Origin of the sequence: Pseudomonas sp. GL-RE-26 (genome assembly GCF_019956275.1) — a bacterium.
In the GTDB taxonomy this organism is placed as follows: Bacteria; Pseudomonadota; Gammaproteobacteria; order Pseudomonadales; family Pseudomonadaceae; genus Aquipseudomonas; species Aquipseudomonas grandcourensis.
The window spans coordinates 111,732-167,904 of record NZ_JAHBDI010000004.1 but is presented as its reverse complement, the minus strand read 5'-3'; the positions used below and the strand labels follow the sequence as shown (position 1 = coordinate 167,904).

General features: G+C 59.5%; 54 protein-coding genes and 1 pseudogene (2 of these 55 only partly in view). 14 read left to right on the top strand and 41 right to left on the bottom strand.

Features of this window, described 5'->3' with window-relative positions; translation table 11 throughout:
* Positions 1-1,718, top strand: partial view of an ABC transporter substrate-binding protein gene (locus tag KGB07_RS03420; protein WP_223464553.1) — the 3' portion only. It extends 25 nt beyond the left edge of the window; 1,718 of the gene's 1,743 nt are visible here — the last part of the coding sequence; its start codon lies beyond the left edge, outside the window; the stop codon is at positions 1,716-1,718.
* Between the two features lie 438 nt (positions 1,719-2,156).
* Positions 2,157-3,614, top strand: a complete 1,458-nt coding sequence (gene ltrA, locus KGB07_RS03415; RefSeq protein WP_317850403.1) for a group II intron reverse transcriptase/maturase — start codon at positions 2,157-2,159, stop codon at positions 3,612-3,614.
* Between the two features lie 113 nt (positions 3,615-3,727).
* Here ltrA and KGB07_RS03410 read toward each other — a convergent pair whose 3' ends face one another.
* The 3 genes from KGB07_RS03410 to KGB07_RS03400 form a co-directional block, all read right to left on the bottom strand.
* A complete protein-coding gene (locus KGB07_RS03410) occupies positions 3,728-4,762 on the bottom strand; it encodes a 2Fe-2S iron-sulfur cluster-binding protein (protein ID WP_223464546.1) in 1,035 nt (344 codons plus the stop codon).
* A 77-nt stretch (positions 4,763-4,839) separates the two neighbouring features.
* Complete coding sequence (locus KGB07_RS03405) at positions 4,840-5,751, bottom strand: diiron oxygenase (protein WP_046037830.1); 912 nt, start codon at positions 5,749-5,751, stop codon at positions 4,840-4,842.
* A gap of 35 nt (positions 5,752-5,786) precedes the next feature.
* Positions 5,787-6,485 (bottom strand): glutamine amidotransferase, encoded by a 699-nt coding sequence (locus KGB07_RS03400; protein ID WP_046037831.1) that lies wholly within the window; start codon positions 6,483-6,485, stop codon positions 5,787-5,789.
* A 255-nt stretch (positions 6,486-6,740) separates the two neighbouring features.
* On the opposite strand from KGB07_RS03400, the pseudogene KGB07_RS29560 reads away from it, so the two are divergent.
* Positions 6,741-6,921, top strand: a pseudogene (locus KGB07_RS29560) (carbohydrate ABC transporter substrate-binding protein); the annotation flags it as partial.
* 183 nt (positions 6,922-7,104) lie between these two features.
* Here KGB07_RS29560 and nuoN read toward each other — a convergent pair.
* From nuoN to KGB07_RS03285, 23 genes are all read right to left on the bottom strand, one after another.
* Complete coding sequence (gene nuoN / locus KGB07_RS03395; RefSeq protein WP_046037832.1) at positions 7,105-8,568, bottom strand: NADH-quinone oxidoreductase subunit NuoN; 1,464 nt, start codon at positions 8,566-8,568, stop codon at positions 7,105-7,107.
* Positions 8,569-8,575: 7 nt separating this feature from the next.
* Entirely contained in the window at positions 8,576-10,108 is a 1,533-nt protein-coding gene (gene nuoM / locus KGB07_RS03390; protein WP_046037834.1) for an NADH-quinone oxidoreductase subunit M, read from the bottom strand.
* 39 nt (positions 10,109-10,147) lie between these two features.
* A complete protein-coding gene (gene nuoL, locus KGB07_RS03385) occupies positions 10,148-12,001 on the bottom strand; it encodes an NADH-quinone oxidoreductase subunit L (RefSeq protein ID WP_046037835.1) in 1,854 nt (617 codons plus the stop codon).
* Positions 11,998-12,306 carry an NADH-quinone oxidoreductase subunit NuoK gene (nuoK, locus tag KGB07_RS03380; RefSeq protein ID WP_007946416.1) on the bottom strand — a complete coding sequence of 103 codons (309 nt, stop codon included), beginning with the start codon at positions 12,304-12,306 and terminating at the stop codon, positions 11,998-12,000. The genes nuoL and nuoK overlap by 4 nt, the downstream gene beginning before the upstream one ends.
* A gap of 2 nt (positions 12,307-12,308) precedes the next feature.
* Positions 12,309-12,812 carry an NADH-quinone oxidoreductase subunit J gene (gene nuoJ / locus KGB07_RS03375; protein WP_046037836.1) on the bottom strand — a complete coding sequence of 168 codons (504 nt, stop codon included), beginning with the start codon at positions 12,810-12,812 and terminating at the stop codon, positions 12,309-12,311.
* Positions 12,813-12,821: 9 nt separating this feature from the next.
* Entirely contained in the window at positions 12,822-13,367 is a 546-nt protein-coding gene (gene nuoI / locus KGB07_RS03370) for an NADH-quinone oxidoreductase subunit NuoI (protein WP_185754732.1), read from the bottom strand.
* A gap of 12 nt (positions 13,368-13,379) precedes the next feature.
* A complete protein-coding gene (gene nuoH, locus KGB07_RS03365; protein ID WP_046037838.1) occupies positions 13,380-14,387 on the bottom strand; it encodes an NADH-quinone oxidoreductase subunit NuoH in 1,008 nt (335 codons plus the stop codon).
* Positions 14,384-17,098, bottom strand: coding sequence for an NADH-quinone oxidoreductase subunit NuoG (nuoG, locus tag KGB07_RS03360; protein WP_046037840.1), 2,715 nt, complete (start codon positions 17,096-17,098; stop codon positions 14,384-14,386). The genes nuoH and nuoG overlap by 4 nt, the downstream gene beginning before the upstream one ends.
* A gap of 137 nt (positions 17,099-17,235) precedes the next feature.
* The gene (nuoF, locus tag KGB07_RS03355) at positions 17,236-18,591 is read right to left on the bottom strand and encodes an NADH-quinone oxidoreductase subunit NuoF (RefSeq protein WP_046037841.1); all 1,356 of its coding nucleotides are present in this window, start codon (positions 18,589-18,591) and stop codon (positions 17,236-17,238) included.
* The gene (gene nuoE, locus KGB07_RS03350) at positions 18,588-19,085 is read right to left on the bottom strand and encodes an NADH-quinone oxidoreductase subunit NuoE (RefSeq protein WP_046037843.1); all 498 of its coding nucleotides are present in this window, start codon (positions 19,083-19,085) and stop codon (positions 18,588-18,590) included. The genes nuoF and nuoE overlap by 4 nt, the downstream gene beginning before the upstream one ends.
* A gap of 2 nt (positions 19,086-19,087) precedes the next feature.
* Positions 19,088-20,872, bottom strand: coding sequence for an NADH-quinone oxidoreductase subunit C/D (gene nuoC, locus KGB07_RS03345; RefSeq protein ID WP_007981273.1), 1,785 nt, complete (start codon positions 20,870-20,872; stop codon positions 19,088-19,090).
* 73 nt (positions 20,873-20,945) lie between these two features.
* Positions 20,946-21,620 (bottom strand): NuoB/complex I 20 kDa subunit family protein, encoded by a 675-nt coding sequence (locus tag KGB07_RS03340; RefSeq protein WP_046037844.1) that lies wholly within the window; start codon positions 21,618-21,620, stop codon positions 20,946-20,948.
* A gap of 10 nt (positions 21,621-21,630) precedes the next feature.
* Positions 21,631-22,044, bottom strand: coding sequence for an NADH-quinone oxidoreductase subunit A (locus KGB07_RS03335; protein ID WP_003223812.1), 414 nt, complete (start codon positions 22,042-22,044; stop codon positions 21,631-21,633).
* A 641-nt stretch (positions 22,045-22,685) separates the two neighbouring features.
* A complete protein-coding gene (aceA, locus tag KGB07_RS03330; protein ID WP_007970439.1) occupies positions 22,686-24,011 on the bottom strand; it encodes an isocitrate lyase in 1,326 nt (441 codons plus the stop codon).
* Positions 24,012-24,485: 474 nt separating this feature from the next.
* A complete protein-coding gene (locus KGB07_RS03325; protein ID WP_046037845.1) occupies positions 24,486-25,247 on the bottom strand; it encodes a secretin N-terminal domain-containing protein in 762 nt (253 codons plus the stop codon).
* 236 nt (positions 25,248-25,483) lie between these two features.
* Positions 25,484-25,909: a GNAT family N-acetyltransferase gene (locus KGB07_RS03320; RefSeq protein WP_032829897.1), complete on the bottom strand. Its 426-nt coding sequence runs from the start codon at positions 25,907-25,909 to the stop codon at positions 25,484-25,486.
* Positions 25,902-27,071 carry a cupin domain-containing protein gene (locus tag KGB07_RS03315; RefSeq protein WP_223464545.1) on the bottom strand — a complete coding sequence of 390 codons (1,170 nt, stop codon included), beginning with the start codon at positions 27,069-27,071 and terminating at the stop codon, positions 25,902-25,904. Before KGB07_RS03315 ends, KGB07_RS03320 begins: the two co-directional genes overlap by 8 nt.
* Before the next feature lie 86 nt (positions 27,072-27,157).
* Positions 27,158-28,528: an adenylosuccinate lyase gene (purB, locus tag KGB07_RS03310; protein WP_223464544.1), complete on the bottom strand. Its 1,371-nt coding sequence runs from the start codon at positions 28,526-28,528 to the stop codon at positions 27,158-27,160.
* Positions 28,529-28,652: 124 nt separating this feature from the next.
* Positions 28,653-29,276, bottom strand: a complete 624-nt coding sequence (gene hflD, locus KGB07_RS03305) for a high frequency lysogenization protein HflD (RefSeq protein WP_046037849.1) — start codon at positions 29,274-29,276, stop codon at positions 28,653-28,655.
* On the bottom strand, positions 29,273-30,406 hold the full coding sequence (gene mnmA, locus KGB07_RS03300) for a tRNA 2-thiouridine(34) synthase MnmA (protein ID WP_046037851.1): 1,134 nt from the start codon (positions 30,404-30,406) through the stop codon (positions 29,273-29,275). The genes hflD and mnmA overlap by 4 nt, the downstream gene beginning before the upstream one ends.
* A 59-nt stretch (positions 30,407-30,465) precedes the next feature.
* Positions 30,466-30,912: an NUDIX hydrolase gene (locus KGB07_RS03295; RefSeq protein ID WP_046037853.1), complete on the bottom strand. Its 447-nt coding sequence runs from the start codon at positions 30,910-30,912 to the stop codon at positions 30,466-30,468.
* 198 nt (positions 30,913-31,110) lie between these two features.
* Entirely contained in the window at positions 31,111-33,336 is a 2,226-nt protein-coding gene (locus KGB07_RS03290; protein WP_046037854.1) for an NADP-dependent isocitrate dehydrogenase, read from the bottom strand.
* 326 nt (positions 33,337-33,662) lie between these two features.
* Positions 33,663-33,830, bottom strand: coding sequence for a hypothetical protein (locus KGB07_RS03285; protein WP_185754733.1), 168 nt, complete (start codon positions 33,828-33,830; stop codon positions 33,663-33,665).
* Between KGB07_RS03285 and icd the strand changes: the two genes are divergently transcribed.
* Entirely contained in the window at positions 33,829-35,085 is a 1,257-nt protein-coding gene (gene icd, locus KGB07_RS03280) for an NADP-dependent isocitrate dehydrogenase (RefSeq protein ID WP_046037857.1), read from the top strand. The two genes, KGB07_RS03285 and icd, sit on opposite strands and share 2 nt — an antisense overlap.
* An 80-nt stretch (positions 35,086-35,165) precedes the next feature.
* On the opposite strand, the gene cspD is transcribed toward icd, so the two are convergent.
* Positions 35,166-35,432: a cold shock domain-containing protein CspD gene (cspD, locus tag KGB07_RS03275; protein ID WP_046037858.1), complete on the bottom strand. Its 267-nt coding sequence runs from the start codon at positions 35,430-35,432 to the stop codon at positions 35,166-35,168.
* Positions 35,433-35,656: 224 nt separating this feature from the next.
* Here cspD and clpS point away from each other — a divergent pair, with 224 nt between their 5' ends.
* Complete coding sequence (gene clpS, locus KGB07_RS03270) at positions 35,657-36,019, top strand: ATP-dependent Clp protease adapter ClpS (protein WP_046032480.1); 363 nt, start codon at positions 35,657-35,659, stop codon at positions 36,017-36,019.
* Between the two features lie 30 nt (positions 36,020-36,049).
* Positions 36,050-38,320 carry an ATP-dependent Clp protease ATP-binding subunit ClpA gene (gene clpA / locus KGB07_RS03265; RefSeq protein WP_046037860.1) on the top strand — a complete coding sequence of 757 codons (2,271 nt, stop codon included), beginning with the start codon at positions 36,050-36,052 and terminating at the stop codon, positions 38,318-38,320.
* A 227-nt stretch (positions 38,321-38,547) separates the two neighbouring features.
* Here the strand turns inward: clpA and infA are convergent, their stop codons facing one another.
* The 4 genes from infA to trxB all read right to left on the bottom strand — a co-directional run bounded on the left by infA (position 38,548) and on the right by trxB (position 41,345).
* Positions 38,548-38,766, bottom strand: a complete 219-nt coding sequence (gene infA, locus KGB07_RS03260) for a translation initiation factor IF-1 (protein WP_002553999.1) — start codon at positions 38,764-38,766, stop codon at positions 38,548-38,550.
* A gap of 111 nt (positions 38,767-38,877) precedes the next feature.
* On the bottom strand, positions 38,878-39,585 hold the full coding sequence (locus tag KGB07_RS03255; protein WP_046037862.1) for an arginyltransferase: 708 nt from the start codon (positions 39,583-39,585) through the stop codon (positions 38,878-38,880).
* Between the two features lie 57 nt (positions 39,586-39,642).
* Positions 39,643-40,323 carry a leucyl/phenylalanyl-tRNA--protein transferase gene (gene aat / locus KGB07_RS03250; protein WP_046037978.1) on the bottom strand — a complete coding sequence of 227 codons (681 nt, stop codon included), beginning with the start codon at positions 40,321-40,323 and terminating at the stop codon, positions 39,643-39,645.
* 62 nt (positions 40,324-40,385) lie between these two features.
* Entirely contained in the window at positions 40,386-41,345 is a 960-nt protein-coding gene (trxB, locus tag KGB07_RS03245; protein WP_223464542.1) for a thioredoxin-disulfide reductase, read from the bottom strand.
* Between the two features lie 306 nt (positions 41,346-41,651).
* Here trxB and KGB07_RS03240 point away from each other — a divergent pair, with 306 nt between their 5' ends.
* The 6 genes from KGB07_RS03240 (at position 41,652) to cysG (ending at position 49,253) form a co-directional block, all read left to right on the top strand.
* The gene (locus tag KGB07_RS03240; RefSeq protein WP_223464540.1) at positions 41,652-44,063 is read left to right on the top strand and encodes a DNA translocase FtsK; all 2,412 of its coding nucleotides are present in this window, start codon (positions 41,652-41,654) and stop codon (positions 44,061-44,063) included.
* Positions 44,064-44,129: 66 nt separating this feature from the next.
* A complete protein-coding gene (gene lolA, locus KGB07_RS03235; protein ID WP_008049385.1) occupies positions 44,130-44,753 on the top strand; it encodes an outer membrane lipoprotein chaperone LolA in 624 nt (207 codons plus the stop codon).
* Positions 44,754-44,864: 111 nt separating this feature from the next.
* Positions 44,865-46,187: a replication-associated recombination protein A gene (locus KGB07_RS03230; RefSeq protein WP_046037867.1), complete on the top strand. Its 1,323-nt coding sequence runs from the start codon at positions 44,865-44,867 to the stop codon at positions 46,185-46,187.
* A complete protein-coding gene (gene crcB, locus KGB07_RS03225; protein WP_008049383.1) occupies positions 46,187-46,561 on the top strand; it encodes a fluoride efflux transporter CrcB in 375 nt (124 codons plus the stop codon). The genes KGB07_RS03230 and crcB overlap by 1 nt, the downstream gene beginning before the upstream one ends.
* A 16-nt stretch (positions 46,562-46,577) precedes the next feature.
* Positions 46,578-47,858: a serine--tRNA ligase gene (gene serS, locus KGB07_RS03220; RefSeq protein ID WP_046037868.1), complete on the top strand. Its 1,281-nt coding sequence runs from the start codon at positions 46,578-46,580 to the stop codon at positions 47,856-47,858.
* Complete coding sequence (cysG, locus tag KGB07_RS03215; RefSeq protein WP_223464538.1) at positions 47,859-49,253, top strand: siroheme synthase CysG; 1,395 nt, start codon at positions 47,859-47,861, stop codon at positions 49,251-49,253.
* Between the two features lie 117 nt (positions 49,254-49,370).
* On the opposite strand, the gene KGB07_RS03210 is transcribed toward cysG, so the two are convergent.
* The 9 genes from KGB07_RS03210 to KGB07_RS03170 form a co-directional block, all read right to left on the bottom strand.
* Positions 49,371-50,372 carry a glutathione S-transferase family protein gene (locus KGB07_RS03210; RefSeq protein ID WP_223464536.1) on the bottom strand — a complete coding sequence of 334 codons (1,002 nt, stop codon included), beginning with the start codon at positions 50,370-50,372 and terminating at the stop codon, positions 49,371-49,373.
* Between the two features lie 91 nt (positions 50,373-50,463).
* Positions 50,464-51,465, bottom strand: coding sequence for a glycosyl transferase family protein (locus KGB07_RS03205; protein ID WP_046037871.1), 1,002 nt, complete (start codon positions 51,463-51,465; stop codon positions 50,464-50,466).
* The gene (locus KGB07_RS03200) at positions 51,462-51,797 is read right to left on the bottom strand and encodes a TusE/DsrC/DsvC family sulfur relay protein (protein WP_046037873.1); all 336 of its coding nucleotides are present in this window, start codon (positions 51,795-51,797) and stop codon (positions 51,462-51,464) included. The genes KGB07_RS03205 and KGB07_RS03200 overlap by 4 nt, the downstream gene beginning before the upstream one ends.
* Positions 51,794-52,087, bottom strand: coding sequence for a sulfurtransferase complex subunit TusB (gene tusB / locus KGB07_RS03195; RefSeq protein ID WP_223464534.1), 294 nt, complete (start codon positions 52,085-52,087; stop codon positions 51,794-51,796). The genes KGB07_RS03200 and tusB overlap by 4 nt, the downstream gene beginning before the upstream one ends.
* Entirely contained in the window at positions 52,087-52,449 is a 363-nt protein-coding gene (tusC, locus tag KGB07_RS03190) for a sulfurtransferase complex subunit TusC (protein ID WP_223464532.1), read from the bottom strand. The genes tusB and tusC overlap by 1 nt, the downstream gene beginning before the upstream one ends.
* Before the next feature lies 1 nt (position 52,450).
* Positions 52,451-52,843: a sulfurtransferase complex subunit TusD gene (gene tusD / locus KGB07_RS03185; protein ID WP_223464530.1), complete on the bottom strand. Its 393-nt coding sequence runs from the start codon at positions 52,841-52,843 to the stop codon at positions 52,451-52,453.
* Positions 52,844-53,055: 212 nt separating this feature from the next.
* Entirely contained in the window at positions 53,056-53,760 is a 705-nt protein-coding gene (locus KGB07_RS03180; protein WP_046037877.1) for a YoaK family protein, read from the bottom strand.
* Positions 53,761-53,785: 25 nt separating this feature from the next.
* Positions 53,786-54,115 carry a DUF6388 family protein gene (locus KGB07_RS03175; RefSeq protein WP_046037878.1) on the bottom strand — a complete coding sequence of 110 codons (330 nt, stop codon included), beginning with the start codon at positions 54,113-54,115 and terminating at the stop codon, positions 53,786-53,788.
* Positions 54,116-54,135: 20 nt separating this feature from the next.
* Positions 54,136-54,384, bottom strand: coding sequence for a hypothetical protein (locus tag KGB07_RS03170; RefSeq protein ID WP_008015571.1), 249 nt, complete (start codon positions 54,382-54,384; stop codon positions 54,136-54,138).
* Between the two features lie 148 nt (positions 54,385-54,532).
* On the opposite strand from KGB07_RS03170, the gene KGB07_RS03165 reads away from it, so the two are divergent.
* The gene (locus tag KGB07_RS03165; RefSeq protein ID WP_223464528.1) at positions 54,533-54,883 is read left to right on the top strand and encodes a hypothetical protein; all 351 of its coding nucleotides are present in this window, start codon (positions 54,533-54,535) and stop codon (positions 54,881-54,883) included.
* Between the two features lie 130 nt (positions 54,884-55,013).
* Here KGB07_RS03165 and KGB07_RS03160 read toward each other — a convergent pair whose 3' ends face one another.
* Entirely contained in the window at positions 55,014-55,439 is a 426-nt protein-coding gene (locus KGB07_RS03160; protein WP_223464526.1) for a GNAT family N-acetyltransferase, read from the bottom strand.
* A gap of 166 nt (positions 55,440-55,605) precedes the next feature.
* On the opposite strand from KGB07_RS03160, the gene KGB07_RS03155 reads away from it, so the two are divergent.
* Positions 55,606-56,173, top strand: partial view of an NUDIX domain-containing protein gene (locus KGB07_RS03155; protein ID WP_046037885.1) — the 5' portion only. 38 nt of this gene lie beyond the right edge of the window; 568 of the gene's 606 nt are visible here — the first part of the coding sequence; it begins with the start codon at positions 55,606-55,608; its stop codon lies beyond the right edge, outside the window.

Genomic DNA, 56,173 nt, shown 5'->3' with positions numbered 1-56,173 from the left:
GACATAGCATTTCATTGGCAGCCATGCTGGCACTCAGCGGTTTGAGCGCGTCTGCCTGGGCCGATGCCTATGAAGACGCGGCGAAGAAATGGATCGGCAGTGAATTCAAGCCATCCACCCTGACGGCCGATCAGCAACTCGAAGAGCTGAAGTGGTTCATCAAGGCGGCTGAGCCGTTTCGCGGGATGAGCATCAAAGTGGTGTCGGAAACCATCGCCACCCACGAGTACGAATCCAAGGTACTGGCCAAGGCCTTCACCGATATCACCGGGATCAAGCTGACCCACGACCTGCTGCAGGAAGGCGACGTGGTGGAAAAGCTGCAGACCCAGATGCAATCGGACAAGAACATCTATGACGGCTGGGTCAACGACTCGGACCTGATCGGTACGCACTTCCGCTACGGCAAGACCGAATCGATCACCGACCTGATGGCCAACGAGGGCAAGAACTTCACTTCGCCAACCCTCGACATCAAGGACTTCATCGGCATCTCCTTCACCACCGCGCCGGACGGCAAGATCTATCAATTGCCCGACCAGCAGTTCGCCAACCTGTACTGGTTCCGCGCCGACTGGTTCGAGCGTGCGGACCTCAAAGCCAAGTTCAAGGAAAAGTACGGCTACGAGTTGGGCGTACCGGTGAACTGGTCGGCCTATGAAGACATCGCCAAATTCTTCAGCGAAGACGTCAAGGAAGTCGACGGCAAGCGTGTCTACGGGCACATGGACTACGGCAAGAAAGACCCGTCCCTGGGCTGGCGCTTCACCGATGCCTGGTTCTCCATGGCCGGTGGTGGCGACAAGGGGCTGCCCAACGGTTTGCCGGTGGACGAGTGGGGTATCCGCGTCGAGGATTGCCATCCGGTGGGTTCCAGCGTGACCCGCGGCGGCGACACCAACGGCCCGGCGGCGGTGTTCGCCACCACCAAGTATGTGGACTGGATGAAGAAGTACGCGCCACCGGAAGCGGCGGGCATGACCTTCTCCGAATCCGGCCCCGTACCGTCCCAGGGCAACATCGCCCAGCAGATCTTCTGGTACACCGCGTTCACCGCCGACATGACCAAACCGGGGCTGGCGGTGATGAACGCCGACGGCACGCCGAAATGGCGCATGGCGCCGTCGCCGCGCGGACCGTACTGGGAAGAGGGCATGAAGCTGGGCTATCAGGACGTGGGTTCCTGGACCTTCATGAAATCCACGCCTGAGAAACAGAAACTCGCGGCCTGGCTGTATGCGCAGTTCGTGACTTCGAAAACCGTGTCGTTGAAGAAAACCATCGTCGGCCTGACCCCGATCCGCGAGTCTGACATCAACTCGCAGGCCATGACCGACCTGGCGCCGAAACTCGGTGGCCTGGTGGAGTTCTACCGCAGCCCGGCCCGCGTGCAATGGACCCCGACCGGGACCAACGTGCCGGATTATCCTCGCCTGGCGCAGTTGTGGTGGAGCCACATCGCCGAAGCCGCCAGCGGCGAGAAAACCCCGCAAGAGGCACTGGACGGCCTGGCCAAGGATCAGGACGCAATCATGAGCCGTCTGGAACGCTCGAAGGCGCAAGCCACCTGCGCGCCGAAAATGAACCCGGAACGCGACGCGCAATACTGGTTTGATCAGCCGGGCGCACCGAAGCCGAAACTGGCGAACGAGAAGCCTAAGGGCGAGACCGTGAGCTATAACGAACTGCTGAAGTCTTGGGAGGCGGCGCGTAAATAATCGTCTGTAATGTGAAACGCTAACGGCACCGAAAGGTGCCGTTTTTGTTGTGCGCCAGGCATGGCGCGTTGCGCGTAAGCGCAATCAGTTTGGCTGTGGTGGCCATGCTGGTGACTTGGAGGTGAAAGTCCTCTACACACCCGGCAAGGGGAAGTGTTAGCCAGAGGCAAGGGTGTCGCGGGTGACTGCGAATCTGAAGGAAGCCCGAGGCAAAATGCTGGCCTGACGAACAGGAAGCGGATCAGGCGGCGTAGCGGGGTCAGGTGGCAATGCTCACTAAAGCCCAATACTTGCACGGAATGCTACGACGTAAATCCGACAGGCATAAGCAGGAAGGTCGCGCGAATTACCCTGGGAGATCTGCATGTTTGCCAGTGTGCTACCGAGCGTCGAGAGGCGACGGGATGAACGTGCAGAAGTCAGCCGAAGCCGTAGTAAGTGACGAGTAACTCCGTCACCAAGGGCCGAACAGGTTATGCCGCCAGTAGGCGCCAGAGTCTCGTTGAATACCGAAATGCAGAAATTTCTCCACAAGAGAACTGTAACCCCAAGTCCTGGACAGAATCCTGGGCTTGCGGTTGTCAGTGCGCAGACATCGGCGGCGTCTGTGGCGTGGACGAACGCGGAGCCGGACATGCTGATGGAGCGGGTGCTTGCACCCGCCAACCTCAAGCGTGCGTATCAAAGCGTGGTCAGCAACAAGGGTGCGCCGGGTGCCGATGGCATGACGGTCGACGAATTGGCCGGCTACGTGAAACAGTATTGGCCGACCCTCAAGGCTCGGTTGCTGGCCGGCGAGTACCATCTCAAGGTGTACGCGCCATCGACATCCCCAAACCCAAAGGCGGAACCCGTCAGCTGGGTATCCCCAGCGTCGTGGATCGCCTGATCCAACAGGCTCTGCTGCAACAGCTCACGCCGATCTTCGACCCCTTGTTCTCGGACTACAGCTACGGCTTTCGTCCGGGCAGAAGCTCCCACCAAGCCATCGAAACAGCTCGCGCCCATGTGGCGGCGGGTTACCGCTGGTGCGTGGAGCTCGATCTGGAGAAGTTCTTTGATCGAGTCAACCACGACGTGTTGATGGCTCATATAGAGCGTCAGGTTGTGGATAAGCGAGCGCTCAGAGTGATCCGCCGGTACCTCGAAGCGGGTGTGATGTCGGGCGGGATCGCCAGCCGACGGCAGGAGGGGACGCCGCAAGGCGGCCCGCTCTCGCCGTTGCTGTCGAACATCCTGCTCAACGAACTCGACCGCGAACTGGAACGGCGGGGCCATCGCTTCGTGCGCTATGCCGACGATGCGAACATTTATGTGCGCAGTTATCGTGCAGGCGAACGGGTCATGGCCAGTGTTGAGCGCTTCCTGACTCAGCGTCTGAAACTGACACTGAATCGGGAAAAGAGCCGCGTGGCACGGCCTTGGGCCTGTGATTACTTGGGTTATGGGATGAGCTGGCATAAACAGCCGAAGCTGAGGGTAGCGAGCATAAGCCTGCACCGCCTGCGCGACCGACTCAGGGAACTCTTGCGTCGGATACGGGGCCGCTCAATGAGATATATCGTTGAGCAAATGACTCCCGTGCTGCGTGGTTGGGCTGGCTACTTCAAGCTGAGTCAGAGCAAGCGGCCACTTGAGGAGCTTGATGGCTGGGTGCGTCACAAACTTCGTTGCGTCATATGGCGTCAATGGAAGCGGCCCTCTACGAGGGCGCGCAACCTGATACGTTTGGGAATCGACGAGGCGCGGGCGTGGAAATCGGCGGTCAATGGCCGAGGCCCATGGTGGAACTCGGGAGCGTCACATATGAATCAGACGCTACCGAAGAAGCTATGGGATCGACTCGGGCTGGTCTCAATACTGGATACGATAAACCGGCTTAATCGTATAGCCTGAACCGCCGTATACGGAACCGTACGTACGGTGGTGTGAGAGGACGGCGGTTGTGAAACCGCCTCCTACTCGATTGTCAGTACTATCGTTGTTGCGCGGCCCTGCCAAGTAAGGGACTAGACCTCAATTGTGAGCCGATCACCCTCGGCGTAAGAGCAGCAGGCCAGAGCATAACCCGACTGCCGCTCCTCGGTGCTGAGCGAAAAATCAGGTGCTCTTTTACATGACCCGGAAACTACCTTGATTCTGCAACTGCCGCAGATACCCGATCGACACTGACTGCGGATGGGCACTTGGTTGGCTTCCAATGCATCAAGCAGCGTTGTTTCAGCATTGATTTCGAAGTGATAGTCCAATTGATTTGAGCGTGCGCATACAGTGGTCTGTGAGATGCGATCTGGTTCCGGTACTGGGCGTTCCGGACTGCTAAACGCCTCAATATAAAAAGGGATGTTGTAGTTGAACTCCGAGACGAGTGCCTGCTGGGTAATGACAAAGTTATGGCTGCCACAAATAACTGCTGCGTCTGCGGGGGGTAATTCCAGTAAGACCCGTTTACTCAGGCGTCCGCCAAAAAAGTGATGCGAGTGAGTGTTAACTGTCTCTTTGGTAATAAAGAAACGAACATCAAACCAGTTTGATCCAAGCTTTAGAGCAAGGAGTTCCGCAAGGAAAGGGATGCTGCCAATAGTGGGTGAACTAACCAGGAGCGTTACTTTTGGAGTTGGCTCACCGTTTTTTTTGAGTTTGGCCAAACAACGAATAAGTGCAATCGGCAGAGTGATGCCGATACCTCCGGCCAACATCAATACATGGCGATAAGCCGAAATGCAATCTGATGTGATATTTCCGCCAACGTTAGACAAGCAAAGTAGTGATCCTGAATTTATGTTGGAATGCAGGTTGTCCGAAACGCCGTTGTTGCCGGTACTTTTTACCGCTATTTCAATGAGGTTGTTTTCCTTCAGCGCTGTGATCGAATAGTTGCGTTTCTGTGAGGTGCCACTTTGGTCGGGGTGATTGATCACAATAAAGCGCCCCGGTTTAAAATCATCGTTTGTGATGGCGCCGGGTACGCGTAGCAGGTAGGTCTTTGTGTTGGTTGCGATATCGGATATTTTCTCGCAACTCAAGAACGTAAACCGTTCCATGGTTTCCCCCTACATGATAAAGAGTTGATTGCGTTTTTTGATGGGTTCTGGGTTTTCAGACGAAGTTGGATGTCCCGTCAATTTATTTCGTTGAGACCTATTCTGCTCAACAGATTATCGACTGAGTCAGTATAAACTTTGACTTCGCCTAGCGAATCGGTGTCCTGGATGATGTCTGAATAGCGAGGCAGACGAGCATGTGAAAATGCCATTTCCCACGCGTTCATTTCATTGTTGGCAAACATTGATACGGTTTTTTTTATGACCGCTTTCAAATGCGCTTTTTCGCTGTTTGACAATGTTGTTATAAGATCTGCAGCTACATAGCTGAACACACTGGAATGGCTCCATTCATCCATCGCATGAGTTTTGGTGACCTGGTGGCAAATGCTTTGAACGGAGCCATCTTCCGCCAAAGTTTTTAGGTAGTCCGTTATGAGTGTTTCACTTGCGCAAGCGATCCCGAATCGAGTAAGCCTGCGCTCCCATTCCGCAGAGCAGGATGAAAGAACCCAGTTCTTCCACTTGATCAGATTGAAGTCGGTGAAATTCAGGTAAGCGAGGTCTCGATGGTGATAAATGTAGTTGCACGCGGTAACTGACATTTTGGTGTGCAGCGCCTCATCAAGCAGTGCTTCAGAAATGGACTCCTGAAGTAATGCGCGATTCCTGGTAGCACTTGGCGGAGTTTTTATTATGTCCTCGCACGCAGGCGTAACGATGTCGCACTCGATGTAAATTGTTTTGAGATTGTAGATTATCCATGCATAAGACAGGCATGTGGATTTAATTTCGTGGGAGGCTTCGATCCATGCTGGATGATTTCTGAACGGAAGCAGGCTCTCGCAGAAGTCATTTTTACCGGGGTCGAACGCCAGTTCCGAGAAAGGAGGTTGTTTGTTGTTTACCGCGGCCCGCGTGCTCCATAGCACGGAAAGTTTTTCGAGCATCTGCGCAACCGAGTAAGTATGAGTTACTTGTGTGTTCACGGTAGGTTACCTTTTTGAGTGTCAGTCCTGGGGTATTATTTTTCAGGCAGGTCAAGCCAGTTCGAAATTACTTTTTGGGAAATTGTTTTTAAACGACTTCCATGCAAGGATGCTTGTTGGCGCAGATCACGAGGGTCAATGGATGCAGTATTAAGTTCGGCTGCATGGCCTACCAACCATTGCTCGATACGGTCAGAGTCAATTTCCAGGTGAAACTGAAGAGCCAATATGTTGTTGCCGACACTAAATGCCTGGTTGGCGCAGAGTTCGCTGCTGGCTAAATGCGCAGCGCCTTTGGGGATGTCAAACTTGTCTCCATGCCAGTGCAAGACAGGTATGTCATTCAAGGGTTCAAGGCATGAGTGGAGTGCGTGTTCATTCAATCGGAGGGGGGAAAAGCCAATTTCCAGTTGCCCCATTGGATAAACTGAAGCTCCCAATATCCTCGCTATAAGCTGGGCGCCGAGGCATACCCCCAAGGTCTTTTTGTTGCTTTGCAAACGTTTGTTGATGAGCGCAATTTCGCTTTCTATAAATGGGAATTTTTTCTCATCAAAGGCACCTATCGGTCCACCAAGAATAATCATCAGGTCGGGTTTTACCGAGTCAACACTGTGAAGTGCATCGGAAGTAGCATCAATTATTTGGGTGTTGTAGTTTCGTTGAAGCAGTAGTTGCTCAATTGTGCCCAGGTCTTCAAAGTGCAGGTGTTGAATGACTAATGCGTTTTTCATTATTGGCCGTTTTGTGTTGTTGGTCTGATCGGTAAATTAAGCTTGCCTCTAAGGTGTTGTCGAATTGCAAATGTAAGAAATATCTATTCATGTTTTTATATATTTCTAGTTCTTCCGTGCATTGAGTTAAATGCCCTATGCGTGTGTGGTTCTAAGGGAAAACGGTATCCGGGACGATGGAAGATTGAAATTAAGGTTAAGTAGATGTGACTGGCATTCGCGTTGAGGGCGTTGAGGGCCTGGGTTGATACCTAAGAAGTCACAGCGAAGAAATGGATCGGCAGTCACTCAAATAGTCCACACCGATAGCCGACCAGCAACTCGAAGTGCTGAAAAGTTTCATCACGGCCGCTGAGCCGTTTAGCGGGATGAGCAGAAAACCATCGCCATCCCAGGGTACGAGTCCAAGGTGCTGGCCAAAGTCTTCAGCGAGATCAGACCGGCTGTTCGCCAACCTGTACTGGTTCCGCGCCGACGGGTTCGAGTGCGCGGATCACAAAGCCAGGTTCAGCAACGGCCGGAGGAGGGAGAAGGTCCACTGTGGGAGCGAGCCAGCTCGCCACAAAAAACGGCACCCGAAGGTGCCGTTTCCGTTTTCTACCAAGTGTCGCTCAAGCGATCAACCCGCCAGGCCCGACTGTTGAACCAGGTTCAGCAGCGGTTGCGGATACAGGCCGAGGAAGAAGGCCAGTACCGCGATGGCCAGCAGCATCACGCCGCCCGCACGTTGTTCCCAGTGCAGCTGGGCGTCGACGCGACGCAGGTTCGGTTCGATCAGGAACAGGGTGACCATCACACGCAGGTAGTAGAACACGCCGATGGCGCTGCCCAGTACCAGGGAGCCGACCAGCCACCATTGGTGCGACTCGACACCGGTGGCGATGATGTAGAACTTGCCGATGAAGCCCGCGGTCAGCGGGATACCGGCCAGGGACAGCATCATCACGGTCAGTACGGCGGTCAGGTACGGACGGCGCCAGAACAGGCCGCGGTATTCGTACAGGGCGTCTGCGTCACGGCCTTTGTACGGCGAGGACATCAGGGTGATCACACCGAAAGCACCGAGGCTGGTGATCACGTACGTGACCAGGTACACGCCGATCGCTTCCACGGCCAGACCCTTGCTCGCCACCAGGGCGATCAGCAGGTAGCCGAAGTGGGCGATGGACGAGTAACCCAGCAGACGCTTGAGGTTGCTCTGGGTCAGGGCCAGCAGGTTACCGAACAGGATCGAAGCGATGGCGATGATGGTCAGCACGTTGCTCAGCACACCGCTGCTCGCCGCTGGCGAGATCTGGAACAGACGCACCATCACCGCGAACACAGCCACTTTGGAAGCGGTAGCCAGGAACGCTGCAACCGGTGCCGGAGCACCTTCGTAGACGTCTGGAGTCCAGAGGTGGAAGGGTACCAGCGACAGCTTGAACGCCAGGCCGATCAGCATCATGCCCAGGCCCAATTGAGCCAGCGAGCTTGGCAGACCAGTAGCCGCCAGCGCTTGGCCGATGCCGACGAAGCTCAGGGAACCGGCGTCAGCGTAGAGCAGGGCCATACCGAACAACAGGAACGCGGAACCTGCCGCCGACAGCACCATGTACTTGATGCCGGCTTCCAGCGAACGCTTGTTGAAGAAGGCATAGGCCACCAGACCGTAGACCGGTACCGAGAGCAGTTCCAGGCCGACGAACAACCCGGCCAGGTGCTGCGCGCTGACCAGCACCAGGCCACCGGCGGCGGCCATCAGGATCAGCAGGTACAGTTCTTCACGGTTGCCCGGGTAACCCGTGCCGCCATCGCCGAGGTAGGCGTGGGCGAGGGTCACACAGGCGAGGGTGGCGACCAGGATCAGCGCCATGTACAGGCAGGCGAAGCTGTCGATCTGCAGCAATGGAGTCACGGCCAGGGGCGCGACTTTCAGGGCAGGCAGGATCGACAGCAGTGCCAGATTCAGACCCGCCACCGACAGCAGGAAGGTCTGGGAGTGGTTGCGGCGCCAGGCGATCGCCAGCATCACCACGATGATCGTGGCGCTGGTGATCAACAACGGCGCTAGCGCGATAAAGTGTTGAGTCGTGAATTCCATAGCGCTCTTACCGGGCCGAAGCGAGTTGAGTGAAGGCGGTGCCGAGCCACTGCTGCACGCCATGCATCGTAGCGGCAGAGGTATCGAGGAACGGCTGCGGGTACACGCCGATGTAAATCAGCAGTGCAGCCAGACCGACCACCATGATCAGTTCGCGACCGTCCATGCCATGCAGCACCGCGTCCGATTTCGACGGGCCGAAGAAGGCACGGTGGACCATGATCAGCGAGTACACCGAACCGAACACCAGGCCGGACGTCGCGATCACGGTGACCCAAGGAGCGCTGGCGAAGGTGCCGATCAGAATCAGGAACTCACCGACAAAGTTACCGGTCGCCGGCAAGCCCAGGGAAGCTGCTGCGAAGAACAGGCTTAAGGCTGGCAGGTAAGCGATCTTCGACCACAGGCCACCCATTTCACGCATGTCGCGGGTGTGGGTACGCTCGTACAACTGACCGGAGAGGATAAAGAGTGCCGCCGCCGACAGACCGTGGGCCAGCATCTGCATCACCGCGCCCTGCAGCGCCAGTTGGCTGCCGGAGTAGATGCCGATCAGTACGAAGCCCATGTGGGAAACGGACGAGAAGGCGATCAGACGCTTGATGTCGGTTTGCGCGAACGCCAGGAACGCACCGTAGAAGATCCCGATCAGACCCAGGGTCATCGCAAACGGCGCGAACTCGGCCGAGGCATTCGGGAACAGCGGCAGGGCGAAACGCAGCAGGCCGTAGGCAGCGGTTTTCAGCAAGATACCAGCGAGGTCGACGGAACCTGCGGTCGGTGCCTGGGCGTGAGCATCAGGCAACCAGGAGTGGAACGGTACGACCGGCAGCTTGACCGCGAAGGCGATGAAGAAGCCGAGCATCAGGATGTACTCGGTGGTCATCGACATCTTGGTCTTCAACAGGTCGGCGTAGTTGAAGGTAATCACGCCGGTGTCGTTGAAGTTGACCAATACCAGGCCCAGGATCGCCACCAGCATGATCAGGCCGGAAGCCTGAGTGAAGATGAAGAACTTGGTCGCCGCGTAGATCCGGGTTTTCTTGCCGTCCGAAGAACTGTGACCCCAGAGCGCGATGAGGAAGTACATCGGCACCAGCATCATTTCCCAGAAGAAGAAGAACATGAACAGGTCGAGGGCCAGGAACACGCCGACGACACCGCCCAGGATCCACATCAGGTTCAGGTGGAAGAAGCCCACGTGACGCTGGATCTCTTTCCACGAGCAGAGTACCGAGAGCACACCCAGCAGGCCGGTCAGCAGGATCATCAACAGCGACAGGCCGTCGAGGGCCAGATGCACGTTGATGCCGAAGCGCTGGATCCAGACGTGCTTGAACTCAAGCGCCCAGGTCGGATCGGCGCCAGGCGCCGGAGCAAATGAATAGTCACCGTTGGCCCACAGCCAGAGGCCGAGGGAGAGCAGCAGGGACATGGTGATCAGCGCAATCCAGCGGGGGAGGGTGGCGCCGAAGCGCTCACCCATCCAGCACAGCAGGCCGCCGATGAAGGGGATCAGGATTAGCCAAGGCAGAATCATGACGGGTTCGTTTCCTTTCGCAAATTCGCAAGGTTCATATCAGACCGCTACCAGCACGACGGCGCCAATGACCAGCACGGCACCAGCAGCCATCGAGGCGGCGTACCAACGCAGTTGACCGGTCTCGGTACGGCTCAGGGCGGTGTGACCGCCTTTGGCCATGCGCGGGATCAGACCGATGGTCTGGTCGAGCGGGTCTTTGCGCAGGATGTGGCTGATCGCCAGGTACGGCTTGACGAACAGTTTGTCGTAGATCCAGTCGAAGCCCCAGGCGGCGAACCACCAGGCCGAGAGGAAACGGCCGATGCCGCTGTTGGCGACGGCGGTGACGAAGCGACGCTTGCCGAGGAACAGCAGCGCAGCCAGCAGGATACCGGCCAGGGCGATGGCGCCCGAGGCGATTTCCAGACTGTGCTTGGCTTCGCCGCCGGCATGGCCGACGCTTTCCGGCAGCACGCCGTGCAGCGGTGGAACGATCATCGCGCCGATGGCGGTGGACAATACAATCAGCACCGACAGTGGCAGCCAGTGGGCAATGCCGTGACCGGCGTGGGCTTCGGTCTTCGCTTCACCGTGGAACGCGATGAAGATCAGGCGGAAGGTGTACAGCGAAGTCATGAACGCGCCGACCAGACCTGCGTAGAGCAGACCGTTGTTGCCGCTGGCGAACGCTTCCCAGAGGATTTCGTCCTTGGAGTAGAAGCCTGCGGTTACCAGAGGCAGGGCCGCCAGGGCCGCGCCGCCGACGATGAAGCTGGCGTAGGCCAGTGGCAGTTTCTTCCACAGACCGCCCATCTTGAAGATGTTCTGCTCGTGGTGGCAGGCAACGATCACCGAGCCGGACGCAAGGAACAACAGGGCCTTGAAGAAGGCGTGGGTCATCAGGTGGAAGATCGCGCCATCCCAGGCACCGACGCCCAGGGCCAGGAACATGTAGCCGATCTGGCTCATGGTCGAGTAGGCGAGGATACGCTTGATGTCGGTCTGAACCAGGGCTGCAAAACCAGCCAGGACCAGGGTCACGCCACCGACGACTCCTACTAGATGCAGGATTTCCGGCGCCAGGGTGAACAGGCCGTGGGTACGGGCAATCAGGTAGACGCCAGCGGTCACCATGGTTGCGGCGTGGATCAGTGCCGAAACCGGGGTAGGACCGGCCATCGCATCCGCCAGCCAGGTTTGCAGCGGCAGTTGCGCGGATTTACCGACAGCGCCGCCCAGCAGCATCAGGGTGGCCAGGACCATCCAGAAGTCGCCGGACTGGAACTTTTGCGGCGCCAGCACCAGCAGTTCCTGGACGTTCAGCGTGCCCAGTTGGGCAAACAGAATGAACAAGCCGATGGCCATGAACACGTCACCGATACGGGTCACGATGAAGGCCTTGAGTGCGGCGTTACCGTTGTTGCGATTGCTGTAGTAGAAACCGATCAACAGGTACGAGCACAGGCCCACGCCTTCCCAACCGAAGTACACGAACAGCAGGTTATCGGCCAGGACCAGGAACAGCATGCTGGCGATAAAAAGGTTGGTGTAGGCGAAGAAGCGCGAATAGCCGTCTTCACCGCGCATGTACCAGGAGGCGAACAGGTGGATCAGGAAGCCGACGCCGACGACCACACCGAGCATGGTCACGGACAGACCATCCAGGTACAGGGCGAAGTTCGGCGTGAAGCCTTCCACCGCCATCCATTGCCACAACACCAGGGTGTAGTGACCGCCTTCCGGCGGGGCGACGTTGAACTGCCAGATCACATAGGCCGCGACAATCGCCGACAGGCCAATGGAGCCGACGCCGATCAGCGCCGAAAGGTTTTCCGAGAGGCGTCCCCGGGAGAACGCCAGCAGCACAAAACCGATCAGGGGGAACAGGAAAGTCAGATAGAGAAGGTTCATCCGCGCATCTCACTGGCAGCGTCGATATCGAGCGTGTGGAAGCGGCGATACAGTTGCAGCAGGATCGCCAGGCCAATACTGGCCTCGGCGGCTGCCAGGCTGATCACCAGGATGAACATGATTTGTCCATCCGGCTGCGCCCAGCGGCTACCGGCAACGATGAACGCCAGGGCGGAGGCATTCATCATGACCTCCAGGCTCATCAGCACGAAGAGAATGTTGCGGCGGACCATCAGGCCAACCAGACCGAGGCAGAACAGGATGCCGGCAACCGCCAGACCATGCTCCATGGGGATAGCAGGCATCGTCATTGCTCCTTGGCTTCGTTGCGGCCCAAGTGGAACGCCGTGACGGCTGCAGCGAGCAGCAGCATCGAGGCAAGTTCGACCACCAGCAGGTAAGGACCGAACAGGCTGATGCCCACGGCCTTGGCGTCTACGGTGGTGTGGCCGATTGCTTCACCGGTCTGGTGGGAGAACAGCACGTACAGCAGTTCCACCAGCAGCAGCGCGGCGAGGAGGACCGGGCCGCCCCAAATGCCGGGTTTGAGCCAGGCGCGCTCTTGCTGAGCCGAGGCGGGCCCCAGGTTCAGCATCATCACCACGAACACGAACAGCACCATGATGGCGCCAGCGTAGGCGATCACTTCCAGAACACCGGCAAACGGTGCGCCGAGGGCGAAGAACGTCATGGCCACGGCAATCAGCGAAATGATCAGGTAGAGCAGGGCGTGCACAGGGTTGGTGTTGGTGATCACGCGAAGCGTGGACACCACAGCGATACCCGATGCGAAATAGAAAGCGAATTCCATCTTTCTTCCTTAAGGCAGCAAGCTCTTCACGTTGATCGGCTGGGCTTCATTCTGCGCGGAGCCTTTGGGCTTCCCGGCAATCGCCATACCTGCAACACGATAGAAGTTGTAATCAGGGTTTTTGCCGGGGCCGGAGATCAGCAGATCTTCTTTCTCGTAAACCAGGTCCTGCCGTTTGAACTCGGCCATTTCGAAATCCGGCGTCAGCTGGATCGCGGTGGTCGGGCAGGCTTCCTCGCAGAGGCCGCAGAAAATGCAGCGCGAGAAGTTGATGCGGAAGAAGTCCGGGTACCAGCGACCGTCTTCGGTTTCAGCTTTCTGCAGCGAGATGCAACCGACCGGGCACGCCACGGCGCACAGGTTGCACGCTACACAACGCTCTTCGCCGTCGGGGTCGCGGGTCAGGACGATACGTCCACGGTAGCGCGGCGGCAGGTAGACCGGTTCTTCCGGGTACTGCAGCGTGTCACGCTTGCGGAAGGCGTGGCTGAAGATCATCACCAGGCTACGAAGCTGGGTGTAGAAGCCATGCACGATGTCAAAAATGTACTTCATGATTCTCTATCCTCACTGAGCCGCGACGGCGGGCGTGTTGAGCAACACGATCGCAGCGGTCACCAGCATGTTGACGAGGGTCAGCGGCAGGCAGAACTTCCAGCTGAAATCCATCACTTGGTCATACCGTGGGCGCGGAATCGAGGCGCGCAGCAGGATGAAGAACATGATGAAGAACGCGGTTTTCAACGCGAACCAGATGAACGGGATCTGCGGCAGGATGCCAAACGGACCGTGCCAGCCACCGAAGAACAAGGTCACCAGCAGCGCCGAAATCAACACGATGCCGATGTACTCGCCGACGAAGAACATGCCCCATTTCATGCCGGCGTATTCAATGTGGTAACCGTCGGCCAGTTCCTGCTCCGCTTCCGGCTGGTCGAACGGGTGACGGTGAGTCACGGCGACGCCAGCGATGAAGAAGGTCAGGAAACCGAAGATCTGCGGAATGACGAACCACAGGTTCTGCGCTTGATATTCAACGATGTCGCGCATGTTGAACGAGCCGACCTGGATCACGATGCCCATCAGCGACAGGCCCATGAACACTTCGTACGACACGGTTTGTGCCGAGGCCCGCAAGCTGCCCAACAGGGCGAACTTGTTGTTGCTCGACCAGCCGGCGAACAGCACCGCGTAGACCGACAGACCCGCCATGGCGAAGAAGAACAGGATGCCGATGTTGATGTCCGCGACACCCCATGTCGGGGTGATCGGGATGATTGCAAAGGCAATCAGCAAGGCGCTCATGGCCACGACCGGCGCCAAAGTGAAGATCACTTTGTCGGCGAACGGCGGGGTCCAGTCTTCCTTGAAGAACATCTTGATCATGTCGGCCGCGATCTGGAACGCGCCGAACGGACCGACTCGGTTCGGACCGTAACGGTCCTGCCAGAGGGCGAGCAGACGACGCTCGACCCAGCTCAGCAGGGCGCCGCAAACCACTACGGCGAGCAGAATCACCACGGCCTTGAGGACCGCGATGATGATGTCGATCACTTCAGGAGTGAACAAGGTCATTGAGCTGCCTCCTGCAGACCGTCAACGGAAAAGCCTGCGATCGCTGGCGGAATGCCGGCGATGCCCGCAGGCAGTGCCACCAGACCAGCGCCCAGCTCTTCATTGATGCGCAGCGGCAGACGCAGGGTCTGACCAGCGACGTTCAAGCTCAGCATGGCGCCGTCGTTGACACCCAGGCGGTCGGCTTCGGACTTGGCCAGAGCAACATAAGCAGCCGGAATGCGTTCCTGAACCGGAGCGGCTTTCGAAGAGTTCTCTTCGCTGCCGAACAGGTGGAAGAACGGCACAACCTGCCAGGTACCTGGAGCAGGGTTGAACGCGCGCGGAACGCTGGCGAACCAGTTCAGCGAGTCACCGGCGCTTTCGATCAGGCGGGTGCCCGGGTCGCCAGCGCGGATGTGACCACCGACTTCGTCCTGGAACTTGTTCCAGGCTTGCGGCGAGTTCCAGCCCGGAGACCAGGCGAATGGCACTTGCTGACGCGGTTCGGCCGAGCCCGAGTAACCTTCCATCGAGAAGGCGAACGCGGTGTCCTTGTCCTGCGGGGTACGCGGTTCGTGCACGCTGATGTCGGCGCGCATGGCGGTACGACCGGAGTAACGCAGCGGTTCACGGGCCAGTTTCATGCCCTTGATGCGGAACGCGGCGGATGGTGCGGCATCGACGATGCGGTTCAGGATCGAGGTGCTGGAAGCGACGGCGGCGGTGGCGTGGTCCAGTTGGGTCCAGTCAATCGGCTGGTTCAACAGGGTTGCGCGCAGGGCATGCAGCCAGCGCCAGCCTTCGTGAACCAGGATGCTCGCGTCCATGTACTTCGGATCGAAAACCTGGAAGAAGCGCTGGGCGCGGCCTTCCTGGCTGACCAGGGTGCCGTCGCCTTCAGCGAAGCTGGCGGCTGGCAGGACCAGCTGCGCGCGATCGCTGGTGGCAGTCTTCTGATGGTCGGCGACGATCAGCACTTTGGCGGCGGTCAGGGCAGCATCGACACGGGCCTTGTCGGTACGGGTGTACAGATCGTTTTCCAGCACGACGATGGCGTCGGCCTTACCGTCGATCACCGCTTGCAGCGCGGCGTCGACCGATTCGCCACCGAGCATGGCCAGGCCGAGGCTGTTGGCCTCTGGCACGATCAGGCTGATGGAACCGTTCTTCTCGCGCAGCTTCAGAGCCTTGGCGATGTTCGCGGCGGCTTCGATCAGGGCTTTGGAGCCCAGGGAAGTACCGGCGATGATCAGTGGGCGCTTGGCGGCGAGCAGGGCATCGGCGATGCGCTTGGCCAGTTCGAGGGCTTCAGCGTCCAGGCCTTCAACGGCTGGTGCGCTGGCGTCGAGGGCGTGAGCCACGGCGAAACCGATGCGGGCCAGGTCGTCTGGAGCGGCGTGAACGCACTCTTCGGCGATGTCGTCGAGCTTGGTTTCAGCCAGGCTTGCGATGAACAGCGGGTTCAGCGCGTGCTGACCGATGTTCTTCACCGCGGCGTCGAGCCAAGGCTGGACGCGCATGGCGTCGGCCATGTCTTCGGCCTTGCCCTTGACCGATTGACGCAGGGACAGGGCCATGCGCGCAGCAGTCTGAGTCAGGTCTTCACCGAGGACGAACACGGCGTCGTGGTCTTCGATGTCACGCATGTTCGGCACTGGCAGCGGGCTGTCTTTAAGCACTTGCAGGACCAGGCGAATGCGCTCCAGCTCGGCAGCTTCGATACCGGAGTAGAAGTGCTCGGCGCCCACCAGTTCGCGCAACGCGTAGTTGCTTTCGAGGCTGGCACGTGGCGAACCGATACCGACGATGTTGCGGCCGCGCAGCAGGTCGGCGGCTTTATCCAGTGCTTCGTCGAGGCTCAGCTTGGTGCCGTTGGCCAGCAATGGCTGACGCGGGCGGTCTTCGCGGTTGACGTAGCCGTAGCCGAAACGGCCACGGTCGCACAGGAAGTACTGGTTCACCGAACCGTTGAAACGGTTTTCGATGCGACGCAGTTCGCCGTAACGCTCGCCCGGGGAGATATTGCAACCGCTGGAGCAGCCATGGCAGATGCTCGGCGAGAACTGCATGTCCCACTTGCGGTTGTAGCGTTCGGAGTGAGTCTTGTCGGTGAACACACCGGTCGGGCAGACCTCGGTGAGGTTGCCGGAGAACTCGCTTTCCAGGGTGCCGTCTTCAACGCGACCGAAGTACACGTTGTCGTGGGCGCCGAACACACCCAGGTCGGTGCCGCCAGCGTAGTCTTTATAGAAGCGCACGCAGCGGTAGCAAGCGATGCAGCGGTTCATCTCGTGGGAAATGAACGGGCCCAGTTGCTGGTTCTGGTGGGTACGCTTGGTGAAGCGGTAACGGCGCTCGTTGTGGCCGGTCATTACCGTCATGTCTTGCAGGTGGCAGTGACCGCCTTCTTCACAGACCGGGCAGTCGTGAGGGTGGTTGGTCATCAACCATTCAACAACACTGGCGCGGAAGGCCTTGGATTCTTCATCTTCGATGGAGATCCAGGTGCCGTCGGTGGCAGGGGTCATGCAGGACATCACGATACGACCACGGGTGTCGTTCTCGTCGGTGTACTGCTTGACCGCGCACTGGCGGCAAGCGCCAACGCTGCCAAGGGCAGGGTGCCAGCAGAAATAAGGGATATCGAGGCCTAGCGACAGACATGCCTGTAACAGGTTGTCTGCCCCATCGACTTCGAGCTCTTTGCCGTCTACGTGGATAGTGGCCATGGTTCAAAGTTCTTCGTTGGCCCGGTGTCAGCGGGCGTGGCTAATGGAATCTTGTTATCCGCGTGAATCAACACAGCCGCTTACGGCGTCATCACACGAAAAGCGAAGGGCACGGACCCTTCGCCTTTTTTAAGCGTTTACGCGCCGACTACGATCGGCCTTGCCAGAGGCGGGACGGCGGCGCTGACAGGCGCGATACCGGCTTCGAACTCTGGACGGAAGTATTTGATTGCGCTGCCCAACGGCTCCACGGCGCCCGGTGCGTGAGCACAGAAGGTCTTGCCAGGGCCGAGGAAGCCGACCAGACCCAGCAGGGTCTCGATGTCGCCTGTCTGGCCTTCGCCGTTCTCGATGGCCATCAGGAGCTTGACGCTCCATGGCAAGCCATCACGGCACGGGGTGCAGAAGCCACAGGATTCGCGGGCGAAGAACTGCTCCATGTTGCGCAGCAGGGACACCATGTTGACGCTGTCGTCCACCGCCATGGCCAGGCCGGTACCCATGCGGGTGCCCACTTTGGCGATGCCGCCGGCGTACATTTGTGCGTCCAGGTGTTCCGGCAACAGGAAGCCGGTACCGGCGCCGCCAGGCTGCCAGCACTTGAGCTTGTAACCGTCGCGCATGCCGCCGGCGTAGTCTTCGAACAGCTCGCGACCGGTAACGCCGAACGGCAGTTCCCACAGGCCAGGGTTCTTGACCTTGCCGGAGAAGCCCATGAGCTTGGTGCCCATGTCTTCGCTGCCTTCGCGGGCCAACGATTTGTACCAGTCCACGCCGTCAGCGATGATCGCCGGCACGTTGCACAGGGTCTCGACGTTGTTCACGCAAGTCGGCTTGCCCCATACGCCAACGGCGGCAGGGAAGGGCGGCTTGGAGCGCGGGTTGGCGCGGCGGCCTTCGAGGGAGTTGATCAGCGCGGTTTCTTCACCGCAGATGTAACGCCCGGCGCCGGTGTGGACGAACAGCTCGAAATCAAAACCCGAGCCCAGGATGTTCTTGCCCAGCAGGCCGGCTGCCTTGGCTTCTTCCACGGCACGGTTCAAGTGCTTGGCGGCGGTGGTGTACTCGCCACGCAGGAAGATGTAGCCACGGTAGGTTTTCAGCGCGCGGGCACTGATCAGCATGCCTTCGATCAGCAGATGGGGCAGTTGCTCCATCAGCATGCGGTCTTTCCAGGTGTTGGGCTCCATTTCATCCGCGTTGCACAGCAGGTAGCGGATGTTGATGGATTCGTCCTTTGGCATCAGGCCCCACTTAACACCAGTGGGGAAGCCAGCACCGCCGCGACCCTTGAGGCCGGAGTCTTTCACGGTCTGGACGATGTCGTCCTGGGCCATGTCGGCGAAGGCCTTGCGCGCAGCGGCGTAACCGTTCTTGGCCTGGTACTCGTCGAGCCATACGGCTTCGCCGTCGTCACGCAGGCGCCAGGTCAGCGGGTGAGTCTCGGCCGAACGCTTGATGAGGTTGGCCGGACCGAAAGAAGTCAGGGTCATACGTAGCCCTCGAGCAAATTGGCAACGCCTGCTGGCTGCACATCACCGAAAGTGTCGTCGTCGATCATCAACGCCGGCGCCTTGTCGCAGTTGCCGAGGCAGCAGACCGGCAGCAGGGTGAAACGACCGTCGGCGGTGGTCTGACCCAGGCCGATGCCCAGCTTGCTCTGGATTTCGCTGACCACGGACTCGTGGCCGCCGATGTAGCAGACCATGCTGTCGCAGACGCGAATGATGTGACGACCGACCGGCTGACGGAAGATCTGGCTATAGAAAGTCGCCACGCCTTCAACGTCGCTGGCCGGGATGCCGAGGATCTCGCCGATGGCGTACAGAGCGCCGTCCGGCACCCAGCCACGTTCCTTCTGGACGATCTTCAGGGCTTCGATCGACGCCGCGCGCGGGTCTTCGTAGTGATGCAACTCGTGCTCGATGGCCGAGCGCTCGGTTTCACTCAAGGTGAAACGGTCTGTCTGGATAAGCGTGCTGTTCATGCTTAGCGGTCCACGTCGGCCATAACGAAATCGATACTACCCAGGTACGCAATCAAGTCCGCGACCATGCTGCCTTTGATCACCGAAGGGATCTGCTGCAGGTGCGGGAAGCTTGGGGTGCGAATCCGGGTGCGGTAGCTCATGGTGCCGCCATCGCTCGTCAGGTAATAACTGTTGATGCCCTTGGTCGCTTCGATCATCTGGAAGGATTCGTTGGCCGGCATGACCGGGCCCCACGAAACCTGCAGGAAGTGCGTGATCAAGGTTTCGATGTGCTGCAGCGTGCGCTCTTTCGGAGGCGGCGTGGTCAGCGGGTGATCCGCCTTGTACGGGCCTTCCGGCATGTTGCGCAGGCACTGGTCGATGATCCTGATGCTCTGGCGCATCTCCTCGACACGCACGATGCAGCGGTCGTAGGCATCGCCATTGGCGGCCAGCGGCACTTCGAATTCGAAGTTCTCGTAGCCCGAGTACGGACGCGCTTTACGCAGGTCGAAATCGCAACCGGTCGAACGCAGGCCGGCACCGGTGACGCCCCATTCCAGGGCCTCTTTGGTGTTGTAGTCGGCGACGCCGATGGTCCGGCCACGCAGGATGCTGTTGTCCAGTGCGGCTTTCTGGTATTCGTCCAGACGCTTTGGCATCCACTCGACGAAGTCTTTAACCAGTTTTTCCCAGCCCCGCGGCAGGTCGTGGGCGACTCCACCGATGCGGTACCAGGCCGGGTGCAGACGGAAACCGGTAATGGCTTCGATCACCGTGTAGGCGCGCTGGCGGTCGGTGAAGGTGAAGAACACCGGGGTCATGGCGCCGACGTCCTGGATGTAGGTACCCAGGAACAGCAGGTGGCTGGTGATCCGGAAGAACTCGGCCATCATGATGCGGATGACGTCGACCTTCTCCGGCACCTTGATGCCGGCCAGCTTCTCGACCGAGAGCACGTACGGCAGGTTGTTCATCACGCCGCCGAGGTAGTCGATACGGTCGGTGTACGGGATGAAGCTGTGCCAGGACTGACGCTCGGCCATCTTCTCGGCACCACGGTGGTGGTAACCGACGTCCGGTACGCAGTCGACGATTTCTTCACCGTCCAGCTGCAGGATGATGCGGAACGCACCGTGCGCGGACGGGTGGTTCGGGCCGAGGTTGAGGAACATGTAGTCCTCGTTCGGGCCGGAACGCTTCATGCCCCAGTCTTCCGGCTTGAAGCGCGCGGACTCTTCCTCGAGCTGCTGCTTGGCCAGGTTCAGGGTGAACGGGTCGAACTCGGTGGCGCGGGCCGGGAAGTCCTTGCGCAGCGGGTGACCTTCCCAGGTCGGCGGCATCATGATGCGCGACAGGTGAGGGTGGCCTTTGAAGTCGATGCCGAACATGTCCCAGACTTCACGCTCGTACCAGTTGGCGTTCGGCCAGATGCTGGTGACGGTCGGCAGGCTGAGGTCGCTCTCGGACAAGGCGACCTTGATCATTACGTCACTATTACGTTCGATCGACATCAAGTGATAGAACACGGAGAAGTCGACGCCGTTCGGCAGCCCTTGACGCTTGGTACGCAGACGCTCGTCCACGCCGTGCAGGTCATAGAGCATGACGTACGGCTTGGGCAGGTTACGCAGGAACGTCAGGACTTCGACGAGTTTGGCACGGGCAACCCAAAGCACCGGCATGCCGGTGCGGGTTGGCTGGGCGGTGAACGCCTCCGGGCCAAAACGGTTGTTCAGTTCGACGACCACATCCTGGTCGTCTGCCTTGTAAGGCGGGATGTACAGAGCACTGCCTGTAGTCATGGTTATTTTATCGCTTTCGGTCAACGTAAAGAATGAAGCCAGGTTCTCGTTCTTTTTAAGAAGCAGATCTGGATCAGACTTCGTCGGGGCTGCGCAGGTTGGTGACTGCGATTCGCTGTTCGCGGCGCTTTTCCTTCTCGGAAGGCATCTCGGCGCGGTATACGCCTTGATCGCCGACGACCCAGGAAAGCGGGCGACGCTCCTGTCCAATCGACTCCTGCAACAGCATCAAGCCTTGCAGGAAAGCTTCAGGACGGGGCGGGCAGCCAGGCACGTAGACGTCCACGGGCAGGAACTTGTCCACCCCTTGAACGACGGAGTAGATGTCGTACATGCCACCGGAGTTGGCGCACGAACCCATGGAGATGACCCATTTAGGCTCGAGCATTTGCTCGTAGAGACGCTGAATGATCGGCGCCATCTTGATGAAGCAGGTACCGGCGATAACCATGAAATCCGCCTGCCGCGGCGATGCCCGGATAACCTCGGCGCCAAAGCGCGCGATGTCGTGGGGCGCCGTGAAGGCGGTGGTCATTTCCACGTAGCAGCACGAAAGACCGAAGTTATACGGCCACAGGGAGTTCTTGCGCCCCCAGTTGATCGTGCCGTTAAGCACGTCTTCTAGCTTGCCCATGAAAATGTTTTTGTGGACTTGATCTTCTAACGGATCGGAAACGGTTTCCCGCTGGCCAATCGGATACTGCTCGTTAGGAGCATCGGGGTCGATCCTGGTGAGATTGTATTGCATTGCCAAAGCCTCATTGTTTCAGCTTCGCTTGCCGCTTGCGCCGAGCTTCCGGAGCCCAGTCAAGGGCGCCCACTCGGAATAGGTAGACAAGGCCTGCCAACAGAATTGCTATGAAAACGAGAGCTTCGACGAATCCGGTCCAGCCGCTTTCGCGGACGGACACAGACCATGCAAAGAGAAAGAGGGCTTCGATATCGAAGATCACGAAGAGCATCGCGACCAGATAGAATTTGGCTGAGAGCCGCAAGCGGGCGCCACCTGTAGGTAGCATGCCGGACTCGAACGGTTCGTTTTTGCTGCGGCCCCAGGCTTTTGACCCAAGGAGGCTGGAGACGCCCAGCATGAAGGCACAGAGGCCGACGACGCCTAGAAGGAAAATGGCAAAGCCCCAGTTGTGGGCCATGAGTCCTGTCGCTTCGGGCATGCTGGTAATCCTTAACAGAGAGCAAGGGTCTCTGAGCTTGAAAAGAAACAAAAGCAGTGACGATATGTCGCAGCAATCAATCCCGCTGATTTTATGGCTAAACACCCGGCAAGTAAAATTCCTATAGCGAAATTTATTATAGGAATAAGGACATAGCGCGCTTCAAAAACCCCGCAGGCCTTGCGCCTTGGGCATTAGCCGGCATTTCGTCAATTATGTTTTGTAGGGAATGTAACGAACATAGTTGTTGCTAAATGATAATCAGTATTGTTTGGCGTGGTTTTTAAACTGCTTGTCCTTCGGATACTCGGGAAGTTGTCTTATATGGGCGTTACAGCAAGTAGCGGCGGGGCGTGTTTTAGCGGATTTTTCTGACAGAGATGGCGCTCTGGATCAATGTTTTTCCGGATCACCACCATCCCCTGTAGGAGCGAGCCTGCTCGCGATAGCGGTCTGTCAGGTGACATCTCTGCTGGATGTGTCGGCCTCATCGCGAGCAGGCTCGCTCCTACAAGGGGTTTTGCAGTGTTTGTTGAATCCCAGGCAAAAAAACGCCCCGAACCAGTCGGGGCGTCAGATGTGCAGCGCTGCGGTTAGCTTTCTATTCGGCCCGCAGCGGCTGATGTCTCAGGCGAAGCAGATCAGTGGAACTGTTCTTCTTCAGTCGAACCGGTCAGCGCGGTTACCGAGGACGAGCCACCCTGGATCACGGTGGTCATGTCGTCGAAGTAGCCGGTGCCCACTTCCTGCTGGTGAGCCACGAAGGTGTAACCCTTGGCGGCGTCAGCGAATTCCTGCTCTTGCAGCTTCACGTAGGCAGTCATGTCGTTGCGGGCGTAGTCGTGCGCCAGGTTGAACATGCTGTGCCACATGTTGTGAATGCCGGCCAGGGTGATGAACTGGTGCTTGTAGCCCATGGCGGACAGTTCGCGCTGGAACTTGGCGATGGTCGCGTCGTCCAGGTTTTTCTTCCAGTTGAAGGAAGGCGAGCAGTTGTACGACAGCAGTTGGTCCGGGTATTCCTTCTTGATCGCTTCAGCGAAGCGACGAGCCTCGTCCAGGTCCGGCTTGGCGGTTTCGCACCAGATCAGGTCGGCGTAAGGAGCGTAGGCCAGGCCGCGAGCGATGGCCTGGTCCAGACCGGCGCGCACTTTGTAGAAGCCTTCCTGGGTACGTTCGCCAGTCACGAATGGCTGGTCGTACGGGTCGCAGTCGGACGTCAGCAGGTCAGCGGCGTTAGCGTCGGTACGGGCCAGGATGATGGTCGGAGTACCGGCAACGTCAGCAGCCAGGCGAGCAGCGGTCAGCTTCTGTACGGCTTCTTGGGTAGGAACCAGTACCTTGCCGCCCATGTGGCCGCATTTCTTCACGGAAGCCAGCTGGTCTTCGAAGTGAACGCCGGCGGCGCCTGCTTCGATCATGCTCTTCATCAGCTCGTAAGCGTTCAGTACGCCGCCGAAACCGGCTTCAGCGTCAGCCACGATCGGCGCGAAGTAGTCGATGTAGCCAGCGTCGCCCGGGTTCTTGCCGGCTTTCCACTGGATCTGGTCGGCACGACGGAACGAGTTGTTGATGCGCTTGACCACGGTTGGAACCGAGTCCACCGGGTACAGCGACTGGTCCGGGTACATCGATTCGGCGGAGTTGTTGTCCGCAGCCACTTGCCAGCCCGACAGGTAGATCGCCTGGATGCCGGCCTTGACTTGTTGTACAGCCTGGCCGCCGGTCAGGGCGCCCATGCAGTTGACGAAATCTTTCTCAGGACGGAAGGCTGGCTTGGCACCCTGGGTAACCAGGTTCCACAGCTTCTCGGCGCCCATTTTTGCAAAGGTGTGCTCAGGTTGAACCGAGCCACGCAGACGGACGACGTCAGCAGCGGAGTAAGTGCGTGTCACGCCTTTCCAGCGCGGGTTTTCAGCCCAGTCTTTTTCGAGGGCTGCAATTTGCTGTTCGCGTGTCAGTGCCATGGGAGATAAACCTCGTCGCGTCTTTATGAAAAGTTGTTCTGCGGTGGAAAATTCCTGCGCTCGCTGACCAGAAGCTTAAGCGGTCAAGTCGGATTTGGCGGGGAGGGCGACGGGATGAACGATCGGCTCGAGGGGAAGTGAGCAGGTAAAGGCGAACTGCGGGCGCATTCGGGCGTCGTGGGCCTTGGTGCGAACATCAGTGTGGTGCCGGGTTACCTATTACGCTTCCGTCCCTCGGGACAACTTCGTTCCAGTCGACAACCTCGTCAAACACACCTTGTGGGCGGTACAGACACGAAGCGGTTCGCGGGGGTAGGTGCGAACATCGCCTCGAAGGCCCTTGCCAGGGCCTCTGATTAGCGGGAGCGAGGCCATCATGCCTTTGCTTTTTTGGCTCGTCAAACGTTTTGTAGTGCTTTTTTTAAGGCACTACATCTTTGGTCTAATACGACTCGTCAGTCAGTTTTTGGTGCTTTAGTCCAAGGTGTCGACTTTCACCCGCAATGTCATGTCGTTGCGGCTCTGGGTCGAGTAGCTGCGGGTCTGGCCCTGTTTGTCGGCCTGGGTCTGGCCGTTGACCCCGGCCAGCAGGATCCACTCACCGAGGTGGCCGGTGACGGTTGTGTCGGTGCTTTGTACGTTCACTACATCGGGACGTTCCTGGCTCATGCGGTCACGGTTGGTGCTGATCGACAGGTGAACGATGTCGCCGGTGACGTTTGCCGTGACATAGAAACCCTGGGTGACGTTGCGGTATTGGGTCTCGCTGCTGTAACCGCCGTAGGTATCAGTCTGGCTGCTGGTAATCGGCACGCTCTGGCCGACCTGGATCAGTGCCGGTGCGCCTTCGCTGGCCTGCACTTGCTGAATACCGCCGTCGCGGCTATCGGTGCTGTAGTTGATGATGCGGGTCTGGCTTGGCTTGGCGCCGTTCACCGAATAACTCTGGTCACCCTGGAAGTTGTTGTCGCTGGTATCGACGGTGATCAGCAGGCGCTTGGGTGCGGTGTCGAGTTGCGAAAGAAGGGCTTTAAGTTCGTCGATCTTGCGCTGATCGGCGTTGACGATGAGTTGATTGCCGTAGGTGCTGACCTGTCCGTCCTTGCCGATGAAATCTTGCGCCACCGGCAGCAGGTCGGCGCTGGTGCGGTAGTTCAGGGGCACGATTTCGGTGGCTGCCATGACCGAAAAACTGCAGGCCACCAGCAGGGTGCTGAGCAGGGTGCGTAGGGACATATCCGTTATCTCCGCCAACTTGAATTGATGATAGTGCCAGTTTGTCGGCCTGGAGTGGCGCTAGTTGAATCGTAGGCAGCAAAACGCCCCGGCATCCGAAGATAGCGGGGCGTTTTGTGGTGTTTACATGCAGCTTTTGTGGCGAGGGGGCTTGCTCCCGCTGGGCTGCGCAGCAGCCCCAATAATTTAGGGCCGCTTCGCGACCCAACGGGGGCAAGCCCCCTCGCCACAGGGTCTCAAGCGGAATGGCGAACCATGTCCACATGCGGAATCCCGGCTTCCAGGAACTCCTCACTGACCATGTGAAAGCCCAGGCGCTCATAGAACGCCGTGGCTTGTACCTGGGCGCTGAGCATCTGCTGCTTGAGTCCGCGCTCTTCGGCTTCACCGATGACCGCTTGCATCAGTGCATCGCCGACTTTCAGGCCGCGCCAGTCCTTGAGTACCGACACCCGGCCGACGTGCCCATCGGGCAGCAGGCGGGCGGTGCCGATCGGAAAGTCGCCTTCGTAAGCGAGGAAATGCACTGCATCAATGTCATCGGCGTCCCATTCCAGTTCTGGTGGAACGGATTGCTCGGCGACGAACACCGTCTCACGAATGCGCCGGATCTCGGCGTTGTCCTTCTGCCAGTCTGCGACACGTACGTGAATCTTATTCATCGGCAAACCCCAGGCTTCCTTGCTTGACCAGTTCGCACAGCAGGCCGCGACCGTCTTCGTCGCTCAGCCAGTCGCCAAGGTTGTCGGTGTGCAGCGAGTCGGCGGCGCAGATCATCTTCAGCAGTTCGCGCAGCTTGCCTGGCAGGTAACGGCTCTGGCCGCTGGCGAACAGCAGCAGGTCGTCATCGACTTCAGACCACGCCAGGCGTGCGCTCGGGTTGCGAACCAGGATCGCGCCTTGCTCCAGGGCGGACATGAAGTCCTCTTCTTCAACCTCTTCCGGGCCCACCACCAGTTCCGGGTAGCGTGGCTCGGTCATGAACTGGCCGAACCAGGTCAGCAGCAGGCGCTCGTCGCTCATGTGTTCGGCCAGCAGGCCTTTGAGGCGGTCGAGTGCGTCGCGCTGGATCTGGTGAGGATCGGCAGTCGGCAAGGCGTCGGCGTCGGTGTAGCGTTCTTCGTCCGACAGGAACTGGCTGAGGAAGTCAGTGAAGTGGGTCAGCACTTCAGCTGCGCTCGGTGCGCGGAAGCCGACCGAGTAGGTCATGCATTCATCAACGGCAACGCCGCAATGGGCCAGGCGCGGTGGCAGGTAGAGCATGTCGCCCGGTTCCAGCACCCATTCATCGGTGGCTTCGAATTCGGAGAGGATGCGCAGGTCGGCGTGGGCCAGCATCGGGCTCTCGGTGTTGCACATCTGGCCGATCTTCCAGTTGCGCTTGCCGTGGCCTTGCAGCAGGAACACGTCGTAGTTGTCGAAGTGCGGACCAACGCTGCCACCCGGCGCGGCGTAGCTGATCATCACGTCGTCGATGCGCCAGCTCGGCAGAAAGCGGAAATTTTCCAGCAGTTCGCTGACTTCCGGGACGAACTGATCCACGGCTTGCACCAGCAGGGTCCAGTCACGCTCAGGCAGCTTGCTGAATTCATCTTCGGCGAACGGGCCGCGACGCAGTTCCCACGGACGCTCGCCATTCTCGATGATCAGTCGCGATTCGACTTCTTCTTCCAGCGCCAGGCCGGCCAGTTCGTCGGCGTCGATCGGGCTTTCGAAATCAGGAATCGCCTGACGGATCAACAGCGGCTTTTTCTGCCAGTAGTCGCGCAGGAATTCCCGTGCCGTGATGCCGCCCAGAAGTTGAAGAGGAATATCAGGATTCATGTGTAACCTATTGAAAAAATGCACTTTTCAGACGGGAATAAAAACGCCCGGCGCGGCCGGGCGTCTTAAAAGGGTCTAGCGGTCGATCAGATGCGCTTGGCTTGTTCTACAGCGTTGCCGATGTAGTTGGCCGGGGTGAGCAATTTCAGCTCGGCCTTGGCGGCGGCTGGCATGTCCAGGCCGTCGATGAAAGTCTGCAGCGCTTGCGGGCTGATGCCCTTGCCGCGGGTCAGTTCTTTCAGCTTTTCGTACGGGTTTTCGATGTTGTAGCGACGCATCACGGTCTGGATCGGCTCGGCCAATACTTCCCAGCACGCGTCCAGGTCAGCGGCAATCTTCTGCTCGTTGAGCTCAAGCTTGCTGATGCCCTTGAGGCTGGCTTCGTACGCGATCACGCTGTGGGCGAAGCCGACACCGAGGTTGCGCAGTACGGTGGAGTCGGTCAGGTCGCGCTGCCAGCGGGAGATTGGCAGTTTGCTCGCCAGGTGCTGGAACAGTGCGTTGGCGATACCCAGGTTGCCTTCGGAGTTTTCGAAGTCGATTGGGTTGACCTTGTGCGGCATGGTCGACGAACCGATTTCGCCAGCGATGGTGCGCTGTTTGAAATAACCCAGGGAGATATAGCCCCAGATGTCGCGGTCGAAGTCGATCAGGATGGTGTTGAAGCGGGCGATCGCGTCGAACAGCTCGGCGATGTAGTCGTGCGGTTCGATCTGCGTGGTGTACGGGTTGAAGCCCAGGCCCAGTTCGTCTTCGATGAAAGCGCGGGCGTTGGCTTCCCAGTCGATCTCAGGGTAGGCCGACAGGTGAGCGTTGTAGTTGCCGACAGCGCCGTTGATCTTGCCCAGCAGCGGAACGGCAGCGACTTGGGTGATCTGGCGCTCAAGACGGTAAACCACGTTCGCCAGTTCTTTGCCCAGGGTGGTCGGCGAGGCCGGTTGACCGTGGGTGCGCGACAGCATCGGCACGTCGGCGAAACGGATCGCCAGTTCGCGGATGGCGTTGGCGGTCTGGCGCATCAGCGGCAGCATCGCGTCATCACGGCCTTCGCGCAGCATCAGGGCGTGGGACAGGTTGTTGATGTCCTCGCTGGTGCAGGCAAAGTGGATGAACTCGCTTACCTTGGCCAGTTCCGGCAGCTTGGCCGCTTGCTCTTTGAGCAGGTATTCGATGGCCTTGACGTCGTGGTTGGTGGTGCGCTCGATCTCTTTGACGCGCTCGGCGTGCTCCAGAGAAAAGTTTTCCGCCAGGGTGTTGAGCACAGCGTTGGCTTCGGCGGAGAACGCCGGCACTTCACTGATGGCAGGGTGAGCGGCCAGACGCTGGAGCCAGCGCACTTCAACCAGAACGCGGGCACGGATCAGGCCGTACTCGCTGAAAATTGGGCGCAGGGCCTGGGTTTTGCCGGCGTAGCGGCCGTCAACAGGGGAAACCGCAGTGAGCGAAGAAAGCTGCATGGGGTGTTCTCGGACAGTCGGGCAACGAAATGGGGCGCGTATCATACATGAAAAAATCCGCCGGTCCGTCGCCAACTGACCGGCGTATTACGCGTATTGCTGAGTTCTGTTCTGTTGATGCGGGTTATTCGTTACGCATCAAGGGGTAAAGCTCTTTGAGCAATTTGCGGCGGCTGATCACCAGCTGCCAGCGATGACCGCCCAATTGCCGCCAAAGGCGCGCCGAACGAATGCCGGCCAGCAGCAGGGCGCGGATTTTCGAAGCGTTGCTCGGTTGTTGCAGGTTGCGCATGTCACCGTGTACCTGGATGCGTTGGCGCAGGGTGCTCAGGGTGTCCTGATACAGCGCGCCGCAGGCGGCGATCACGTTTTCGTGGGCCGGGCCGAAGTGTTCGACCTGGGACTGAATCTGCGGCAGGCGTTTGCCAATCACGTCGAGCATGTCGTTGCGCTTGGCCAGCTGACGCTCAAGGCCGAGCATGGCCAGGGCATAACGCAACGGCTCGCGCTGCAGGGCACTTGGGTCGCGTTCGAGGGCGCCGATCAGCGCACGGTAACCTTCACGCAGGTTGATGTCGTCGCCGCCATAGACTTCCAAAGTGTCCTTGGGGTCGCGAATCAGCAGGCTGCCGAGCATGCAGGTCAGGCCGGCCTCGTTGGTCTGGCCGGTCTTGGCGATCCTGTCCACCAGCACCGCGGCGAGAAACACGCCGCCCAGTGCTGTCAATTGCTCCTGAATCGGGTTCATAGGGCCTGGCCCTTGCTCGTCCACGGCTCGGCTACTTCAATCACGCCGCCGCCGAGGCAGATTTCACCGTCGTAGAACACCACTGACTGGCCTGGAGTGACCGCGCGTTGCGGGTCATCGAAGGTCGCGCGATAACCGGTGGCGGTTTTTTCCAGGGTGCACGGTTGGTCGCTCTGGCGATAACGAACCTTGGCGGTCAGCTTGCGTGGCTGGCTCAGATCGACCGGGTTGACCCAGTAGATGTCCGAGGCGATCAGGGCGCGGGAGAACAGCCACGGGTGATCATTGCCCTGGCCAACGATCAGCTCGTTGTGTTCCAGGTCCTTGATCAGCACGTACCACGGCTCATCGCTGGCGTCTTTCAGGCCGCCAATGCCCAGGCCCTGGCGCTGACCGATGGTGTGGTACATCAGGCCGTGGTGGCGGCCGATGATTTCACCTTCGGTGGTCTTGATCTCGCCCGGTTGCGCCGGCAGGTACTGCTTGAGGAAGTCGCTGAAGCGGCGCTCGCCGATAAAGCAGATCCCGGTGGAGTCCTTTTTCTTCGCGGTCGCCAGTTCGTATTTCTCGGCAATGGCGCGCACTTGCGGTTTTTCCAGCTCGCCGACCGGGAACAGGGTCTTGGCGATCTGTTCGCCGCCGACAGCGTGCAGGAAGTAGCTCTGGTCCTTGTTCGGGTCCAGGCCCTTGAGCAGTTCGGTGCGGCCATCGATGTCGCGGCGACGCACGTAGTGGCCGGTTGCGATCAGGTCGGCGCCGAGCACCATGGCGTAGTCGAGGAACGCCTTGAACTTGATTTCGCGGTTGCACAGGATGTCCGGGTTCGGCGTACGTCCGGCCTTGTATTCGGCCAGGAAATGCTCGAACACGTTGTCCCAGTACTCGGCGGCGAAGTTGGCGGTGTGCAGCTTGATGCCAATCTTGTCGCACACGGCCTGGGCGTCCGCCAGGTCATCCATGGCGGTGCAGTATTCCGTTCCATCGTCTTCTTCCCAGTTCTTCATGAACAGGCCTTCCACCTCATAACCCTGCTCGATCAGCAGGAGGGCGGAAACGGAAGAGTCCACGCCGCCGGACATGCCGACAATGACGCGCTTCTTTTGTGTGTCAGAAGGGGCTGGATCACGCATAGGGATTCAATGAGTGTCTTGAAAAAGGACGCGATTCTATCAGGCTGGAGCCTGCATGGCTAAAGAGAAGGACGGATCAATTCGAGGCCGAAGTGAATGCCTGCCAGATAGTCGTCGATGCAGCGGATGATCAGCTCGCTGCGCCAGTTGTCGCGCTGCTCGATTAATTCCTCGCGGGTCAACCACTTGGCGCCGACGATGCCGTCATCCAGTTGATAATCCGGGTGGTGTTTCAGTGGTTTTGCGATGAAGCAGACCCGCTGGTAGGTCACGCCGTTGCTCGGGGCGGTGTAGAGGTAAATGCCCAGAACGCCGGTCGGTTCGACGTCCCAGCCGGTTTCCTCGAGGGTTTCGCGCACGGCGGCTTCGGTCAGGGTTTCATTCGGGTCCAGATGACCGGCGGGCTGGTTGAGCACGTTGCGGCCGGCCTTGTGCTCTTCGACCATCAGGAAACGGCCGTTGTCTTCGACGATGGTGGCGACGGTGATGTGGGGTTTCCAGTCCATGAGATGTCCTCAAATTCCAAAGTTGAAACGCAGTCCAATGTAGGAGTGAGCCTGCTCGCGATGGCGGTATGTCAGTGACATCAATATTGGCTGACATGACGCTATCGCGAGCAGGCTCACTCCTACAATGGATTTGTGTGAATTCTGAAAACACAAACCCCGACACAGGGCCGGGGTTTGTGATGTTCCCTTACAACCTTAAACCAGCGCAGCAACTGCCGCGTTGAAGGTTGCGCTTGGGCGCATGGCCTTGCTGATCAGCTCGGCGTCGGCGTGGTAGTAACCGCCGATGTCCACCGGCTTGCCCTGAACGGCGTTGAGTTCGGCAACGATGGTCGCCTCGTTCTCGGTCAGGGTCTTGGCCAGGGTCGCGAACTGCGCTTGCAGTGCAGCGTCTTCGGTCTGGGCAGCCAGGGCTTGAGCCCAGTACAGCGCCAGGTAGAAGTGGCTGCCGCGGTTGTCGATGTTGCCGACTTTGCGCGATGGCGACTTGTTGTTGTCCAGGAACTGGCCGGTGGCCTGGTCCAGGGTCTTGGCCAGAACCAGCGCCTTTGGATTGTTGTAGGTCACGCCCAGGTGTTCCAGGGACGCGGCCAGGGCCAGGAATTCACCCAGCGAATCCCAGCGCAGGAAGTTTTCTTCCAGCAACTGCTGAACGTGCTTCGGAGCCGAACCGCCGGCGCCGGTTTCGAACAGGCCACCGCCGTTCATCAGCGGTACGATCGACAGCATCTTGGCGCTGGTGCCCAGCTCCATGATCGGGAACAGGTCGGTCAGGTAGTCGCGCAGAACGTTGCCGGTCACCGAAATGGTGTCCTTGCCATCGCGGGTGCGCTGCAGGGTGTACTTCATCGCGTCGACCGGCGCCATGATCTGGATGTCCAGGCCGGCAGTGTCGTGATCTTTCAGGTAAGCCTGAACTTTCTCGATCACTACGCCGTCGTGGGCGCGCATCGGGTCCAGCCAGAAAATCGCTGGAGTAGCGCTTGCGCGAGCACGGTTGACGGCCAGTTTGACCCAGTCCTGGATCGGCGCGTCTTTGGCCTGGCACATGCGGAAGATGTCGCCGGCCTCGACAGCCTGTTCCATCAGCAGGTTGCCCTTGCTGTCGGTGACGCGAACAACGCCGTCAGCCTTGATCTGGAAAGTCTTGTCGTGGGAGCCGTACTCTTCGGCTTTCTTCGCCATCAGGCCAACGTTCGGCACGCTGCCCATGGTGGTCGGATCGAACGCACCGTTGGCTTTGCAATCTTCAATCACAGCCTGGTAGATGGTGGCGTAGCAGCGATCCGGGATCACGGCCTTGGTGTCGTGCAGCTGGCCGTCGGTGCCCCACATCTTGCCGGAGTCGCGGATCATTGCCGGCATCGAGGCGTCGACGATCACGTCGCTCGGCACGTGCAGGTTGGTGATGCCTTTGTCGGAGTTGACCATCGCCAGGGAAGGGCGAACGGCGTAGACCGCCTGGATGTCAGCTTCGATCTGCGCTTGCTGCTCGGCAGGCAAAGCCTTGATGCGAGCGTACAGGTCGCCGATGCCGTTGTTCAGGTTGAAGCCGATCTGTGCCAGCACGTCAGCGTGCTTGGCCAGTGCGTCTTTATAGAACTCGGCAACGATCTGGCCGAACATGATCGGGTCGGAGACCTTCATCATGGTGGCTTTCAGGTGAACCGACAGCAGCACGCCTTGTGCCTTGGCGTCTTCGATTTCGGCCGCGATGAAGCTGCGCAGGGCGTTTTTGCTCAGTACCGCGCAATCGAGGATCTCACCGGCTTGTACGCTGGTCTTTTCTTTCAGGACGGTAGCGGTGCCGTCTTGAGCGATCAGTTCGATTTTCACGGCGTCAGCGGCGTCGATCAGGGCGGCTTTTTCGCTGCCGTAGAAATCGCCAGTGCTCATGTGCGCGATGTGGGACTTGGAGTCCTTGGCCCAGGCGCCCATTTTGTGCGGGTGCTTGCGTGCGTAGTTCTTGACCGACAACGGCGCGCGGCGGTCGGAGTTGCCTTCACGCAGGACCGGGTTTACGGCGCTGCCCTTGATCTTGTCGTAGCGCGCCTTGGCTTCTTTGTCGGCGTCGCTGGTGACAGTCTCAGGGTAGTCCGGCAGTGCGAAGCCTTGAGCTTGCAGCTCTTTGATCGCGGCTTGCAGTTGCGGAACCGAAGCGCTGATGTTCGGCAATTTGATGATGTTGGCTTCAGGCGTAACGGCCAGGGCGCCCAGTTCGGCGAGGTGGTCGGCTACGGCTTTGTCACCCAGTTGCTCGGGGAAGCTGGCCAGGATGCGCCCTGCAAGAGAGATATCGCGGGTTTCAACGGCGATATCAGCCGAGGCGGTGAACGCCTCTACGATAGGCAACAGTGAATAGGTGGCGAGGGCAGGAGCTTCGTCGGTGAAGGTATAGATGATCTTCGAGCGGGTGGGCATATTCGGATTAACTCTCTCTTCTTTGCTAAAGCGTGCGCAGAAACTCGAGGGCGCCGGGTAAGCGCGTTCGTTCAAAGTCATCCATGAGCCGAATATCGAGGTTTCGTTGCTGTGATGTTGGGTGCATCAGTAGGGCGTCAAGTGGCCGGACTGCGATAACAGGTCGGCCTGCCAGGCGGAAAGTCTCGTCGTAGAGCACTTCAACCGTCGTGACCCTGTGGTCAGCGGCGGCATTATACATAGGTAGCTGGCAATCTGCCGATGGTTCATGCGCAACGAATGTCGTCCATTGGTCTAAAGGTCGCAGGGGCAAGTCGGGCGTAGAGTCATTCGTCGTGCTTGGTTTTGGCGCTTTTCCCTTTGCTTTCAGGCTTGTAGCGCACGAGTTGCAAGGCTTTGCGGCAGATGGATGGAACATAGGGTTTGCGCGCCGATTCAACTGGGTTACGCTCGAACCAAGCCAGATGTTCAATCCAATCAATGGAGTTCAGCATGGGTTACAAGAAGATTCAGGTTCCAGCCGTCGGCGACAAAATCACCGTCAATGCAGACCATTCTCTCAATGTTCCTAATAACCCGATCATCCCCTTCATCGAAGGCGACGGCATTGGTGTCGACATCAGCCCGGTCATGATCAAGGTTGTCGATGCTGCTGTTAAGAAGGCTTACGGTGGCGAGCGCAAGATTTCCTGGATGGAAGTGTACGCCGGGGAAAAAGCGACTCAGGTTTACGATCAGGACACCTGGCTGCCTCAGGAAACCCTGGACGCGGTCAAGGATTACGTGGTTTCCATCAAGGGCCCGCTGACCACTCCGGTCGGTGGCGGCATCCGTTCCCTGAACGTGGCCCTGCGTCAGCAACTCGACCTTTACGTCTGCCTGCGCCCGGTGCGCTGGTTCGAAGGCGTGCCTAGCCCGGTCAAGAAGCCAGGCGATGTCGACATGACCATCTTCCGCGAGAACTCCGAAGACATCTACGCGGGCATCGAGTGGAAGGCCGGCACGCCGGAAGCCACCAAGGTCATCAAGTTCCTGAAAGAAGAAATGGGCGTCACCAAGATCCGTTTCGACGAGAATTGCGGTATCGGCATCAAGCCGGTGTCCCTGCAGGGCACCAAGCGTCTGGCGCGCAAGGCCCTGCAATATGTGGTCGACAACGATCGTGATTCGCTGACCATCGTGCACAAAGGCAACATCATGAAGTTCACCGAAGGTGCCTTCAAGGAATGGGCCTACGAAGTGGCGGCTGAAGAGTTCGGCGCGACCCTGCTCGACGGCGGTCCGTGGATGCAGTTCAAGAACCCGAAAACCGGCAAGAACGTCATCGTCAAGGATGCCATCGCCGACGCCATGCTCCAGCAGATCCTGCTGCGCCCGGCCGAGTACGATGTGATCGCGACCCTGAACCTGAACGGCGACTACCTCTCCGACGCCCTGGCGGCGGAAGTGGGCGGTATCGGTATCGCGCCGGGCGCCAACCTGTCCGACACCGTAGCCATGTTCGAAGCCACCCACGGTACTGCACCGAAGTACGCCGGCAAGGACCAGGTCAACCCCGGTTCGCTGATCCTGTCCGCTGAAATGATGCTGCGCCACATGGGCTGGACCGAAGCGGCCGACCTGATCATCAAGGGCACCAACGGCGCGATTTCCGCCAAGACCGTGACCTATGACTTCGAGCGCCTGATGGAAGGCGCCAAGCTGGTGTCGTCTTCCGGCTTCGGCGATGCGCTGATCTCGCACATGTAAGAAAACGCAGGCACACAAAAACCGCCTGATTCAAGTATTTGAGTCAGGCGGTTTTTTTATGGCGGGATGACGGTGTGGGCTTACACGGTAACGGTCTGTTGCGGGGCGGATGCCGTCGCTTTCGAGGCGTCCACCGGGTTGCCGATGTTGATCGCGTGTAGGCCTTTGGGGCCCTGGATGATGTCGAATACGACAGCTTGCCCGGCTTTCAGGGTTCTATAACCTTCCATCTGGATGGCGGAGTAGTGGGCAAACAGATCTTCTGTCTTGCCGTCCTCAATGATGAAACCGTAACCCTTGGCATTGTTGAACCATTTGACCTTGCCGCTGACCTTGCCGCCTGACATACCCAACTCCCTCTGCAACAGACTCCATCACTGGAGTATCATTCCGTACATCCGCAGTCGAATCTGTAAATAAGATTGACTCCGCGGACCTTTTTTACCCACTGTGGGCTCTATTGGTTGTAACACCCTTTTGCCGATAGTCAAGCTGACCCGGTAGTCGGAGTTGAAATCGCTGATAGCCGCCCCCACCACTGTATTTGAACAACTGACGAACCTTTCTTTCCATGCATGCAATCAGCCAGATTCGACTAACATTCAATCAGGATCGCCCTGATTCACACGACGACGATTCCGCAGGCATTGCTGTTCAGGAGGCAAAGCCTGCACTACAGGCGCCGCCGATGTACAAGGTGGTTTTGTTCAATGATGACTACACACCGATGGATTTCGTCGTCGAAGTGCTCGAGGTGTTTTTTAACCTGAATCGCGAGCTGGCGACCAAGGTCATGCTGGCCGTCCACACAGAAGGGCGGGCAGTATGTGGAGTGTTTACCCGTGACATCGCCGAGACCAAGGCCATGCAGGTCAACCAGTACGCCAGGGAAAGCCAGCATCCGCTACTCTGTGAAATCGAGAAGGACGGTTAATCGCCGACCACTTGGGTATGAGGTGAAGCTATGTTAAACCGCGAGCTCGAAGTCACCCTCAATCTTGCCTTCAAGGAAGCTCGTTCGAAGCGTCATGAGTTCATGACCGTCGAACACCTCTTGCTGGCCCTATTGGACAATGAGGCTGCCGCCACCGTTCTGCGTGCGTGCGGCGCAAACCTCGACAAACTCAAGCATGACCTGCAGGAGTTCATCGACTCCACCACGCCATTGATCCCCGTGCATGACGAGGATCGCGAAACCCAGCCAACCCTGGGCTTCCAGCGTGTACTGCAACGTGCTGTGTTTCACGTACAGAGCTCGGGCAAACGCGAAGTGACTGGCGCCAACGTGCTGGTCGCGATCTTCAGTGAGCAAGAGAGTCAGGCGGTGTTCCTGCTGAAACAGCAGAGCGTTGCCCGTATAGATGTCGTCAACTACATCGCCCATGGCATTTCCAAGGTGCCGGGGCATGGCGATCACTCTGAAGGTGAGCAAGATATGCAGGACGACGAGGGCGGTGAGTCTTCTTCTTCAGGCAATCCCCTGGATGCTTATGCCAGCAATCTCAACGAACTGGCGCGTCAGGGTCGTATCGATCCGTTGGTAGGTCGTGAGCTGGAAGTCGAGCGCGTCGCGCAGATCCTGGCGCGTCGCCGCAAGAACAATCCGCTGCTGGTGGGCGAGGCGGGCGTGGGTAAAACCGCGATTGCCGAAGGCCTGGCCAAGCGCATTGTCGACAACCAGGTGCCGGACCTGCTGGCCAGCAGCGTGGTTTACTCCCTCGACCTGGGTGCCTTGCTGGCCGGTACCAAATACCGTGGCGATTTCGAGAAGCGCTTCAAGGCGTTGCTCAATGAGCTGAAAAAACGCCCGCAGGCAATCCTGTTCATCGACGAGATCCACACCATCATTGGTGCGGGTGCCGCGTCCGGTGGCGTCATGGATGCCTCGAACCTGCTCAAGCCGCTGCTGTCCTCGGGTGATATCCGTTGCATCGGTTCGACCACCTTCCAGGAGTTCCGCGGCATCTTCGAGAAGGACCGTGCACTGGCCCGGCGCTTCCAGAAGGTCGATGTGTCGGAGCCTTCGGTGGAAGACACCATCGGCATTCTGCGCGGCCTGAAGGGGCGTTTCGAAAGCCACCACAACATCGAATACAGTGATGAAGCCCTGCGCGCGGCTGCCGAACTGGCCTCGCGTTACATCAATGACCGTCACATGCCAGACAAGGCCATCGACGTCATCGACGAAGCGGGTGCCTACCAGCGCCTGCAACCGGTCGAGAAGCGTGTGAAGCGCATCGAAGTGCCGCAAGTCGAGGACATCGTCGCGAAAATCGCGCGGATTCCGCCAAAACACGTCACCAGTTCCGACAAGGAACTGCTGCGTAACCTCGAGCGTGACCTGAAGTTGACCGTGTTCGGTCAGGATGCCGCGATCGACTCGCTGGCAACCGCGATCAAGCTGTCCCGTGCCGGCCTCAAGTCCCCTGACAAGCCTGTCGGTTCGTTCCTGTTCGCAGGGCCTACCGGTGTCGGTAAAACCGAAGCGGCGCGTCAGTTGGCCAAGGCCCTGGGTGTCGAGCTGATTCGTTTCGACATGTCCGAGTACATGGAGCGCCACACCGTATCGCGTCTGATCGGTGCACCTCCAGGCTATGTCGGGTTCGATCAGGGCGGTTTGCTCACCGAAGCCATCACCAAGCAGCCTCACTGCGTGCTGTTGCTCGACGAGATCGAGAAGGCGCATCCGGAAGTCTTCAACCTGCTGCTGCAGGTGATGGACCACGGTACGTTGACCGATAACAACGGGCGCAAGGCGGATTTCCGTAACGTGATCGTCATCATGACGACCAACGCCGGTGCCGAGACCGCAGCCCGCGCTTCGATCGGTTTCACCTATCAGGATCACTCGTCCGATGCGATGGAAGTGATCAAGAAGAGCTTCACGCCGGAATTCCGCAACCGTCTGGACACCATCATCCAGTTTGGTCGCCTCAGTCATGAGGTCATCAAGAGCGTGGTGGACAAGTTCCTTACCGAGCTTCAGGCGCAGCTGGAAGACAAGCGTGTGTTGCTGGAAGTCACCGATGCAGCCCGCAACTGGCTGGCCGAAGGTGGCTACGACGCGGCGATGGGTGCTCGCCCAATGGCTCGCCTGATCCAGGACAAGATCAAGCGTCCGCTGGCGGAGGAGATTCTCTTTGGCGAACTGGCCGAACATGGCGGTGTAGTGCACATCGACATCAAGGACGGCGAGCTGACCTTCGAGTTCGAGACCACGGCCGAGATGGCCTGACGTTCAGAGGCAAAACAAAAAGGCGCCGAGAGGCGCCTTTTTGTTGTCTATCAAATCACCGCGATCCCCTGTAGGAGCGAGCCTGCTCGCGATGGCGGTGTGTCAGTGACGTTAATGTTGCCTGGCATGACGCTATCGCGAGCAGGCTCACTCCTACAGGAGGGGGGCATCAAAACGCAGACAAACAAAAACGCCCGGCATGAGCCGGGCGTCTTGTATTGACTTGATTAACGGGCGCGGTAAGTGATGCGCCCTTTGCTCAAGTCATAGGGAGTCAGCTCTACGCGCACTTTGTCGCCGGTAAGAATACGGATGTAGTTCTTGCGCATCTTGCCGGAGATGTGCGCGGTTACGACGTGCCCATTTTCCAACTCCACACGAAACATGGTGTTGGGCAGGGTGTCGACGACAGTGCCTTCCATTTCGAAGCTGTCTTCTTTCGACATGCAGTAAAGCCCTCGGTGTCCAATGAATGGCCCGGTGCAACTGCGCCAGGCAAAAGCGGCGTGCATTGTGCCCGAAAAGTGGGGTTTAAGCCAAGGGGTTTAGGGGCGGCTCTAGTTTAGAACCACCCAGCGCTGATTAATCAGCAACTCAATAGGGCGATATTGAGTCTTGTAGTTCATTTTTTTGCAGTTTTTGATCCAGTAGCCGAGGTAGACCGCGTCCAGCCCCAGCCGCCTGGCCTCGGCGATTTGCCACAGGATCGCATAGCGCCCAAGGCTGCGGCGCTCTTCGGCCGGCTCGTAGAAGGTGTAGACCGCCGAAAGACCGTTCGGCAGTAAATCGGTCACGGCGACGGCCAGTAGCTGGCCGTTCAGGCGAAATTCATAAAATCTTGAAAACGGCAGGTCCCGCACCAGGAATGTCGAAAACTGGTCGCGACTCGGCGGGTACATGTCGCCGTCGGCGTGACGCTGTTCGATATAGCGCTGGTAAAGATCGAAGTACTCTTCGTTGAAGCCGGGCCTGGCCGGACGCACCTGCAAATCCACGTTGCGCTTGAAGATGCGTTTCTGTTGTCGGTTGGGCGTGAACTGCCCCACGGGAATGCGCGCCGGAACGCAGGCATTGCAATTCTGGCAATGCGGCCGGTAGAGATGATCGCCACTGCGACGAAACCCCATCTCCGACAGGTCTGCATAGACATGCACATCCATGGGCTGGCTAGGGTCGAGGAACAGGGTTGTGGCCTGCTCATCGGGCAGATAACTGCAAGAGTGCGGCTGAGTGGCATAGAACTTCAAACGCGCCAACTCGGTCATGATCAACCCTCGGGATAATGCTTTTGAATAAGTGTAAGCCACGCGCGCAAATGTCGCTCAGCAAACCCAGCTAGCGCGATTGGGCAGGTCCAGATGATGGGCAAGATAGTCAGCAAATTCACGGCGGGGTATCGCCCGGGCTCCGAGACTGTGCAGGTGATCGGTGGGCATCTGGCAATCGATCAGTACAAAACCCGAGTCTTTCAGATGCCGGACCAGTGTGGCAAAGCCGAATTTCGAGGCGTTGTCAGCGAGGCTGAACATGGACTCGCCGAAAAACAGCTGGCCCATCGCCAGGCCGTAGAGCCCACCCACGAGCTCGTCCCCGTCCCACACTTCCACCGAGTGCGCGTGGCCACGCCTGTGCAACTCGATGTAGGCGTTCTGCATGGCTTCGGTGATCCAGGTGCCATCAGCGTAATCCCGGGGTGCGGCGCAGGCGCGGATGACCGCCGCAAAGTCCTGGTCAAAGGTCACCTGATAGCGTTGCTGGCGCAGTAGTTTGTTCAGGCTGCGCGAGACGTGCAACTCGTCGGGAAACAGAACCGTGCGCGGGTCCGGAGACCACCAGAGGATCGGCTGGCCTTCGGAAAACCATGGAAAACAGCCGTGGCGATAAGCCGAGATCAGCCGATCGGCGGACAGGTCACCACCGGCAGCCAGAAGCCCGTTGGGGTCGCGCATGGCCTTTTCCAGCGGTGGGAAATGCAAGGAATTGCGTTGTAACCAAGTCAGCATGGCATCCGGGCTTGCAGAAGGGGAGGGCAGTGGCGGGTTTTGGCCCGCCATAAAGTTTGCCTTTAAACGGCAGGAATGTCGTCGAGGTATTTTTCAGCGTCCAGCGCCGCCATGCAACCGGCCCCGGCAGACGTAACGGCCTGGCGATAAACGTGGTCAGCCACATCGCCGGCGGCAAACACCCCTGCAATCGCCGTAGCGGTGGCATCGCCTTCGCTGCCACCCTTGACCAGCAGATACCCATCGCGCATTTCCAGTTGGCCTGTGAACAGGTCGGTGTTGGGTTTATGGCCGATGGCGATAAACACCCCGGCCAGCGGCAGCTCCTTCGTTTCGCCAGTGTGGCTGTCGCGCAGGCGAGCGCCGGTCACGCCGCTGGCATCGCCGAGCACTTCGTCCAGGTTCTGGTTCCAGTGCAGGCGGACGTTGCCGTTGGCGGCTTTTTCGAAGAGTTTGTCCTGGAGGATCTTCTCCGAGCGCAGCTTGTCGCGCCGATGGATCAGGTGCACTTCCTTGGCGATGTTCGACAGGTACAAGGCTTCCTCGACCGCCGTATTGCCGCCGCCGACCACCGCAACCACCTGATTGCGATAGAAAAATCCATCACAGGTCGCGCACGCCGACACCCCTTTGCCGGCAAACGCTTCTTCCGACGGCAGGCCCAGGTATTGCGCGCTGGCGCCGGTGGCAATGATCAGTGCGTCGCAGGTGTAGGTTCCGCCATCGCCAGTCAGCTCGAACGGCCGTTGTTGCAACTTGGCGGTATGGATGTGGTCGTAAACGATCTCGGTGGCAAAGCGTTCGGCGTGTTTTTGCATGCGATCCATCAGCACTGGTCCGGTCAGGCCTTCAACGTCCCCTGGCCAGTTATCCACTTCGACGGTGGTGGTGAGCTGGCCACCTGCCTGTATGCCGGTAATGACAACGGGCTTGAGGTTGGCGCGGGCGGCATACACGGCCGCGCTGTAACCGGCGGGGCCGGAGCCCAGGATAATCAGGCGTGAATGCTTCGCATCGCTCATAAAAACACCTCATAAGCCTTTGTCACAAAAGAGAATGCATGCTCAAATTGAACAGCATGTCATATGCTTTTGACTATGCTACACCCAAGGGTCTCAAGCATGGCGTCGTGCGTACAAACCCGTACAATGCCCTGCGTGTTACATATATTCAGTGCGCGCCATGTTTATAAAAACCGGGGCGCAGTGTTAAAAGTAGTCCCGGTAACGCGTGTTAACTTTTTTACCTGCCTGGATTGGGCGGTTTTTTCGCAGTTTTTATAGACATTCATCAGATGGACGCGCCATAGGCGCAGGAAAAGAAGCGTTTTGAAGAAATCCACCGCAGCACCTAAACCAGCCGTCGTACCGCTCTGGCGCCAGCACTTGCACTACCGACTCAAGGAAGGTGCGCTGATCGCCATCGGTGCCTTGTGCCTGTTCCTGATGATGGCCTTGTTGACTTACGGCAAGGACGATCCGGGCTGGAGTCATAACAGCAAGATCGACGACGTGCAGAACTTCGGCGGGCCAGCGGGCTCCTACAGCGCCGATATCCTGTTCATGGTGCTGGGTTACTTCGCCTACATCTTCCCGTTGCTGCTGGCCGTCAAGGCGTACCAGATCTTCCGCCAGCGTCACGAACCGTGGCAGTGGAGCGGCTGGCTGTTCTCCTGGCGCCTGATCGGCCTGGTGTTCCTGGTGCTGTCGGGCGCCGCTCTGGCCCATATCCATTTCCATGCCGCGACCGGTCTGCCGGCCGGTGCGGGCGGTGCGTTGGGGGAAAGCCTCGGCGAACTGGCCAGGAACGCCCTGAATATCCAGGGCAGTACGCTGTTGTTCATTGCCTTGTTCCTGTTCGGCCTGACCGTGTTTACCGACCTGTCGTGGTTCAAGGTGATGGACATCACCGGCAAGATCACCCTCGACCTGTTCGAACTGTTCCAGGGCGCGGCCAATCGCTGGTGGGCGGCCCGTACCGAGCGCAAACAGCTGGTTGCCCAGTTGCGTGAAGTCGACGACCGTATGGATGAAGTGGTCGCGCCGACCGTCACCGACAAGCGCGAGCAGGCCAAGGTCAAGGAACGTCTGATCGAGCGCGAGCAAGCCCTGAGCAAGCACATGTCCGAGCGTGAGAAGCAGGTGCCGCCGGTGATTGCACCCGCGCCGCCAAAGCCCGCCGCGCCGAGCAAACGCGTCGAGAAAGAGAAGCAGGCGCCGCTGTTCGTCGACAGCGCCGTGGAAGGCACGTTGCCGCCTATTTCGATTCTCGACCCGGCGGAAAAGAAACAGCTCAATTATTCGCCTGAATCCCTGGCTGCGGTTGGCCACTTGCTGGAAATCAAGCTCAAGGAATTCGGCGTCGAAGTCACGGTGGATTCGATTCACCCGGGCCCGGTGATCACCCGTTACGAGATCCAGCCGGCGGCCGGGGTCAAGGTCAGCCGTATTTCCAACCTGGCCAAAGACCTTGCCCGCTCCCTGGCCGTGACCAGCGTGCGCGTGGTGGAAGTGATTCCGGGCAAGACCACGGTCGGTATCGAGATTCCCAACGAAGACCGGCAGATCGTGCGTTTCTCCGAGGTGTTGTCGACCCCCGAGTACGACAACTTCAAATCCCCGGTCACTCTGGCCCTGGGCCACGACATCGGCGGTAAGCCGGTCATCACTGACCTTGCGAAAATGCCGCACTTGCTGGTGGCCGGTACGACTGGTTCCGGTAAGTCGGTGGGTGTGAACGCGATGATCCTGTCGATCCTGTTCAAGTCCGGCCCGGAAGACGCCAAGCTGATCATGATCGACCCGAAAATGCTTGAGCTGTCGATCTACGAAGGCATTCCGCACCTGCTGTGCCCGGTGGTCACCGACATGAAGGACGCCGCCAACGCCCTGCGCTGGAGCGTTGCCGAGATGGAGCGCCGCTACAAGCTGATGGCCAAGATGGGTGTGCGAAACCTGTCTGGCTTCAACGCCAAGGTCAAGGAAGCCCAGGACGCCGGCGAGCCGTTGAGCGATCCGCTGTACAAGCGCGAAAGCATCCACGACGAAGCGCCGCTGCTGCAAAAGCTGCCGACCATCGTAGTAGTGGTCGACGAATTCGCCGACATGATGATGATCGTCGGCAAGAAGGTTGAGGAACTGATCGCCCGTATCGCGCAAAAGGCTCGTGCGGCCGGTATTCACTTGATCCTGGCGACCCAGCGTCCGTCGGTGGATGTGATCACTGGTTTGATCAAGGCCAACATCCCGACCCGCATGGCGTTCCAGGTATCGAGCAAGATCGACTCGCGGACCATCATCGACCAGGGCGGTGCCGAACAACTGCTGGGTCACGGTGACATGCTCTACATGCCGCCGGGCACCAGCCTGCCGATTCGTGTTCACGGTGCTTTCGTGTCCGACGAAGAGGTTCACCGCGTGGTGGAAGCCTGGAAGCTGCGGGGCGCGCCGGAATACAACGACGACATCCTCAATGGCGTCGAAGAGGCGGGCAGTGGCTTCGAAGGCAGCAGCGGTGGTGGCGACGGTGACGATCCCGAGGCCGACGCGCTGTACGACGAAGCCGTGCAGTTCGTGCTGGAAAGCCGTCGCGCCTCCATTTCCGCGGTACAGCGCAAGCTGAAGATCGGCTACAACCGCGCCGCGCGCATGATCGAAGCCATGGAAATGGCCGGGGTCGTGACGTCCATGAACACCAACGGTTCGCGTGAAGTCCTGGCCCCGGGCCCGGTGCGCGACTGACCCGAGTATGAAAAGGGTGGTGCCTTCGGCGCCGCCCGCACTCCCACGAATGTTATGAGGACTCCCATGCGTCTGATCCGCATGCTGTTGCTGCCGGTACTGGCCTTGACCACGCTCCAGGCTAACGCCGATGACAAGGACGTGGCACGCCTGACCCAACTGCTGGAAAAATCCCAGACCCTGACTGCACGTTTCTCGCAACTGACCCTTGATGGCACCGGCACCCAGTTGCAGGAAACCGCTGGCGAGATGTCGCTGCAGCGTCCGGGCCTGTTCTACTGGCACACCGATGCGCCGGCCGAACAGACCATGATCTCCGATGGCAAGAAAGTCACCCTGTGGGACCCGGACCTGGAACAGGCCACCATCAAGAACCTCGACCAGCGCCTGACCCAGACCCCGGCCTTGCTGTTGTCCGGTGACGTGTCCAAGATCAGCCAGAGCTTCGATATCAGTGCCAAGGAAGCCGGCGGCGTGATCGACTTCACCCTGAAGCCGAAAACCAAGGACACCCTGTTCGACAGCCTGCGCCTGTCGTTCCGCAATGGCTTGGTCAACGATATGCAACTGATCGACAGCGTTGGCCAGCGCACCAATATCCTGTTCACCGGGGTGAAGGCCAACGAGCCGATCCCGGCGTCGAAGTTCAAGTTCGACATCCCCAAGGGTGCGGATGTGATTCAAGAGTAAAACGCCGGATCTGTGGGCGCGGGCTTTTGTGGCGAGGGGGCAAGCCCCCTCGCCACAGGATGCTCGCCAGGCTTGAAACTGTGTGATAACCCGAGGTTTTAAACGTACGTCATGGATCTGTTTCGCAGCGCCCCGATCTCTCAGCCCTTGGCCGCCCGCCTGCGTGCAGCCAATCTGGACGAGTACGTCGGCCAGGAACACGTGCTCGCTCGCGGCAAGCCCCTGCGCGAAGCGCTGGAGCAGGGTGCCCTGCATTCGATGATTTTCTGGGGGCCGCCGGGCGTGGGCAAAACCACCCTGGCGCGGTTGCTCGCGGAAGTATCGGATGCGCACTTCGAAACGGTCTCGGCGGTGCTGGCCGGGGTCAAGGAGATCCGCCAGTCGGTGGAAATCGCCAAGCAGCAGGCCGCGCAGTACGGTCGCCGCACCATCCTGTTCGTCGACGAAGTGCATCGCTTCAACAAATCCCAGCAGGATGCGTTCCTGCCCTATGTCGAAGACGGCACGCTGATTTTCATCGGTGCGACCACGGAAAACCCCTCGTTCGAGCTCAACAACGCCTTGCTCTCCCGGGCGCGGGTCTATGTGCTCAAAAGCCTCGACGAAGCGGCCCTGCGCAAACTGGTGCACCGCGCGCTGACTGAAGAGCGTGGCCTGGGCAAACGCAACCTGACCCTCAGCGACGAAGGCTTCCAGATGCTGCTGTCGGCCGCCGATGGCGATGGTCGGCGCCTGCTCAACCTGCTGGAAAACGCTTCGGACCTGGCGGAAGACAACAGCGAGATCGGCACCGAGCTCCTGCAAAGCCTGCTCGGCGATACCCGCCGGCGGTTCGACAAGGGCGGCGAAGCGTTCTACGACCAGATCTCCGCGCTGCATAAATCGGTGCGCGGCTCCAATCCCGACGGCGCGCTGTACTGGTTTGCGCGGATGATCGACGGCGGTTGCGACCCCTTGTACCTGGCCCGGCGCGTGGTGCGCATGGCCAGCGAAGACATCGGCAATGCCGATCCGCGCGCCCTGAGCCTGTGCCTGGCGGCCTGGGAGGTGCAGGAGCGCCTCGGCAGCCCCGAAGGCGAGCTGGCGGTGGCCCAGGCCATCACCTATCTGGCCTGCGCGCCGAAAAGCAACGCGGTGTACATGGGCTTCAAGACTGCATTGCGCGCCGCCGCCGAGCACGGTTCGCTGGAAGTGCCGCTGCACCTGCGCAACGCGCCGACCAAGCTAATGAAGCAGCTGGGCTACGGCGATGAGTATCGTTATGCCCACGATGAGCCGGACGCCTATGCCGCTGGCGAAGACTATTTCCCGGAAGCACTCGACCCGATCCCGTTCTATCAACCCGTGCCCCGAGGCCTGGAATTGAAGATCGGCGAAAAACTCAATCACCTGGCAAAACTCGACCGTTTAAGCCCAAGGCAGCGGAGAAAATAGTGCTTCCCTTGATCGTTGCGGTTTCCGTCGGCGGGATGGCCGGCACTCTGTTGCGCTTCGCCACCGGCAACTGGATCAACGCGAATTGGCCGCGGCACTTCTATACCGCGACGCTGGCCGTTAATATCGTGGGCTGTTTGCTGATCGGCGTTCTATACGGTCTGTTTTTGATACGCCCGGAGGTGCCCATCGAGGTGCGTGCCGGGTTGATGGTTGGCTTCCTCGGGGGGCTGACGACTTTTTCATCCTTTTCACTGGATACGGTGCGCCTGCTGGAAAGCGGGCAAGTGCCGCTGGCCCTGGGCTATGCAGCGCTCAGCGTATTCGGCGGGCTGCTTGCCACCTGGGCCGGCCTGTCCTTGACCAAACTTTGATAAACGAGAAACCGACATGCTCGATTCCAAACTGTTACGTAGCAACCTTCAGGACGTAGCGGACCGCCTGGCATCCCGTGGCTATACCCTGGATGTTGCGCGCATCGAAGCGCTGGAAGAACAGCGCAAGACCGTCCAGACCCGCACCGAAGCACTGCAGGCTGAACGTAATGCGCGCTCCAAATCCATCGGTCAGGCCAAGCAGCGCGGCGAAGACATCGCGCCGCTGATGGCGGACGTCGAGCGCATGGCGGGCGAATTGAGCGCCGGTAAAGTCGAACTGGACGCGATCCAGACCGATCTGGACTCGATCCTGCTGGGTATCCCCAACCTGCCGCACGAATCGGTACCGGTCGGCGAAGACGAAGACGGCAACGTCGAAGTGCGCCGCTGGGGCACCCCGACGGCCTTCGATTTCCCGGTTCAGGACCACGTGGCCCTGGGCGAGAAGTTCGGCTGGCTGGACTTCGAAACCGCCGCCAAGCTGTCCGGTGCCCGTTTCGCCCTGCTGCGCGGCCCGATCGCCCGTCTGCACCGCGCCCTGGCGCAGTTCATGATCAACCTGCACGTTACCGAGCACGGCTACGAAGAGGCCTACACGCCTTATCTGGTCCAGGCCCCGGCGCTGCAAGGCACCGGCCAACTGCCGAAGTTCGAAGAAGACCTGTTCAAGATCGCCCGCGAAGGCGAAGCCGACCTGTACCTGATCCCGACCGCCGAAGTGTCGCTGACTAACATCGTCGCTGGTGAAATCGTCGACTCGAAACTGCTGCCGATCAAGTTCGTCGCCCATACCCCATGCTTCCGCAGTGAAGCTGGCGCGTCGGGCCGCGACACCCGCGGCATGATCCGCCAGCACCAGTTCGACAAGGTTGAAATGGTGCAGATCGTCGAGCCGTCGCAGTCGATGGAAGCGCTGGAAGGCCTGACCGCCAACGCCGAGAAAGTCCTGCAACTGCTGGAACTGCCTTACCGCACCCTGGCGCTGTGCACCGGCGACATGGGCTTCAGCGCGGTCAAGACCTACGACCTGGAAGTGTGGATCCCGAGCCAGGACAAGTACCGCGAAATCTCGTCGTGCTCCAACTGCGGCGACTTCCAGGCCCGTCGCATGCAAGCGCGTTTCCGCAACCCGGAAACCGGCAAGCCGGAACTGGTACACACCCTGAACGGCTCCGGCCTGGCGGTCGGTCGTACGCTGGTGGCGGTGCTTGAGAACTATCAGCAGGCCGACGGTTCGATCCGTGTACCTGAAGTCCTCAAGCCGTACATGGGTGGCCTTGAGGTTATCGGCTAAATGAACTATCTGCCGCTGTTTCACAACCTTCGCGGCAGTCGTGTGTTGGTCGTCGGCGGGGGGGAGATTGCCTTGCGCAAATCCCGCCTGCTGGCCGATGCCGGTGCGCTGCTGCGGGTGGTTGCACCTGAAATCGAAGCGCAACTGCGCGAACTGGTTGCCGGCAGCGGAGGCGAGTGCCTGCTACGTGGTTACGCCGAGACGGATCTGGACGGTTGCGGGCTGATCATTGCCGCCACCGACGACGAAGCGCTGAACGCACAAGTCTCCGCCGATGCCCATCGGCGTTGCGTACCAGTCAACGTGGTGGACGCGCCAGCCCTGTGCAGCGTGATCTTCCCGGCCATCGTCGACCGTTCTCCGTTGATCATTGCAGTGTCCAGCGGCGGCGATGCGCCGGTGCTGGCGCGTTTGATCCGCGCCAAGATCGAAACCTGGATTCCTTCCACCTACGGTCACCTGGCCGGGCTGGCGGCGCGATTCCGTCATCAGGTCAAAGGCCTGTTTCCGGATGTGCAGCAGCGTCGGGCGTTCTGGGAAGATGTTTTTCAGGGCCCGATTGCCGATCGGCAACTGGCCGGGCAGGGCGGTGAAGCCGAGCGGTTGCTCCAGGCGAAAATCGATGGCGAAGCGCCAGTGGCGACCGGTGAGGTCTATCTGGTGGGCGCAGGGCCGGGTGACCCGGACCTGCTGACATTCAAGGCATTGCGTCTGATGCAGCAAGCCGACGTGGTGCTGTACGACCGTTTGGTCGCACCGGCGATTCTCGAACTGTGCCGTCGCGACGCCGAGCGCATTTACGTTGGCAAGCGCCGTGCCGATCACGCAGTGCCGCAGGATCAGATCAACCAGCAATTGGTGGACCTGGCCAAGCGAGGCAAGCGTGTGGTGCGATTGAAGGGCGGTGATCCGTTCATCTTCGGTCGTGGTGGTGAGGAGATCGAAGAACTGGCGGCCCATGGCATCCCGTTCCAGGTCGTGCCGGGTATCACGGCGGCCAGCGGTTGCGCGGCCTATGCCGGGATTCCGCTGACTCACCGCGATTATGCGCAGTCGGTGCGTTTCATCACCGGCCACCTCAAGGACGGCTCCAGCGATTTGCCATGGGCCGACCTGGTGGCCCCGGCACAAACCCTGGTGTTCTACATGGGGCTGGTGGGCTTGCCGATCATCTGCGAGCAGTTGATCAAGCATGGTCGCGCCGCCGATACCCCGGCGGCGTTGATTCAGCAGGGCACCACGGTCAACCAGCGGGTGTTTACCGGCACCCTGGCGGACCTGCCACGGCTGGTGGCGGAGCATGAAGTGCATGCGCCGACATTGGTGATCGTCGGTGAAGTGGTGCAACTGCGCGAGAAGCTGGCGTGGTTTGAAGGGGCTCAATCAGACGTCTGAGTACCGCGTCGACCTCAATCGCGAGCAGGCTCGCTCCTACAGGGGATGTGTAAACGACACAAGTCCACTGTAGGAGTGAGCCTGCTCGCGATGGGGCCTTCAAAACCTGTACAAATCTCAAGCTCTGCGCCAAACCCCTTTCCCGCTCAACCGCTCCCGATCATGGGCCGCGGTAAAGTCCTGGGCCGGCCCTTTCGGCACTACACCCGTCGGGTTGATGGTGCGGTGGCTGGCGTAGTAATGGTTCTTGATGTGGGTGAAGTCCACTGTCTCGGCAACCCCCGGCCACTGATAAATCTCCCGCAGCCAGTTCGACAGGTTCGGATAATCGACAATCCGCCGCAGGTTGCACTTGAAGTGCCCGTAGTACACCGCATCGAAGCGAATCAGCGTGGTGAACAGGCGGATGTCCGCTTCGGTCAGGTACTCGCCAGCCAGATAGCGGTTGGCGCCCAACAGCAGCTCCAGGTGGTCCAGTTCGGCAAACACCTCATCGAAGGCTTGTTCATAAGCCTGTTGCGAGGTGGCAAACCCTGCGCGGTACACGCCATTGTTGACCGCCGGGTAAATCCGCTCGTTCAGCGCATCGATCTCACCGCGCAGCGGCGCCGGGTAGAAGTCCAGGTCATTGCCGGTCAGGTCGTCGAAGGCGCCATTGAACATGCGGATGATTTCCGATGATTCATTGTTGACGATGCGCTTTTGCTGTTTGTCCCACAGCACCGGTACGGTGACGCGGCCGGTGTAGTCGGCAGTGTCGGCGGTGTAGCGCTGGTGCATGAAGTCGAAGTGATCGAGCTTGTCGCCGGTCGAACCGAGGCTCTGGTCGAAGGTCCAGCCGTTTTCCAGCATCAACCAACTGACCACCGAAACGTCGATCAGGTTTTCGAGGCCTTTGAGTTTGCGCAGGATCAGCGTGCGATGAGCCCACGGACAGGCCAGGGACACGTACAGGTGATAGCGCCCGGGGTCGGCCGCAAAACCGCCGACGCCGGTCGGTCCCGGCTTGCCGTCAGCGGTCAACCAGTTGCGACGCTGCGCCTGTTCACGCTGGAACGCGCCGTCCTTGCTGCTTTCGTACCACTTGTCCTGCCAGCGGCCATCAACTAACAAACCCATGTTCAAGACTCCCGAAACCCATAATCGATGGAGTTGAGTCTATTCCGATGAGTTCGAACAAAAAGCGCAAAAATCGGGCGGAAATGATCGATTAAATCGATTTGTCCCGCGCAGCCCAGTATTTTTCAGCGGTTTCGAAGGCCTGTTCGCGGCTCTGTCCCAGGCCACGCAGGGCCAGGGCCATGGTCGAGATCAGGGCCATTTGCGGGTAGCTGTCGACCACATCGCCACGCCAGACCGCTTTCAAATGTTCAGGATCAAGCGAGGCAGGTTTGACGTGACGCTGCGCCGACAACTGCGGCCATTCCTCATCCCAACTAACGCCGCCGGTGGTGCCGTACAGGTGGCTGTCGGCGTCCGGGTTGATCTCGATTTCGCCGCCATCGCCCTTGATCACGATGGCGGTGTCACCCAGCAGGCCGCTGGCATCGCGATGCACCGCCTGATAACCCGGGTGGAAAATGCTCTGCAGGCCGCAACGGGCGCCCAGCGGATTGAGAATCCGCGCCAGCGAGTGGATGGGCGAACGCAGGCCCAGGGTGTTGCGCAGGTCGATCATGCGTTGCAGCTGTGGCGCCCAGTCCATCAATGGCATGAAGGCCAGGCCGCCGTTATCCAGCGCCGAACCCACCTGTTGCCAGTTTCGGCACAGCGGGATGTTCAATTCACCCAGCAGTTGCTCGCTGTACAAGCGACCGGCCGTGTGGGCACCGCCACCGTGCATGAAAATCCGCACGCCGTTTTGCGCCAGGCACTTGGCTGCCAGCAGATACCACGGTAGATGGCGTTTCTTGCCTGCATAGGTCGGCCAATCCAGATCCACCGCCAGCGCCGGAGGATTCAGACGCTCACGCAAGGCCTCGGTGAAGCCCGCCATCTCTTCCGCGCTTTCTTCCTTGTGCCGCAACAGCATCAGGAATGCGCCGAGTTGGGTTTCCTCGACTTTTTCATCGAACACCATGCCCATGGCCTCGCGGGCCTCGACCCGGGTCAAGTCACGGGCGCCGCGCTTGCCTTTGCCGAGGATCCGCACGAACTGGGCGAACGGATGCTCGGCGGGCGTTTCGAGTGTCAGTGCTGGGTAATCGGTCATAAGCAATTCGTCGGTTTGGGCAGGCCCGCCAGTTTCGCGGCGAGTTTGGCGGGAGTGCCTTTGAACAGTCGGTTCAGGTGCAGGCTGTTGCCTTTTTCCGGGCCGAGTTTCAGGGCGGTGTACTTGATCAACGGGCGGGTGGCCGGTGACAGCTGGAACTCGGCGTAGAAACTGCGCAGCAGTTCGAGGACTTCCCAGTGTTCGGGCGTCAACTCGATGTCTTCGGCAGCCGCCAGGGCACTGGCCACATCGGCAGACCAGTCACTCAGTTCGACCAGGAAACCGTCCTTGTCCAGCTCGATGGCGCGGGCGCCGACCGTCAATGCATTCATAGCCAACTGTTGACCTTGTCGTAGTGAATCGACAGTTCGACGAAGGCCGGGTAATCGATGGCTTTGGCCCAGTCTGGAACCGCAAGCGCACGGGCCTGGGCGTCTTCGGCCAGGACGAACAGCTTCAGGCCACGTGCGCTGAGCGCTATGAACGGCGCAGTGCCTGGCTGCAGCGCATAGGCCGCATCACCGGACAACAGCAACCCGTCGCTGGCGCCGATCACGCGCAGGCAACTGGTCAGGCGTTCATCGCCGAACGGGGAATGAGACAACACATGCAAAGTCGACATCAGAGGGTGATCACCTGGTCGTAACGGTCAATGAGGGTGGTGATTTCGTGGGCGGCCAACACCTGGGCTTCTTCCAGCGACAGGCCGCTCGGGTCCAGGCCGCGCTGGGCGATACTGTCGCCACAGGCAAACAGTTCCTCGACACCGAACATCGGCAGGGCTTGCAGGTTGGCGCTCAGGTCTTTCTGTTGCAGGGCCTTGGCGTTCTGACCGGCGGAAAGCTGAAACACGCCGTCATCGAGAAACAACAGGCCGATCGGCAGATCGAAGGCGCCGCCGGCCAGCACGATATCCAGCGCTTCCCGCGCGCCCGGGCCGGACCATGGTGACTGGCGGCTGATGATCAACAAGGATTTGGCCATGTCATGCGCCTCCGAAACAGATCAAACGGTCGGCATCCTGCGCGGCGTCATGCAATTGACCGAGGCCGGACAATTCCCATGGCGCACCGACGGCTACCGCCTCGCGCTGATAGCGCTTGGCTTCTTCTTCATTCAACACGCCACGACGCAGGGCGGCGGCGATGCACACCACGCCATCGAGTTGATGGTCGCTGACAAAGGTGCGCCATTGCTTGGGCAAGTCCAGTTCATCCTGGGGCGTGACCACGCTGCTGGATGCGTTGTAGACGCCGTCCTGGTAGAAAAACAGCCGGACAATCTCGTGCCCGCCGGCCAGCGCGGCCTGGGCGAACAGCAGGGCGCGGCGCGAGGAGGGCGCATGGGCGGCGGAAAACACGGCGATAGCGAACTTCATGACGGACTCGATCAGCGAAACTGCGGCCATGATAAAGCTTTATCGGCGGGGCGGCTAAAGTGATGTTGTCTGTGCGGGCCTCTTCGCGGGCAAGCCCGCTCCCACAGGTTTTGTGGTCATAGCGTAATCTTTGGCATTGCACAGATCACTGTGGGAGCGGGCTTGGTCCGGGCGGCGATCCGACGATGACGGCCTCACAGCCAACACCAGACTCAGCGCGGCATATACCCCAACTGCCAGCGCCGCGGGATCCTCAACGACAACACCCCAAGCCCGGCAGCCAGCAGGCCACTGGCAAACAACGCCTTGAGCCCCAGGTGGTGTTCCAGCACGGCACCGAGTACCGCGCCGGCGAACATGCCGGTCCAGGGGATCAGTTGCACACGCCAGCCGTTACGGCGCTCGCCGAGCATCCAGCGGCCCAGCCCGCGGCCGAAGCGCGACAGGGCACCGGTGACGTAAGTCAGGCCAACCGGCAGGCCGTTCACTTCTTCCACCGCAGCGTTGAGCATGCCCATTGCAATGATCGCCGCCAGCAGGGCCGGCAGTTGCTCGTCATAAGGCCAGGCTGCGGCGGCGCACAGCAGGGCGGTAATGCACAGCAACAAGGGCAGGGCCCGGCGTCTGCCTAGCCGGCTGACGATAATGCCCAGCGCGTTGCCGACGATGAAGGTGGCGACGAGGATCACCAGGCGCAGGGTCAACCCAAGGTCGCCAGCACTGATGGCGACCGCCATCCGGGTGGTATTGCCGCTCATGAACGAGACGAAGTCGCCGCTGGCCATGAAACCGATGGCGTCGGTCATGCCGGCGAGTACTGAGAGCATGGCCACCAGGCTCAGGCCTATGCGCCCGCGCCATTTCTGCGTGTGCAAGTGACCGGGGCTGGCGTGGGTCCTGGCGGTGTTGGGAAGCATCGGCGAAAGTATCCCTGAACAGTGCTTAGGGTTTTATCCCATTCAGCTCGCAATATTCCAGCCAGTCCATGCCGGCCATTTCCGCCACTTCCCGGTGCACTTCCAGGCGCTGCGCTTGGTAGTCCTGGGGTGTGGTGGTGGTTAACTGCAACGTCAGTTCCCAGGCGAACAAGTGCTGGCGTTCTGCTTCAGCTTCAAACGCTTCGTGCAGCCGTTCCTCGCGATACTGAGCCGCCGTTTCACCCTTCGCCTGAGCCAACAGCGGGTTGAGATGGTCGAGTTCTTCGCGCAACTCGGGGCGCGCATCGAGAAACTTCTTGAGTGCTTGCTCATGCTGCAGTTCGGTTGCCGCCATGGTCGCTCCTTGAGAACGGATTACGAAGATTGCTTCTTGCTGGCCTTGGCCGCTGCCGCCAGGCATTCGAGGGCAAACTGTTCGGTGTAGGTCATCTGGATCGGCGTGGTTTCGCCTTTGACGGTCCTTTCGCCGTCGAGGATGTAGCGAATCCGCTTGTCGGTGACGCCGATTCGCTTGGCAATCCAGGAAGGCGTCTGACCGATCTGGCTGATCAGCTTGTCGGCATATTCAGTGCTCGGTTTGTAGAACTCGGCATTAGGTGTCATCAGGTATCCAGTCAGGGGTGCGATGCAGCGTTATTGGCGCGACAGGGTGCGCGAATCGTTGCGCGCTGTCGCGGTATAAATGCAGTAAAGCAGAACGATACGGGCTGCCGGGGTGATAAAGTCCGCTTTTTCCTGATGAGTGAATGCAATGCGAATTCTGATGGTGGCGCTGGCCGTGACGTTGCTGGCGGGATGCGCCGGCTCGGCGATGAACGACGCCCGCACCAAGGCCCCGTACAAGACCCTGAACTCGGAAAAGCCGGCAAAAGACGTCGCCCAGTGCGTGCAGTTTTCCTGGCAGGACGAGGCCGTGTTCGGTGTCGATGCCGCTGCCTATCTGCAACCGGGGGAGAAGGGCGGCACGACCGTTTACACCCGTTCGGCGGAGTTCTTCGTCGACGTGACCACCGATGCCTCGGGCACGGTGCTGAGCTACTACGCGCAGAAGGACGATTTCGTGGCCAAGCGCCGGTTGGCGGCGTTGGCGACTTGCCTGTGATTTGAAGGTTTATTGCATACCCCTGTAGGAGCGAGCCTGCTCGCGATAGCGGTAAGTCAGTCGACATCAATGTTGAATGACAGTCCGCCATCGCGAGCAGGCTCGCTCCTACAGTGGTTTTGTGTGTTGGTCAGTAATTCAGGCGCTTCTGGAAGAAGAAGTGCTTGTGGCCCGGCGGGTAATCGGCAATGTGCCCGATCTCGCTGTAGCCGCATTTCTTGTAGAACCCAGGCGCCTGGAATTCAAAGGTGTCGAGCCACAGCCCGACGCAGCGCCGTTCCCGCGCCAGGTCTTCGGCCATCTGCATCAACCGGGTGCCCATGCCTTGTCCCCGGGCTTGTTCCGGTACCGCCAGCAAGTCTATGAACAACCACTGATAAAACAACCGGGCGTAAACGCCGCCGACGATTTCGTCGTTGTCGTCGCGTATCAGCAACGCGATATGTTCCGGTGGCGGGCTCGCAGACTTTGAGGCGTTGTAGGCGCGTAACGGCACGAGGATCGCCTCGCGTTCTTCGGTGCTGGGGTTGTTCTTGCGTTCGATACGCAGGTTCATGGCTATATCCTTATGGCATTGAAGCCGCAGCCTATCCCGGTCGCAGCGATTGTTCCATCCCCGCAAAAGTTGAACCGGCGCCAACGCGCAGCTTGCTTGAGGGGGCAAGTGCTGTTCGTTTTCACTTAAGATGTGGACCCTCAGACAAATAACAGGACGCGTTGTCATGTCGAACACCGCCGAGCGGGTCAACATCCTTGAGTCTCAGGTGTTGTCCCACGACTGGTACCTGCTCAAGAAAATCACCTTCGATTACCAACGTAACAATGGCGAGTGGCAACGCCAGGTCCGGGAGGTCTACGACCGTGGCAATGGCGCGGCGATTCTGCTGTACAACCGCGAAAAGCAAACCGTGGTACTGACCCGGCAATTTCGCCTGCCGGTGTTCGTCAACGGTCACGACGGGCTGTTGATCGAAGTGGCGGCGGGGCTGCTGGAAGGCGCGGCGCCTGAAGACCGCATCCGCGATGAAGCGGAGGAAGAGACGGGTTACCGCGTGCACCATGTGCAGAAGGTGTTCGAGGCGTACATGAGCCCCGGTTCGGTGACGGAAAAACTGCACTTCTTCATTGCCGAATACGACGCGAAGTCGAAAGTCAGCGACGGTGGTGGGCTGGAGGCAGAAACCGAGGAACTGGAAGTGCTGGAGTGGGCGTTCGAGGACGCGCTCGAAGCGTTTTACCGCGGCGAAATCTGCGACGCCAAGACCATCATGCTGTTGCAGTATGCGGCGA

Excerpts from the sequence above, each read along its gene's own strand:
- KGB07_RS03315 (WP_223464545.1), bottom strand. The coding sequence starts at position 27,071 with ATGAATCCTGATATTCCTCTTCAACTTCTGGGCGGCATCACGGCACGG.
- trxB (WP_223464542.1), bottom strand. The coding sequence starts at position 41,345 with ATGAGCGATGCGAAGCATTCACGCCTGATTATCCTGGGCTCCGGCCCC.
- clpS (WP_046032480.1), top strand. The coding sequence starts at position 35,657 with ATGCATGCAATCAGCCAGATTCGACTAACATTCAATCAGGATCGCCCT.
- hflD (WP_046037849.1), bottom strand. The coding sequence starts at position 29,276 with ATGAACCCGATTCAGGAGCAATTGACAGCACTGGGCGGCGTGTTTCTC.
- lolA (WP_008049385.1), top strand. The coding sequence starts at position 44,130 with ATGCGTCTGATCCGCATGCTGTTGCTGCCGGTACTGGCCTTGACCACG.
- nuoK (WP_007946416.1), bottom strand. The coding sequence starts at position 12,306 with ATGCCTGCTATCCCCATGGAGCATGGTCTGGCGGTTGCCGGCATCCTG.
- serS (WP_046037868.1), top strand. The coding sequence starts at position 46,578 with ATGCTCGATTCCAAACTGTTACGTAGCAACCTTCAGGACGTAGCGGAC.
- KGB07_RS03170 (WP_008015571.1), bottom strand. The coding sequence starts at position 54,384 with ATGACACCTAATGCCGAGTTCTACAAACCGAGCACTGAATATGCCGAC.
- nuoM (WP_046037834.1), bottom strand. The coding sequence starts at position 10,108 with ATGATTCTGCCTTGGCTAATCCTGATCCCCTTCATCGGCGGCCTGCTG.
- aat (WP_046037978.1), bottom strand. The coding sequence starts at position 40,323 with ATGCTGACTTGGTTACAACGCAATTCCTTGCATTTCCCACCGCTGGAA.
- KGB07_RS03285 (WP_185754733.1), bottom strand. The coding sequence starts at position 33,830 with ATGCTGAACTCCATTGATTGGATTGAACATCTGGCTTGGTTCGAGCGT.
- KGB07_RS03175 (WP_046037878.1), bottom strand. The coding sequence starts at position 54,115 with ATGGCGGCAACCGAACTGCAGCATGAGCAAGCACTCAAGAAGTTTCTC.
- KGB07_RS03255 (WP_046037862.1), bottom strand. The coding sequence starts at position 39,585 with ATGACCGAGTTGGCGCGTTTGAAGTTCTATGCCACTCAGCCGCACTCT.
- cspD (WP_046037858.1), bottom strand. The coding sequence starts at position 35,432 with ATGTCAGGCGGCAAGGTCAGCGGCAAGGTCAAATGGTTCAACAATGCC.
- KGB07_RS03400 (WP_046037831.1), bottom strand. The coding sequence starts at position 6,485 with ATGAAAAACGCATTAGTCATTCAACACCTGCACTTTGAAGACCTGGGC.
- nuoN (WP_046037832.1), bottom strand. The coding sequence starts at position 8,568 with ATGGAATTCACGACTCAACACTTTATCGCGCTAGCGCCGTTGTTGATC.
- nuoH (WP_046037838.1), bottom strand. The coding sequence starts at position 14,387 with ATGACCTTGTTCACTCCTGAAGTGATCGACATCATCATCGCGGTCCTC.
- KGB07_RS03210 (WP_223464536.1), bottom strand. The coding sequence starts at position 50,372 with ATGGGTTTGTTAGTTGATGGCCGCTGGCAGGACAAGTGGTACGAAAGC.
- KGB07_RS03165 (WP_223464528.1), top strand. The coding sequence starts at position 54,533 with ATGCGAATTCTGATGGTGGCGCTGGCCGTGACGTTGCTGGCGGGATGC.
- KGB07_RS03410 (WP_223464546.1), bottom strand. The coding sequence starts at position 4,762 with ATGGAACGGTTTACGTTCTTGAGTTGCGAGAAAATATCCGATATCGCA.
- KGB07_RS03160 (WP_223464526.1), bottom strand. The coding sequence starts at position 55,439 with ATGAACCTGCGTATCGAACGCAAGAACAACCCCAGCACCGAAGAACGC.
- mnmA (WP_046037851.1), bottom strand. The coding sequence starts at position 30,406 with ATGCGTGATCCAGCCCCTTCTGACACACAAAAGAAGCGCGTCATTGTC.
- KGB07_RS03340 (WP_046037844.1), bottom strand. The coding sequence starts at position 21,620 with ATGCAATACAATCTCACCAGGATCGACCCCGATGCTCCTAACGAGCAG.
- KGB07_RS03205 (WP_046037871.1), bottom strand. The coding sequence starts at position 51,465 with ATGACCGATTACCCAGCACTGACACTCGAAACGCCCGCCGAGCATCCG.
- KGB07_RS03290 (WP_046037854.1), bottom strand. The coding sequence starts at position 33,336 with ATGCCCACCCGCTCGAAGATCATCTATACCTTCACCGACGAAGCTCCT.
- nuoG (WP_046037840.1), bottom strand. The coding sequence starts at position 17,098 with ATGGCCACTATCCACGTAGACGGCAAAGAGCTCGAAGTCGATGGGGCA.
- nuoE (WP_046037843.1), bottom strand. The coding sequence starts at position 19,085 with ATGAACAGCACGCTTATCCAGACAGACCGTTTCACCTTGAGTGAAACC.
- aceA (WP_007970439.1), bottom strand. The coding sequence starts at position 24,011 with ATGGCACTGACACGCGAACAGCAAATTGCAGCCCTCGAAAAAGACTGG.
- tusC (WP_223464532.1), bottom strand. The coding sequence starts at position 52,449 with ATGGCCAAATCCTTGTTGATCATCAGCCGCCAGTCACCATGGTCCGGC.
- purB (WP_223464544.1), bottom strand. The coding sequence starts at position 28,528 with ATGCAGCTTTCTTCGCTCACTGCGGTTTCCCCTGTTGACGGCCGCTAC.
- KGB07_RS03320 (WP_032829897.1), bottom strand. The coding sequence starts at position 25,909 with ATGAATAAGATTCACGTACGTGTCGCAGACTGGCAGAAGGACAACGCC.
- KGB07_RS03295 (WP_046037853.1), bottom strand. The coding sequence starts at position 30,912 with ATGGACTGGAAACCCCACATCACCGTCGCCACCATCGTCGAAGACAAC.
- KGB07_RS03180 (WP_046037877.1), bottom strand. The coding sequence starts at position 53,760 with ATGCTTCCCAACACCGCCAGGACCCACGCCAGCCCCGGTCACTTGCAC.
- KGB07_RS03230 (WP_046037867.1), top strand. The coding sequence starts at position 44,865 with ATGGATCTGTTTCGCAGCGCCCCGATCTCTCAGCCCTTGGCCGCCCGC.
- nuoL (WP_046037835.1), bottom strand. The coding sequence starts at position 12,001 with ATGAACCTTCTCTATCTGACTTTCCTGTTCCCCCTGATCGGTTTTGTG.
- clpA (WP_046037860.1), top strand. The coding sequence starts at position 36,050 with ATGTTAAACCGCGAGCTCGAAGTCACCCTCAATCTTGCCTTCAAGGAA.
- cysG (WP_223464538.1), top strand. The coding sequence starts at position 47,859 with ATGAACTATCTGCCGCTGTTTCACAACCTTCGCGGCAGTCGTGTGTTG.
- infA (WP_002553999.1), bottom strand. The coding sequence starts at position 38,766 with ATGTCGAAAGAAGACAGCTTCGAAATGGAAGGCACTGTCGTCGACACC.
- nuoC (WP_007981273.1), bottom strand. The coding sequence starts at position 20,872 with ATGACTACAGGCAGTGCTCTGTACATCCCGCCTTACAAGGCAGACGAC.
- KGB07_RS03200 (WP_046037873.1), bottom strand. The coding sequence starts at position 51,797 with ATGAATGCATTGACGGTCGGCGCCCGCGCCATCGAGCTGGACAAGGAC.
- nuoI (WP_185754732.1), bottom strand. The coding sequence starts at position 13,367 with ATGAAGTACATTTTTGACATCGTGCATGGCTTCTACACCCAGCTTCGT.
- KGB07_RS03335 (WP_003223812.1), bottom strand. The coding sequence starts at position 22,044 with ATGCCCGAAGCGACAGGACTCATGGCCCACAACTGGGGCTTTGCCATT.
- nuoJ (WP_046037836.1), bottom strand. The coding sequence starts at position 12,812 with ATGGAATTCGCTTTCTATTTCGCATCGGGTATCGCTGTGGTGTCCACG.
- icd (WP_046037857.1), top strand. The coding sequence starts at position 33,829 with ATGGGTTACAAGAAGATTCAGGTTCCAGCCGTCGGCGACAAAATCACC.
- KGB07_RS03325 (WP_046037845.1), bottom strand. The coding sequence starts at position 25,247 with ATGTCCCTACGCACCCTGCTCAGCACCCTGCTGGTGGCCTGCAGTTTT.
- tusB (WP_223464534.1), bottom strand. The coding sequence starts at position 52,087 with ATGTCGACTTTGCATGTGTTGTCTCATTCCCCGTTCGGCGATGAACGC.
- tusD (WP_223464530.1), bottom strand. The coding sequence starts at position 52,843 with ATGAAGTTCGCTATCGCCGTGTTTTCCGCCGCCCATGCGCCCTCCTCG.
- nuoF (WP_046037841.1), bottom strand. The coding sequence starts at position 18,591 with ATGACCCTGACTTCTTTCGGTCCGGCCAACCTCATCAAGCGTTCGGCC.